Genomic DNA, 57,671 nt, shown 5'->3' with positions numbered 1-57,671 from the left:
TCGATCGCCCCGGTCGTGGCGATCGGCCCGACCGTGCCGTCCGCCTGGCGCGAACTCTCCCGCAAGCAGTCCGACGCGGCGGGCTCGCTCAAGCAGTTCGACGCCGCGAAGGACACGTACGAGGCCAAGGCCGCCGAACTGGCCAAGAAGTACAAGGACGTGCTGCCCGAGCTCAAGCTGGGCCACGTAGGCGCGTACGGTGACGCGGCCAAGGGCACCTTCCAGCGCGAGTTCAACGGCTCGTGGGGCACCAACATCGCCGAGGACCTCGGCGCGAAGTACTACGGCAAGGTCAAGAAGCCCGGCCCCGGTTCGCAGTCGGTCAGCGAGTACCCCTCCATCGAGGAGCTCCCGGCCGCCTTCCGCGAGGCCGACGTCATGACGTACTCGGTCAACGCCGACGGCAGCGTCCCCAAGTCCGTCCAGTACGTACTGGACTCGAAGCTCTGGAAGAACCTGCCCGCCGTCAAGGCCGGGAAGACCTTCCCGTTCCGCTACACCGAGGCCGCGACCTACGGCGAGGCCATGCAGACCCTGGACGCGATCGACAAGTCGCTCGCTCCGCTGCTGAACCGGTGACCGTCGCGGGCCGCGCGTCCCGGACGGCGGGAACCGGGCGATCCGGGCCACAGATCGGCCTGCTCGTCGGCGGACTGCTGCTGCTGGCGGCGATCGCCGTGCTCAGCATGGGCGTCGGGGCCCGCCACGTCCCGCCCGCCGAGGTCCTGCGGGCACTGTTCGACCACCAGGGCACCGACGACCAGGTGATCGTGCGCGACATCCGGGCGCCGCGCGCGGTACTGGCCATAGCGGTGGGCGCCGCGCTCGCGGTGGCCGGCGCGCTCATCCAGACGCTGGCCCGCAACCCGCTGGCGGAGCCCGGCATCCTCGGGGTCACCGCGGGCGCCGGGTTCGCCGTGACCGTCGGCTCGGCGCTCGGGCTGGCCGCCGGTCAGGCGGGCGAACTGGGCTTCGCCATCGTCGGATCCGTGCTCGCGGCGCTGCTGGTCGCCGCGGTCGGCCGGCGCTCACCGCTGCGCCTGGTACTCACCGGCGTGGCCCTGACCGCGGTGCTGGGCGGCGTCGCGCTGGGCATGCGGCTGATGCTCCCGGACGTCTTCGACGCCTACCGGTTCTGGTCGGTCGGGTCGCTTGCGGGCCGGGAACAGGCGCCACTGGCCCTGCCGTTGACCGCCATCGCCGTGGCCCTGCTCGGCGCGCTGCTGCTGAGCAGGGCGCTGAACGCCCTGACACTGGGGGAGAACGTGGCACACACACTGGGCGCGGGCGTGGGCCGGGTACGGGTCGCCGCACTGGTGCTGATCACCGTGCTCAGCGGGGCGGCGACGGCGGTGGCCGGGCCGATCCTCTTCGTCGGACTGATCGTGCCGCACCTGGCACGCAGGCCGGCGGCGGGCTCGGTGCCATGGCTGATCCTCTACACCATGGTGCTGGGGCCGATCCTGCTGCTGGTCGCCGACATCGGCTCACGGGTGCTGCTGCCCACCGGTGAGGTGCCGGTCGCCATCGTGACCGCGTTCCTCGGCGGCCCCATGCTGATCTGGGCCGTCCGCCGCTACGGGGCGGGGTCGCTGTGACCGTACTCGGGCTGAGGGTCGAACGCCGCACCGTGCTGCTCCCCGCCGTGCTCGTGCCCCTCATGCTGGGCCTGGGCCTGCTCGGGCTGTGCTACGGGGCGTCATGGTCCACCCCCGGCGAGGTGTTCGCCGCACTGACCGGGACGGACCACTCCGTGGTGATCCGCGACTGGCGGCTGCCACGCGTGCTGGCCGGGCTGGTCTTCGGCGCCGCACTCGGTGTGGCCGGAGCGATCTTCCAGAACCTCACCCGCAACCCGATGGGCAGCCCGGACGTCATCGGCCTGGACGCGGGCGCCTACACCGGTGCCCTGGTCGCCCTCACCGTGTTCTCCGGCACCTCCGCGCAACTCGCCGTGGGATCGGTGCTCGGCGGCCTGGCCGTCGCGGCCGCCATCTACCTGCTGTCGTTCGAACGCGGCTTCTCCGGGCTCCGGTTGGTGGTCATCGGCATCGCCTTCAACGCGATGGTGACCGCGATCAACTCCTGGATCGTGCTGCGCGCCGAGCTGGAGGTGGCGATCGCCGCCGTCGGCTGGAGCGCGGGATCGCTCAACGGAGTGGGCTGGGCCGACCTCGGGATCCCGTTCACGGTGATCGCCGTGCTCCTGGCCCTGATGGCCTCGCGGGCACACGCCATGCACCAGGCATCGCTCGGCGACGCGGTCGCGGTGACCACCGGCGTCGGGATCGACCGGCTGCGGCTGCTGATGGTCCTGGTCGGCGTCGGCTGCACGGCCACGGTGACCGCGGTGGCCGGCCCGATCGCGTTCATCGCCCTGGCCGCACCCCAGATCGGCCGCAGGCTCGCGGGCGCCGCCGGAGTGCCGCTGCTCCCGGCCGCCCTGACCGGGGCCGTACTGCTCATGGGCGCCGACCTGATCGCCCAGATGCTGCTGGCGCCCGTCGCGCTGCCCGTCGGAGTGGTGAGCACCGCGATCGGCGGCTGCTACCTGATCTGGCTGCTGACCAAGGAGGTGAGGCGCGCATGACCGCACGCCTGACGGCGCGGGAAATAACCCTGCGCTACGGAGACCGGGTCGTGTCCACCCGGTTGAGCATCGACATCCCCGACGGCGCGTTCACCGCCATCGTCGGGCCCAACGCCTGTGGGAAGTCGACCCTGTTGAGCGCACTGGTCCGGCTGCTGCGGCCGGACTCCGGGCAGGTGGAGTTCGACGGCCGGGAGGTCGGCCGCTACGCCACCAAGGCACTGGCCAAACAGCTCGGCTTCCTGCCGCAGGACCCGCTGGCACCCGACGACATCAAGGTCCGGCAACTCGTGGGCCGGGGACGGTTCCCGCACCAGTCGATGCTGGCCCTGTGGTCGCCAACGGACGAGGAGGCCGTCGACGGGGCGATGGCCGCCGCCGGCGTCGGCGACCTGGCCGACCGTCCCGTGCAGGAGCTGTCCGGCGGACAGCGCCAGCGGGTGTGGATGGCCATGGTGCTCGCCCAGCAGACGCCCCACCTGCTGCTCGACGAACCGACTTCCTTCCTCGACATCACCCACCAGTACCAACTGCTCGGCCTGCTGGCCAGGCTGCGCGACCAGGGCCGCACGGTGGTCGCCGTCCTGCACGACATCAACCAGGCCTGCCGGTTCGCCGATCACCTGATCGCGATGAAGGACGGCCGCGTGGTCGCCGAGGGCGACCCCGGGGACGTCGTGGACGCCGCGCTGATCAAGGACGTGTTCGACCTGCCGAGCGTCATCGTCCCCGACCCGGTGACCGGCACACCGATGGTCGTTCCCACACTGCTAGGAGAGTAAGTTGAGCACCGCAAGCGCCTCCTCGGACGGCCTGCTCACCCTGACCGGCGCCCAGTCGGGCATCTGGAACGCGCAGCGCCTCGAACCCGACTCGCCGTACTACCTGGTCGGCGACGTGGTGGAGATATCCGGCAGCGAGCCGGTCGACGCGGACGCGCTGGCGGAGGCGGTCCGGGCGACCACCGAAGAGGCCGAGACCCTGCGGCTGCGGGTGTACGACACCCCGGACGGGCCGCGCCAGGCGGTGAGCGAGGAGCCGGTCCGGCTGCCCGAGGTGGTCGACGTCAGCGGCGCGGCCGATCCCACCGCCGCGGCCCAGGCACTCGTCGAGGCCGAGCGCGAACGGGCCGCCGAGGCCTGCCGGGGGATGGTCGACCGGGCGCTGTACGCACGCACCGTCATCAAACTGTCCGACCACGAGGTCTGGTACACCCAGCTCGGCCACCACCTGGTCTTCGACGGCTACACCGCCTCGATGCTCGCCCGCCGCACCGCCGCCCGCTACACCGCACTGGTGTCCGGCACCGAACCGCCGCGGTCGGCCTTCGGCCGGTTCGCCGACCTCGTCGCAGCCGACCGGGCCTACCGGGACAGCGACCGGTGCGCCGAGGACCGCGCGTACTGGGTCGAGCGGTTCACCCCGCTGCCCGACCTCGCCGACCCCACCGCCGCCGCCTCATCGCCGGACCGCACCCTGACCGCCCGCGCCGTCGTCACCCCCGAGGAGACGGCCCGGCTGCGCGCCTTCGCCGACCGGATCGGTGTCACCTGGGGCGAGGCGCTGATCGCCGGCTACGCCGCCTTCCTGCACCGCATGCTGGGCCGCACCGATGTGGTGTTCGCACTGCCGCTGATGTGCCGGGCCGGCTCGACCGGACTGCGCACCCCCGCCATGGCGGTCAACGTGCTGCCGCTGCGGGTGACCGTGCGCGCCGGGGACGACCTCGTGGAGCTGAGCCGGCGGGTCGCCACCGCCATGCACGAGATGCGCGACCACCAGCGCTACCGGGGCGAGGACCTGCCCAGGGACCTCGCGGCACCCGGCGCGGGCGCGCTGCTGCACGGGCGCGGGATCAACCTCAAGGCGTTCGATCTGGCCCTCGACTTCGCCGGAGCCGGCGGCGTGATGCGCAACGTCGCCGGCGGCCCGCCGGAGGACATGGGCCTCAGCGTCCTGCCGACCCGTGACGGCGGACTGCTGCTCGGCTTCGAGGTCGACGCCCGGTCCAAGGACCAGGCCGCCGTCGACCACCTGCTCTCCGGGCTGCGGGCACTGCTGTCCGGACTGACCGACGGCCTGCCCATCGGGCGGATCGCCCTGACCGACGACGTGGAGCGGCTGCTCGCCGACTGGCGCCCGCCCGCGCTGCCCGGCACCCCGGTCGACGTGCCGGCCGCCTTCGACGCGATGGCCGCCGCCGGCCCCGGGCACACCGCCCTGGTCTGCGGCGAGGACCGGCTGTCCGCCGCCGGACTGGCGGACCGGGTGCACCGGTCTGCCCGCGCCCTGCGGGCGCGCGGGATCGGCGCCGACGACGTCGTGGCGCTGGCGCTGCCGCGCTCCGTCGACTCGGTGATCGCCCTGCTGGCCGTGCTGGACGCGGGCGCCGCGTTCCTGCCACTGGACGCCGCGTACCCGCCCGAGCGGCTGCGCGAGCTGATCGACGACACCCGCCCCGCGCTCGTACTGACCGCCGGCGCGGTCGACGGGCTGCCCTGGACCACCCTGCTCGACGAGGCCGCCGAGCTGTCCGGTGAACCCCTGACCACCGGTGAACTGGCCGCACCCCGCCACCCCGAGCACCTCGCCTACGTCATCCACACCTCCGGATCGACCGGCCGCCCCAAGGGCGTACTCGGCCGGGTCGGCGGCCTGGCCGCGCTGCTGCACCACCAGCGGTCCACCGTCGTCGCGGAGGCCGAGCGGGCAGCGGGCAGGCGGCTGCGCGCCGCACACACCTACTCCTTCGCCTTCGACTCCGCCTTCGACCACCTGTTGTGGCTGCTGTGCGGACACGAACTGCACGTCTACGACACCGAGACCGCCCGCGACGCCGACGCCCTGCTCGCCGCGTACGCCCGCGACGGCATCGACATCGTGGACACCACACCGTCGATGGCCTCGCCACTGATCGACGGCGGCCTGCTGGAGCTGCGGCCCACCCTGCTGGTCCTGGGCGGCGAAGCCACCCCGCCCGCGCTGTGGCGGCGGGTCGCCGGATCGGGGATCACCGCGCGCAACATCTACGGGCCGACCGAGGCGACCGTGGACAGCACCACCGCACGGATCGAGGGCGACGAGCCGACCATCGGCCACCCGCTCGCCGGCACCCGGATCCACCTGCTGGACAACGCGCTGCAACCGGTGCCGCACGGCACGGCCGGCGAACTGTACCTGGCCGGACCGCACTTGGCCCGCGGCTACCTCGGCAGGCCCGGAGCGACCGCGGAGCGCTTCGTCGCCGACCCGTTCGGCGCGCCCGGCGAGCGGATGTACCGCACCGGCGACCTGGCCCGCTGGGTGCCCGGCCGGGGCCTGGAGTACCTGGGCCGGGGCGACGGACAGATCAAGATCCGCGGCCACCGGGTGGAGACCGGCGAGGTGGAGACGGCGCTCGCCGCCGTGCCCGGGGTCACCGCGGCGGCCGCCGCGGTGCGGTCCTCCCGGCTGATCGGTTACGTCGTGTCCGCCTCGGTCACCGGCGACGAGGCACGCGCCCACCTGGCCGGGCGACTGCCCGAACACATGGTGCCCGCGGCGGTCGTGGTGCTGGACCGGCTGCCGGTCACGCCCAACGGCAAGCTCGATCGCGCCGCCCTGCCCGCGCCCGCGCTGCACAGCGGTGGCAGGGAGCCCAGCACCGAGCGGGAGCGGCTGCTGTGCGCGGTCCTCGCGGCGGCGCTCGACGTCGAACGGGTCGGCGCGGACGACGACTTCTACGCGCTCGGCGGGGACAGCATCACCGCCATCACCGTCAGCAGCAGACTGCGGGCGGCGGGCCTCGGACTGCGGCCCCGGGACCTCCTGGCGCGCCGCAGCTTCGCGGCCCTGGCAGCCTCCGCCGAGCTGCTGGCACAGGCACCCGAACCGGTGGACGAACCGGCCGGACCGGTGCCCGCCCCGCCGATCGTGCGCGCACTGCTCGACCCGCACCCCGACGTGGACGTCGTCGCCGGATACGCGCAGTGGACCGCCCTGCACGTCGACGGACTCGGCCACGACGAACTGGTCACCGGCGTACAGGCCGTGCTCGACCACCACGACGCGCTGCGGCTGCGGGCCGGCGACGGCCTGGACGTACTGCCCCGCGGCCTGGTGCGGGCCGTCGTCGAGGAGGTGCGCGGCGAGGACGTGACCGCCCTGGCCCGGCGGCTGGCGGGCGGACTCGACCCGCGCTCCGGCGACCTGCTGCGCACGGCCCTGCTCCGCACCGGCGACGGCACCCCCGACCGGCTGGTCGTCGTCGTGCACCACCTCGCCATGGACGGCGTGTCCTGGCGCGTCCTGCTGCCCGACCTGCACACCGCCTGCACCGGCGGCACGCTCGAACCCGTCGGGGCGTCCTGGCGGCGGCACGCCGTACTCCTCGCCGGCCAGGGGGATTCCGGCGCACGGCGCGGCGAACTCGACCACTGGCAAACCGCGCTCGCCTCCGCGACCCGGTTGGGCGCCCGGCCGCTGGACCCGGCGCGCGACAAGGTGTCGACCGCCCACCGCTCGGTCACCGTGGCATCGGCCGAGGCCACCGAGGCGCTGCTGACCACCCTGCCCACGGCGTACCGCGCCGGGGTCGACGAGGTACTGCTGGCCGCGCTGGTGCTGGCCCTGCGCGGCTGGGGCCTGCGCGACGAAGCGGTGACCGTGTCGATGGAGGGACACGGCCGTGAACACCTCGATCTGGGCCGTACCGTCGGCTGGTTCACCAGCGAGTACCCGGTGCGCGTGCCCGCCTTTGACGACGCCGGGCGGACGCTGCGGGCCGCCAAGGAGGCCCGGCGCGCCGTACCCGACGGCGGTGTCGGCTACGGCGTGCTGCGCCACCTCGATCCGGAGGCCGGCCGCGAACTCGCCGCGACCCCGCCGCCGGACGTGCTGCTCAACTACCTGGGCCGGTTCGCCCCGCTGCCCAGAACGGGATGGCGCCTGCCGGAACAGGACGCCTTCTCGGTGATCGAGCCAGGCGCCAAGGCCCTGGAACAGGTGCTGGCCCTCAACTGCTTCGTCCACGAGGAGGGCGCGCCCCGGCTCGCCGTCGAGTGGACCGCCGCGACCGGCGTGCTCGGCACCGAAGCCGTCTCGGCCCTCCAGCAGTCCTGGGCCGCGGCGCTGGACGCGCTCGCCGCGCACGCGCTCCACACCGAGGGCGGTCTCACCCCCTCGGACCTCCCGCTGGCCGGACTCGACCAGGCCGCCATCGACACCCTCGAACGCACCGGCCGGATCGCCGACGTACTGCCCGCCACACCCCTTCAGGTCGGCCTGTCCTTCCACACCCTGGTCCGCGACGACCACGACACCGACGTCTACGTGGTCCAGGCCGTGACCACCCTGGTCGGCGCACTGGAACCGGACCGGATGGCCGAGGCCGCACGCGAACTGCTGCGCCGCCACCCCGCCCTGCGGGTCTACCTGGGTACCGCCGGGGACACCGTGGTGCAGGTGATCCCCGCCGAAGTCGCCCTGGACTGGCGGGTGGACGACCGGTTCCCCGAAGCGGCCCGTGCCGATCTGGAGCGCCCGTTCGACCCGGCCCGGCCGCCGCTGATCCGCTTCCTGCTCTCCCGGGTCGGTCCCGCCGAGCACAAGCTGGTGATCACCAACCACCACGCCCTGCTCGACGGCTGGTCGATGCCGCTGGTCGGCCGCACCCTGCTCGCCGTCTACGCCGAACTGGGCGGCGGCCCCGTCGCACCCACCGCCCCACCGCTGTCGGAGTACTTCCGGTGGCTGGCGGGCCGGGACCGGGAGGCGTCGCTCACCGCCTGGCGGGACGCGCTGGCCGGCGTCGACGGCGCGACCCGGCTGGCACCCGCGAGCACCGGCACCGCCGTCGAGCGCCCCGCTCGCGAGACCGTCGGTCTGGGCCGCGAGTTCAGCGACCGGCTGCGCACGTTCGCCCGCGAACACGGCGTCACCCTGACCACGGTGCTCCAGACCGCCTGGGGCCTGCTGCTGGGCAGGCTCACCGGCCGCCGCGACGTGGTGTTCGGCTGCCCGGTGTCCGGGCGGCCCGCCGAGGTCGACGGCGTGGAGTCGATGATCGGACAGCTCGGCACCACCATCCCGGTGCGGGTACGGCACACCCAGGACGCGACCGCGCTGGACCTCATGGCACAGGTGCACGCCGAGAGCGTCGTACTGGCCGAGCACCACCACGTCGGCCTGCCCGAGATCCAGCGGGCGGCCGGCATCGGCGAGCTGTTCGACACGATGCTGGTCATGGAGAACTTCCCGCTCTCCAGCCGGAAGCGCACCCCGCTCGCCCCCGGGCTCGACCTGGCCGGAGTGGACATCACCGATGCCACGCACTACGCCCTGACCGTCATCGTGATCCCGGACGAGGAGATCACCATCGGCCTCGGCTACCAGCCGAGCGCCTTCACGGCGCAGACCGTGCGCGACTACGGCCGCTGGCTGCACAACCTGCTGCGGGAGATCGCCGACGACCCGGCACGGCCCGTGCTCCGGCTGTCCGCCCTGGACCCCGACGAGCGGGCCCGGATGCTGCGTACCGGCACCGCCGCCGTCCCCGCCAGGAACCGCGGCCACTGGCTCGACGAGTTCGCCGCCCAGGTGGCCCGCAGGCCCGACGCCGAGGCCCTGGTCTGCCGTGAACGCAGCCTGAGCTACGCGGAGTTGGACCGCGAGGCCAACCGCCTCGCCCATGCGCTGATCGCGCGCGGGGTACGGCCCCAGGACCCGGTCGCGGTCCTGCTCGGCCGCGACATCGAGATGACCGTGGCCCTGTTCGGCGTCGCCAGGGCGGGTGCGGTGTACGTGCCGATGGACGCGAGCTACCCGCAGGAGCGCCTCGCGTACATGTTCGACGACATCGCGCCGGCCGCAGTCGTGTCGACCGGTGCCGAACTGCCCGTCGAGCGCGACCTCCCGGTCCTGCGCCTCGACGACCCGGCCACCCTCGCGTCCGTACCGGACACCGACCCGGCCGGGGCACGCCGGCGACTCACCGAGGACGCCCTCGCCTACGTCATCTACACCTCCGGAACCACCGGGCGCCCCAAGGGAGTCGGCGTCACCCACCGAGGCGTGCCCGACCTGATCGCGCTCCAGGAGGAGGTCGTCGGGGTCACCGAGCACGACCGGTACCTGCACTTCGCGTCGACCGGCTTCGACGTCGCGTTCTGGCAGACCATGGTGCCGCTGCTCTCCGGCGGCACGTCCGTGATCGCGCCCGAGGAGGTGCGCGTGCCCGGCGACGAACTGCTCGACTACATCGTCGAGCACCGGGTGACCGGGGTGAACCTGCTCCCGTCGTTCCTGGCCGCGATGCCCGACGACCGCACCGTCGATCCCGATGTGTTCTTCGTCGTCGGCGCCGAACGGCTCGACCCCGAGCTGGCACGGCGCTGGGGCGCGGGCCGCAGGGCGCTCTTCAACGCCTATGGGCCGACCGAAGTCACCATCAACTCCACGACCTGGCACTACGACCCGGACGACGAGGGACCGCTGCCGATCGGCCGCCCCGACCCCAACGTCCGCGCCTACGTCCTCGACGGCGGGCTCCAGCCGGCCGGCGTCGGCGTCACCGGTGAGCTGTACCTCGCCGGGCCGAGCCTGGCCCGCGGCTACCTCGGCCGCCCCGGCCTGACCGCCGCCGCGTTCGTGGCCGACCCGTTCGGCCCGCCGGGCGAGCGGATGTACCGCACCGGCGACCTGGTGCGGTGGCGTCCGGACGGACAACTGGTCTTCCTCGGCCGCGCCGACCACCAGGTCAAGGTCCGCGGCTTCCGGGTCGAGCTGGGCGAGATCGAGTCCGCTCTGACCGGCCACCCCGAGGTGCGCGCCTGCGCCGTGATCATGCGGGAGGGCAGGCTCGTCGGCTACGTCATCCCCACCGACGGCGCCCGCCCGGACACCGCACGACTGCGCGAGTACCTGGCCGGCGAACTGCCCGACCACATGGTGCCCACGGCGCTCGTGCCGATCGACCGGCTGCCGCTCAGCCCCAGCGGCAAGCTCGACTCCGCCGCACTGCCGGCCCCCGAGACCGTCGCCGCCGCGCGGCGCGAACCCGCCACCGGGGCCGAGGCGCTGCTGCTCGATGTCTTCCGGGACGTCCTGGGCACCGACGCGATCGGCCCCGACGACGACTTCTTCGCCATCGGCGGGGACAGCATCGTGTCGCTGCAGGTGGTGTCCCGGGCCCGGCGCCGAGGGCTCGGCCTGAGCGCGCGGGACGTGTTCGAGGGAGCGACCGTCGCCGGGATCGCGGCACGGGCCCGCACCCTCGACGCCGGCGAGGCACCGGCCGTCGGGGACGCGCCGCTGACCCCGGTCATGCGGGACCTGCTGCGCCGGGCGGGGGCCGCCGCGGACGGCTTCTGCCAGTGGGTGGAGATCTGCGTCCCGCCGGGCGGCGACGAAACCACCTGGCAGGCGACGCTCGACGCGCTGCTCGCCCGGCACGACGTACTGCGGGCCCACCTGGCCGGCGACGTGCTGCGCATCCCGCCGGCCGGTGCGGTGACCGGCGCCGGGGTACTGACGTGCGTACGGGCCTCGGACGACCTGCGGGGCCCGGTGGACGCCGCGATCGCCGACGCCCAGGACGCGATGGACCCGCGCACCGGTCCGCTGCTGCGCGCGGTGTGGGTGGACGCCGGACCGGCCCGGCCGGGCCGGCTCGTCCTGATCGCCCACCACCTGATCGTCGACGGTGTGTCCTGGCGCGTCCTGCTGGACGACCTGGAGCACGCGTACAGCGGTGGCTCACTGACCCGGCACGGGCAGTCCTTCCTCGGCTGGGCGCGTTCGCTGCGCGATGCCGACCGGCGGGCCGAACTGCCGCACTGGCGGCGGATGAACACCGCCCCGGCACCGGCCGCCCGCCCCCTGGACCCGGCCCGGGACACCGTGGCCACCGCCAAGCACCACGAGATCCGGCTCGACGCCGACGCGACCCGCGCCCTGGTCACGACCCTGCCGGCCGCGTACCGCACCACACCCGACGCCGTACTGCTGACGGCACTCGCCGGGGCGGTACGGGACTGGCGCGGGACCTCCGAGGTGCTGGTCGCGCTGGAGAGCCACGGCCGCCCGCGCCAGGTCGACCTGTCCCAGACCGTCGGCTGGTTCACCGCCGTACACCCCGTCCGGCTCGACGCGGACGACGACGTCCGGACGGTCGCGGACCGGCTGCGCGCACAGGGCGACGGCCTCGGCCACGGCATCCTCACCTCGGCGGGGCTCCTGGACCCGGTGGCACCCGAGATCGCCTGGAACTACCTCGGCCGCTACCCCGGCGCCCCGGACCGGGAGACGCCCTGGCAGTCGCCCCCGGACTCCGACCCGCTCGGCTCGGGCGGCTCCGACGCGATGCCCCTGCCGTACGGCCTGATGGTCAACGCCCTGGTACGTGACGAGCTGCTCGGGGTCCGGATCACCTGGCCGTCCGCGCTGTTCACCGCCGCCGAGGCCGAGGACCTGGCCGAGAAGCTGCGGGCCGCGCTGCTGCGGGTCGCCGCCGCACCGGAGATCGGGGCACTCGACCACGACCGCCCGATCGCCGACGTACAGCCGCTCACCCCGTTGCAGGAGGTGATGCTGCGGCACTCGCGCACCGAGCGCCCCGACCCGTACACCGTGCAGTCGGCGTTCACCCTCGCCGGCCCGCTCGACACCGACGCCCTGCGTGCCGCGGGCGCCGACCTGCTGGACCGTCACCCGAACCTGGGTGCCGTCTTCCCGGCGGGCCTGGCCGTGATCCCCGCCTCGCCGCGACCGGAGTTCCGAGTGGTCGACGGGGCGGCCGACGAGGCGCTGGCCGCCGACCTCGCCGAACCCTTCGACCTCGCCGGGGGCCCGCTGCTGCGGCTGACCGTGATCCGGCGCGGACCCGAGCGCGCCGACCTGGTCCTGACCAGCCATCATGTGCTCTCCGACGGCTGGTCGGCCCCGCGCATCCTCACCGAACTGTTCGCGCTCTACACGGCGAGGGTCAGCGGTGAGGCCCATGGCCTGCCCGCCCCCGTGCCGTTCGCCGGCTACCTGGACTGGTGCGCCGACCACGAGCCCGACCTCGGCGCCTGGGCGGCCGAACTGGACGGTCTGCCCGAGGGCGACTACCTGGGCAGCGGCGAACCCGGACCGGCCTGGCAGGAACCCGAGGTCATCGAGTTCGACGCGGCACTGGTGGCCGAGCTCACCGGCCTCGCCGCCCGGCGCGGTCTGACCCGCAACACCCTGGTGCAGGGCGCCTGGGCCGTGCTGCTCGCACGGCGGTCCGGCCACGCGGACGTCTGCTTCGGAGCCATGGTCTCCTGCCGTCCCCCCGAGCTGGAAGGTGTGGAGGAGATCATCGGGCTGCTGGCCAACACCGTGCCGGTACGGGCACGGCTCGACGGCACACTCGCCGAGACGCTCGCCGAGCTGCAGTCCCGGCAGCGGTCACTGGTCGAGCACCACCACGTGGCCCTGTCCGACCTGGAACGGCTGACCGGGCGCCGCCGGCTCTTCGACAGCCTGGTGGTGTTCGAGAACTACCCGGTCGACCCGGACCGCCTCCGTGAACCCGCCCCCGGGCTCACGGTCCTCGCGACCCGTTTCCGCGAGGCCACCCACCACCCGGTGACCCTGACCGTCATGCCGGACGGCGACGGCTGGACCGGTGTGCTCGCCCACCGGGCCCCAGCGGCCGCCGACGGGCTCGCCGAGGAGCTGCTCGGCCTGCTCCGTGCCCTGGACAAGCACCTGGACGAGGACGTGCTCGACCTCCTGGAGAACCGATGAGCGCGAACACCGCGCCGAAGGGCGGGACCGGCGCGCCGCCGGACGGGCAGGTGGACCGGCAGCTGCTGCGGATCGCGTTCATCCTGGTGCTCGGCACCTTCATGGCGACGCTGGACGCCACGATCGTCAGCGTCGGCATCGACAGCCTGAGCGAGGAGTTCGACGCCTCCGTCGCCGGGATCCAGTGGGTGACCACCGCGTACCTGCTGGCCGTCGTCGCCGCCGTGCCCGCGTCCGGCTGGCTGGCCGACCGGTTCGGCGGCCGGCGGACCTGGCTCGCCGCCGTGGGGGTGTTCCTGCTCGGCTCGGTGCTGTGCGCGACGGCCTGGTCGGTGACCAGCCTGGTCGTGTTCCGGGTGATCCAGGGCCTCGGCGGCGGGCTGCTGCCGGCGACCGGGCAGGCACTGCTGGCCCGCGTCGCGGGCCCCACCCGCACCGGGCGGGTGATCAGCGTCGTCGCGGTCGTCCCGCTGCTGTCACCGGTGTTCGGCCCACTCGTCGGCGGCTCGATCCTCGGCGTGGCGTCCTGGCCCTGGCTGTTCCTGGTCAATCTGCCGATCGGGGTGGTCGCGGCCCTGCTCGCCCGCCGCCACGTGCCCGCGGTGGAGCCGTCGACGCGGCGGGCGGCGTTCGATCTGCGCGGCGCCCTGCTGCTCTCGCCCGGCCTGGCCGTGCTGGTGTTCGGGCTGACCGAGGTCGCCCACCACCGCACCGTACCGGCCGTGATCGGTGTGTCGGCGGGGCTGGCGATGCTGGCCGGATTCACCGTGCACGGGCTGCGGACCCGCGGCACACCGCTGGTCGACCCCCGGCTGTTCGCCCGGCCGCCCTTCGGAGCAGCCGCCGTCGCCCTGCTCGTGCTGGGCGCGTCGGTCTTCGGCACCACGTTCCTGCTGCCGCTGTACTTCCAGACCGGCCGCGGAATGTCGGCATGGCAGGCCGGGCTGCTGCTCGCCCCCCAGGGGCTGGGCGCGGCGGCCGGCTCGGTACTGGTCAACCGGACCATCGACAAGGTCGCGCCGAGAAGCCTGGTCGTCACCGGCATCGTGCTGATCCTCGCCGGAACGGTGCCGTTCACCCAGCTCGGCCACGGGCTCCCGGACGCGGTGATCGTCTCGGCGCTGGTGGTGCGTGGCTTCGGGATGGCGATGGTCGGCGCGCCCGTGATGAACATCGTCTACAGCCGCATCGAGCCCGCGCAGCTCCCGCGTGCCTCCGGAGCGCTCAACCTGCTCAACACGGTGGGCGGTTCGGTCGGCACCGCCGCCCTCGCCGTGGTCCTCCAGAACCGGCTGTCCGCCCGCGGCCCGGACATCTCCGCGGCGTTCGGCGACACCTTCTGGTGGGTGCTCGCCTTCTGTCTGGTCGCCGCCGCCGGGGCCACCCGGCTGCCCCGGACCGAGGCCAGGAAGCCATGAGCGGCGCGCGGCCGCCCACTGCCGGGACCCGGGGGCCGCGGGGAGGCGTTCCCCAGCGGCGGCCGCATCGGTGCGGCGGGCGATCTCCGCGAGCGCCCGGACCCTGACGGAGCCCGGCTTCCGGGCGGTGGTCACCAGCCCGTCCGGACCCGTCCGGACCCGTCCGGACCCGCCCGGACCCGCCCGGACCCGCCCGGACCCGCCCGGACCCGCCCGGACCCGCCCGGACCCGCCCGGGCGGGCTCGGCCATCGGCACCGCCCGTCGGAGCGCCGGCCGACGCCACGACGAGGACGGACGGCGGCAGGACGGCCGCCGGTAGCCGTCCCGAGCGCTCGGGTACCGTCTCAACATGCCGTTCTACGTTCACGCGCAAGACAAGCCCGGGGTCGCCGACCAGCTGCTGGAGTTCTCCGAGGAACACTGGTCCTACATGGACCGGTTCGACGGAAGGCTGATACTCCGCGGCCCCACCCTGTCCGACGACGGCGAGGACCACACGGGCAGCGTGCACGTCGTCGACCTCGCCGACCGCGCCGCCGCGGAGCGGTTCGCGACCGAGGAGCCGTTCTGGAGGGCCGGCCTCTACCAGGAGTTCACGGCCGACCGGGTGGTGGTGCTGCGCCACGAGCCGGTGGCGGATGCCCCGTACACGCTCGTCACCGCCCAGTGGCCTGCGCGTCCCCGCACCCCGGGCGACGCCGAGCAGTGGTTGCCGGGCGCGGAGCCGGACGGACGGCTGAGCTTCGTGGCCGTCCTGGTCGACGACGACCAGGAGAGCACGACGGGCGTGGTCGCGGCCGTGCGGGCGCTCCCGGACGAGGCGCGGAGCCTGCTCCAGCCGTTGGCGCACCGGCTCGCCGGCGGCCCCACGCCCCTCACGGCCCGGCGCTGGCAGCGCGGCGGACGCAACTGAGGGTCCCCGGCACAAGCGGAACCCGCTCGCAGCGCTCGACGTTCCGTCCGTGTCACCGGGCCCGGCCGCGCGCGTCGCCTTCTCCGCGCCGGAACTCCGCCTGGACCGGGCGGTGTTCACGCCGGACTTCGAGATCCGGACCTCCGCCCGGCACGGCTTCGTCGGAGCCGAGGACGTGGTCCCCGGCGAGCCGGAGACGGCGACCCGGGCGAGGGTGCGTGAGTCCCTGAGCGCGGTCGTGGAGGCGCTCGGGCTGCCGCGGGAACCGGTACGGGGAGACGTGACCGTGGGGCTCCGCCCGATACCGGCGGGCGACGGCGTGCTCTGCGTACCGCTGGCGGGCGACGGCGTACTCCCGGACCGGGGAGGGGGTGCTGTCGGGCCGGGGGTCGTTGTGCTGCCGGGCGAGGGGTGGTCGTGCTGTCGGGCCAGGGGCCCGAGGGCCACAAGAGTCCACCCGCCCACGCGTTCCGTCCATGGCAAGGCAGGCAGCTCCCACAACACACTCGGTTCCACAACAGCTGTCCAGGGGAGCCGCTTTGACCACGCGCAGCCATCTGCTCGCCGCCGCAGCCACCGGTGCGGCCCTCCCCTGGGCGGTGCCCGCCTCCCGGGCCATGGGCCGGGAGGGCTGGGAGGTGACACAGCATCGTGGAATCCGGCCCGACGACGTGAACGGCCGCGATCCGCTGGTCAACCCCCGCCGCGGGTACCGCTACGAGATGTCGTACAACGCTGTCGACCTGAGCAGCCCCTGGGCGGATGAGCAGGATCAACCCACCGACGCCGCACAGCGGCTGACGGCCCTGGAGGCCGAGTACGGGCCGGGAGCTGACCTCACCCAGCTCTACTTCTATCTCTGGGACTTCGCCACCACCGAACTTCCGCAGCGCGCCCTCGACAACATCGAGAGGGTCTTCGCGGGGCTGCGTGCCAAGGGCTACCAGGCGGTGCTGCGGTTCGCGTACGACGACGGCGTGCGCGCCGAGCGGCGCTACACCGTCCAGCACATCCAGCGCCACATCGCCCAGCTCGCACCGGTCGTGGCGCGCAACAGCGACGTGATCGCCGTATGGCAGGCGGGATTCCTCGGCGCCTGGGGTGAGTGGGCAACCAGCCACTACCGGCACGAGTCGTATCCCGACGCCGTCACGGCGATCATGACATCGCTCGTGCGGGCCCTCCCTCCGGGGATGCATACGCAGATGCGCCACGCGGCCAAGCGGGACATGGTCACGAACCACTCGATCCTCGACCGGATCGGCTTCCACAACGACTACATCACGCTCGGCGGGGGACTGTGGGACTACTACGTCCCGTCCAACGCCGGCTGGCCGGCCTACCTCGACGTGTCACCCACCCGCGCCATGGACGGCGAGATGCCCTGGGACGAGGGGCAGAGCACCGACCCGTACGCGTGGAACAGCGTGATCCCCGGTCTGGACACCGCCCGACGGCTGCAGACACTGCGCTGGGACACCCTGTCGATCGCGCACAACGCCACCGTCACCCTGCCCGCGTGGAAGCGGGATCTCCTCACCGGACAACAGGTCCAGGACGCCCTGCTGCCCGTTTCCGACGGGTACTTCCACGACGCCGCGGGCGCCTCGGTCGAGCGGGCCGCCTTCGAGTACGTCCGCGACCACCTCGGCTACCGCATCGAGACGCGCGCGGTGCGTCACGCCGTCCTCCGCGGGCAGATCCCGGTCGAGGTCGACGTGGTGAACCGCGGCTTCGCGGCGCCCAAGGAGCCCCGCCCGGTGCAACTGCTCCTGCTGGACGGCACGGCGCGGCCGGTCGCGTCGGTCCCGGTCGCCGCGGACTGGCGGAACCGGCTGCCGCAGGGGCGGGCGGAGACGGACGACCACCACGGCGCGCCCGGAACCACGACGTTCAGCGGTGTGCTGCCCGTACCGGCCGGCGCACGCGGCCGCCACCACATCGCCGTCGCGCTGCCCGACCCGGCCCTCCCGGAACGTGGCCGCGCGGTGCGATTCGCCAACGCGACCACGGCGTGGCTGGGCGATGCGAACGTCGTGGCGACGGTGCACCTCGACGGACACTGACCCCGGCGCGCGGCTGATGGTGGCACCGCCCCCGGTGGATCGCTGCGGGTGGGCCGAGGCGCGGCTCGCGACCGTGGACGGTCCGGCGGAGGCCGCCGGACCGTATGCGCGCATACGCGGAGCGGCGCACGAACGGGCGGACGCAGGCGCGTACGCAGGCACGGAAGCGTGGACCAACGTCCGGGCCGGCCGCCGGAGCAGGTGGTACACACCGCATATGCCCCGTTCGTACGGCGCGCCCGGGTGCTCGCCCTGGTCGCGTTCGCCATGACCGCCTGTGTGGGCCGCGGTTCGGCGCTCGCCGCGTGGGCCCGTCCACGGGACGGGGAGCGGGTGCTGCGGTGGTGGCCGTGGCCTGGCCGTGGCCGTGGCCGTGGTGGCCGGAGCCGCGAAGCTCGCCTGTGACGCGGCGCGCCTGAGCGGGCTCGCTGAGCGGTGACGCGGTGCCCGGCACCGCCGCGCACAGGCCCGACCGCCCGCCCGCGCGGGCCGGCACACCCGCTCAGGCCGCGGGATCGATGGTGACCTTGACGTGTTTCATGATCGGCTGGTCGCTCTGGGTGCTGTAGTCGCCGAGCGCGCACAGCACGTTCATCTCCGGCATGTACCCGGCCGCGCAGCCCCGGGGGATGTCGTACGGGATGGCGAGGTAGCCGGTGACGGACCGCCGGCTGCCGTCCCTGGCGGTGCTGGTGATGTCGACGGGACCGAGGTCGGCGATGCCGCGTTCACGCATGTCGGCCCGGTTCATGAAGACGAGTGTGCGCAGGTTCTTGATGCCTCGGTAGCGGTCGTTGTCGGAGTAGATGGTGGTGTTCCACTGGTCGTGGGACCGCATGGTGCCCAGTGCCAGTGTGCCGGGGGCGGGCACGACGTCGGGCAGGGCGGCGGCGGAGAACTCGGCGCGTCCGGACGGGGTCAGGAAGACCAGTTCGCGGGCGGGCTGCCTGATCCGGAAGCCGAGCGGCAGGCGCACCCGGCGGTTGAAGTCCTCGAAGCCGTCGAGGACCCGGGCCATGGTGTCGCGGATCCGGTCGTAGTCCTCGATGTACCAGTGCCAGGGCGTGTTGCTGTCGGGCAGCGCCGCTCGGGCCATGCCGGCGACGATGGCCGGCTCGGACAGCAGGTGCGGGGAGGCGGGGCGCTTCATGCCGATGGACAGGTGGACCATGCTCATCGAGTCCTCGACGGACGTGCTCTGGACGCCCTTGCGCTGATGGTCCTTCTCGGTGCGGCCCAGGCACGGCAGGATCAGGGCCCGGCGGCCGTGGACGAGATGGCTGCGGTTGAGCTTGGTGCTCACCTGGACGGTGAGTTCGCAGGAGCGCAGCGCCGCGCAGGTGGCCGGGGTGTCGGGCGCCGCGAGCGCGAAGTTGCCGCCCATGGCGACGAACACCTTCACGTCGCCGCGCCGCATCGCCTTGATCGTGTCGACGGTGTCCAGGCCGTGCTCGCGGGGCGGCCGGATCTCGCAGACCTCGGCCAGCCGGTCCAGGAACTCGTCGGACGGGCGGTGGTCGATGCCGCAGGTGCGGTTGCCCTGTACGTTGCTGTGCCCGCGCACGGGGGAGGGGCCCGCGCCCTCGCGTCCCAGATTGCCGCGGAGCAGAAGCAGGTTGACGATCTCCCGGACGGTGTCGACGCCGTGTTCGTGCTGGGTGAGCCCCAGGCACCAGCTGACGATGGACCGGTCGGCCTCGCCGTACACCCGGGCCGCCTTGAGGACGTCGGCGCGGCTCAGCCCGGACTGGGCCTCGATCTCCGCCCACGGTGTGGCCTCGCACAGCGCCCGGTACTCCTCGAAGCCCGCGGTGTGCCGTTCGATGAACTCCCGGTCCAGCGCCTTGGGATCGGACTCCGACTGCTCCAGGATCGACTTGGCCATGCCGCGCAGCAGAGCCATGTCGCCGCCGATGCGCGGTTGCAGATTGAGGGTGCTGGTCCGGGTCGCCCTGAAGAGGGCCATGTCCGTGAAGTCGTGGGGGACGATGGTGCGGGTGGCCGCCGCCTCGACGAGCGGATTGATGTGCACGATCCGGGCGCCGCGATGGTACGCCTCGGCGAGGGCGGTGAGCATCCGGGGCGCGTTGGAGGCGGCGTTGACCCCCATGATGAACAGCGCGTCGGCGCTCTCCCAGTCCTTGAGGTCGACGGTGCCCTTCCCGGTGCCCAACGACGCCTGGAGGGCACGGCCGCTGGCCTCGTGACACATGTTGGAGCAGTCCGGCAGGTTGTTGGTGCCCAGCTCCCGGGCCATCAACTGGTAGAGGAACGTGGCCTCGTTGCCGAGCCGGCCGGAGGTGTAGAACGCGGCCCGGTTCGGGTCGTCCAGCCCGCGCAGGGTGCTGCCGACCAGCTCGAACGCGTCCTTCCAGCTGATCGGGACGTAGTGGTCCGACTCGGGGTCGTAGACCATCGGCTCGGTCAGCCGGCCCTGGTTCTCCAGGTCGTAGTCGCTCCACCCGGACAGCTCGGTCACCGAGTGGCCGGCGAAGAACTCGCGCCCGACCCGCTTGCGGGTCATCTCCCAGGTGACGTGCTTGATCCCGTTCTCGCAGATGTCCAGGTGCAGGCCCTTGGTGTCGTCCGGCCACGCGCACCCGGGGCAGTCGAACCCGGTGTTCTCGTGGTTCATCCGCATGATGGCCCGCGGTCCGTCGACGAGGGCACCCTCGCGCACCAGGAAGCCGGTCACGCTCTTCGCCGCACCCCAGCCCGCGGCGGGGTGGTGGTAGGGGCGGAACTCCGGTTCGCCCTCGGGGGCGGGGCCGACCGCGGGTTCCCGTGGTTGCTGCTCGTCCTGGTCGGTGCTCAAGACCTTCAACCCTTCCACCGTTCGGGCACGGGTGAGAAACGATCCCTGTCGGGCAGGCTATGCAGCCCGAGAGGCACCCGCCACTCGGCTCCCGGGACTACGTGGCCGCGTGCACGGAGCGCCGCCGGGCTGCACCGCGGTGCCCGCGCGGATAGCGTGGGGCGCACCCCGCCCGCCCCGTTCACCGAGGGCGGCATTCCGGCCGGGCACCGGTGATCCGCCGGGCCATCGAGGTGGTCATCCTTGACGTCCATGAACCGTCTGCCGACCCTCTCCGCCGTCCCCCGGCTCGTCGCCTCGGTGGTCGCCGGCGCGGTGATCGGCGCGGTCACCGGCGTACTGGCCAACGGGCCGCTGGGCACCCTCGCCGGGATCGCGGCGGCGGAGACGATCTTCGTCGTGGCGGGCTGGATCGTGCTCTGGCCCATGGACGCGGACACCACCCACCGCAACGTCCGGCGCGAGGAGTTCCGCCCCGTCCTCGAAGAGCTGGTCGTCGTGGCGGCCGCCGTGTGCGGACTGTTCGGCATCGTGGTGATGCTGCTGGCCGGCCACTCGGACCTGAGCCACGCCGCGGCCGCGACGGCACTGTGCGGCGTGTTCATGGCCTGGGCGTCGCTCCACCTCATGTACGCCACCCGCTACGCGTACCTCTACTACGTCCCCTCCGAGGGCGGGATCGACTTCAACTCGCAGGACCGGCCGAAGTACGTCGACTTCCTCTACTTCAGCTACAACCTCGGGATGACCTACCAGGTCTCCGACACCGACGTGTCGAGTTCGACGATCCGCGCGATCGCCCTCCGGCACTGCCTGCTGTCCTACGTGTTCGGCGCCTGCATCCTGGCCACCACGATCAACCTCGTCACCGGAATCGTCACCGGCTGACCCCTCACGGCCTCGCGGGGGCGAAGGACGGCACGCGGGCCTCGTGCTCGATGCCGGAGCCGTTCACCGGGCGCTCTCGTCGCCCACCGACAGCACGACAGCGGTCGTACGTCCCCCGGGCGCGTCATACGTGACGGTCTCACCGGCACGACGGCCGAGCAGCGCGCTGCCGAGCGGGCTGTCGGCGGTGACCAGCGTCAGGTCCAGTGCCTCGGGGAACTCGCTGATCCGGACGGTCGTCTCCGTGGCGTCCGCGAACCGCACCGTCACCGTGCTGCCCACGCCGATCCTCTCGGTCGAGGGCGGCCCCGCGACGTCCGCCTCGCGGAGCCGGCCGTCGATCTCGGCGATACGGGTGTCCAGATGGTCGAGATCCGTGCCGCGCTGCAACTCGTCGGCCTCGTCCGCCCGGTCGCCCACCTGCTCCCCGCCGCGCAGCGTGGCGGCGACGGTGGCGCGTTCGGTGCGCAGGTCGGCGAGCTCCTGTTCCAGGGCCCTGCGGGCGGCAGCGCTCATGGGTTCGGGTCCACCGTTCATTCCTGCTCCCGTCGCGTGGGCGGCACGGTCCAGCACCGCAGGCTCACCATCAGAGACATTCGTAAGATATCAGGCATATCGGAGCATCGCGGCAGTGAGTCCGGCGCTGTGGAGGCGGGCGGGAGCCCGCCCGCCGCTCACCCGATACGGCGGTGTCCGCCTCGAAGGGAAGGACGGATACCGGACAGCCCTTAGACTCCGCGAATGGCGAAGTACTTCGACGTGCACCCCGAGAATCCTCAGCGGCGCACCATCAGCAGCGTTGCCGACAGCATCCGGTCCGGGGCGCTCGTCGCGTATCCGACGGACTCCTGCTACGCACTGGGATGCCGGCTGGGCAGCCGTGACGGCATCGGCCGGATCCGGTCGATCCGGAACCTCGACGACCGGCACCACTTCACGCTCGTGTGCCAGAACTTTGCGCAGCTCGGTCAGTTCGTGCACGTCGACAACGATGTGTTCCGGGCGATCAAGGCGGCGACGCCCGGCAGTTACACCTTCATCCTCCCCGCGACGAAAGAGGTGCCGCGCCAGCTGCTGCACCCGAAGAAGAAGACGGTCGGCGTCCGGATCCCCGACCACGTGGTCACCCAGGCGCTGCTCGCGGAACTCGGGGAACCGCTCCTGTCCAGCACCCTGCTGCTGCCCGACGAGGACGAGCCGATGACACAGGGCTGGGAGATCAAGGAACGGCTCGACCATGTGGTGGACGCCGTACTCGACTCGGGTGACTGCGGCACCGAGCCGACCACGGTCATCGACTTCTCCGAGGGCGAACCCGAGATCGTCCGCCGGGGCGCCGGTGACGTCACGCGGTTCGAGTAGCCGCCCCGGCCGTACGCCGCACCGGCTCCGCGAACGCCTCGTCGAAGCGCTTCAGCACCAGGCGCGCCACATCGGGGTGCGCGCCGAGCGGCGCCGAGACGAAGCAGCCCCCGGCCTCCTGTGCCCGGCGGGCGAAATGGCCGGGGGCCATCAGGTGCCGGGCGACCGCCACCCGACGGTGGCCCGCGGCCCGGAGGGATCGCACCGCCTCGGCCGGTGACGGCGCGTTCGCGCAGAGGTAGCCGGCGACCACCGGGCGCCCCAGCCGCCGCCGGAGCAGGCCGGCCATCACCTCGGTGTCCGCTCCGGCCGCCGGATCGGTGGACCCGGCGGCCGCCAGTACGACGGCGTCCGGCCCGCCCGGTCCCCGGCCGTCCGAGGCCGGGCCCGCCTCGGCCAGCCGGTCGGCCAGGGCGGCGGCCAGCAGCGGGTCGGGGCCGAGCGGCGCCGCCTGCCGGATGTCCGGGTGGGGCGCGGCGGCCCGGACGGCGGGCAGGTCCACCGTCACGTGGTGGCCCGTGTTCAGCAGCAGCGGGACCAGCACCACCGGCCCGCGCGAGGCCGCGAGCACCTGGGCCGGAGCCGGCCGAGCGAGATCGAGGAAGGCCAGCTCGGCCTTCAGACCGGGCCGCCGGGCACGTACCAGGTCGAGCAACGCCCGGTAGGTGGCCAGGCCCGCCCGGTCGCGGGTGCCGTGCGCGACGGCCAGCAGGGTCGGCGCGACCCGCCCGCCCCTCATCTCGCCGCCGCCAGGCTGTAGCCGCGCTTGGGAACCGTACGCACCAGTCGTGCATGCCCGTTCAGCGCGCCGCGCAACCGGGCGACCGCCGCATCCACCGCGTGCTCGTCGGCCCGTCCGGTGACCCAGACCCGGCGCAGCAGCTCGGCCCGGCTGAGCACCCGCCCCGGCTGCTCGGCCAGTGCGCGCAGCACCGCCGCCGGCAGCGGCGGAAGCCGCACCGGCGGCCCGTCGTCGATCAGTACGGCATTGCCCTGGAGCACCAATGTGCTCGGCCCGGCGCGGACTTCACGTCCGGCGTGCGCCGGCAGCGCGGCCTCGACGGTCCGCACCATGGCGCCGAGCCGCCCCCGCTCGGGGCAGAGCACCGCGACCCCGGCCTCCTCCAGCCGCCGGGCACAGACCGGCCCCACGCCGACCGGCAGCACGTCCCGGCGCAGGGCCGCCAGCACCTCGTCGCCCAGGCCGAGTCCGGCCGCGGCGGCGAGGAAGGCGTCGATCGCCGGTGCGCTGGTGAAGGTGAGCGCGTGCAGTTCGCGACGGACCGTCTGCTCGACCAGCCGGCGCAGCGGCGCCGGATCGGCCGGCGGGCCCCACCGGTAGACCGGCACGGCGATCACCTCGGCGCCACGCTCGCGCAGCGCGGCGGAGAACGCGTCCAGCGGCACCCCGTGTTCCTGCACGGCGATCCGCCTGCCGGGCAGATCACGAGCGAGCAGCCAGGCCAGCAGCGCGTCGGTGGTCTCGGTGACGGGGGAGTAGGTCTCGCTCAGGCCCCCGGCCCGCACCGCACCGGTCGCCTTCGGGCCGCGGGTGAGCACCACGGCGTCCCGGCACACCTCCGCCAGACGCGCACCGTACCCCCAGCCGTCGGCCGCGCTCAGCCAGCCGCGCCAGCCGACCCCAGTGGTGGCCACCACATAGTCCAGCGGCCCGGTCAGACAGCGCGCGGTGGCCCGGCGCAGCGCCGCGTCGTCCTCCAGCGGCAGGATCCGCAGGGCCGGCGCCTCGACCACCGTGGCGCCGCGCCTGCGCAGCAGCGCGACGAGCTCCTCCCGGCGGCGCGCGGCGGTGACCCCGACGGTGAAGCCGACGAGCGGGCCCGCAGGCCGGTTGCTGTTCATGTCCTGAGGTTCCGGCGGCGCTGTTTCGGTCGGGTTGCGCCGCCGTCACGTCGCCGTAAGCGGCAGGCCCCACGACGTTACGCGATGTTTCCGCGACGTCACCCCGGCTCCGGCGGCCGGTGAAGGAGCCGTACCCCGGACGCAACAGGCCCGACCCGGTCGCGAAACGGCCTCCGCCGACGCTCGGGGCATGACGACGACCGACACCCACTGCCCGTACTGCTCACTGCAGTGCGGCATGCGCCTGCGGACGCCGCAGGACGGCGGCGAGGCGCAGGTACTGGAGCGCCCCGACTTCCCCGTCAACCGCGGCGCGCTCTGCGGAAAGGGCCGGTCGGCCACCGCCGTGCTCCGCTCCGGGATCCGGCTCACCGCGCCGCTGGTACGTGCGGAGCGGGGCGGCGAACTGCGTGAGGCGTCCTGGGAGGAGGCCCTCGACCGGGTGGCGTCCGGGCTGGCGGCCGCAGGCCGGCGCCACGGGCGGGACGCGGTCGCGGTCTTCGGCGGGGGCGGGCTCACCAACGAGAAGGCCTACCTGCTCGGCAAGTTCGCCCGGGTGGTGCTCCGCACCCCGAACATCGACTACAACGGCCGGTTCTGCATGTCCTCGGCGGCCGCCGCGCACCGGATCGCCTTCGGCCTGGACCGCGGGCTGCCCTTCCCGATGGCCGACATCGCCACGACCGGCTGCGTGATCCTGGTCGGCGCGAACCCGGCCGACACCATGCCGCCCGCACTGCGCCACTTCACCGAACTCCGCGCCAACGGCGGCACCCTGATCGTGGTGGATCCGCGACGCACCCGTACCGCCGAGCAGGCCGACCTGCATCTGCAACCCGTCCCCGGCACCGATCTGGCACTCGCGCTCGGCCTGGTGCACCTGGCGGTCGCCGACCGCCGGGTGGACGAGGCCTTCGTCGCCGAACGCACCACCGGCTTCGAGGCGGCCCGCACCGCGGCGACGGCGCACTGGCCGGAGCGGGTGGAAGCGCTGACCGGCGTACCGGTCCACCGACTCCGCGAGGCCCTGCGGCTCTTCGCGGACGCCCCCACCGGCATGGTGCTCACCGCGCGTGGCCCCGAGCAGCAGAGCAAGGGAACGGACACCGTCGGCGCCTGGATCAACCTCTGCCTGGCGCTGGGCAAGGCCGGTCGGCCCGGCTCCGGGTACGGCTGCCTGACCGGACAGGGCAACGGACAGGGCGGGCGGGAGCACGGCCAGAAGGCCGACCAGTTGCCCGGCTACCGCTCGATCGAGGACCCCGCCGCCCGCGCACACATCGCGGACGTCTGGGGCGTGCACCCCGACGAACTGCCGGGCCCGGGCCGGTCGGCCTACGAACTGCTGGACGGCCTGGGAACGGCGGGCGGCGCCCGGGCCCTGCTGGTGATGGGCTCCAACCCGGTGGTCTCCGCGCCGAACGCGGCCCATGTCACCGAGCGGCTGCGGTCCCTGGACCTCCTGGTGGTCAGCGACCTGGTGCTCTCCGAGACCGCGCAGCTCGCCGATGTGGTGCTGCCCGCGGCACAGTGGGCGGAGGAGACCGGCACGACCACCAACCTGGAGGGCCGGGTGATCCTGCGCCGGGCGGCGCTGACCCCGCCACCGGGCGTACGCACCGACCTGCACGTGCTGCGTGAACTGGCCGCCCGGCTCGGCGTGGCCGAGGGCTTCCCCGAGCAGGCCGAGGACGCCTTCGAGGAGCTCCGCCGCGCCTCGGCCGGCGGTGCGGCCGACTACGCCGGGATCAGCTATCCGAGGATCCGGAACGAGAACGGGGTGTTCTGGCCCTGCCCCGACGAGGAGCACCCCGGCACGCCCCGGCTGTTCCTGGACCGCTTCGCCACCCCGGACGGCCGGGCCCGCTTCGCCCCGGTCACCCACCGCCCGGCCGCCGAGGAACCCGACCGGGAGTACCCGCTCCACCTCACCACCGGGCGGGTCCTCTCCCAGTACCAGAGCGGCGCCCAGACCCGCCGGGTGCCCGAGCTGAACCGGGCCGCGCCCGGCCCGTTCGTCGAACTCCACCCGCGGCTGGCGGCGCGGCTGGGCGTCGCCGAGGGAGACCCGCTCAAGGTCACCAGCCGGCGCGGCCGTGCGGTGGCCCCCGCCCGGGTGACCTCGTCGATCCGGCCCGACACCGTCTTCATGCCGTTCCACTGGGCGGGCGCCGGACGGGCCAACACGCTCACCAACCCGGCCCTCGACCCGGTCTCCGGGATGCCCGAGTTCAAGGTCTGCGCCGTGCGTGTGGAGCCGGTGCGATGAGCCGCCGGATCGCGGTGGCCGGCGCCGGAATGGCCGCCGCCAGGTTCGCGCAGCAGTACCGGGCGCACGGCGGCGACGCGGAAGTGGTGCTGTACGGGGCGGAGCCGCGCGGCCCGTACAACCGGGTGCTGCTGGCCGACGTGCTGACCGGACGCCACGACCCGGAGGCGACAGCGCTGCCCCACGGTGCCGGAACCGCCGTGCGCACCGGCTGCGAAGTGGTCGGCCTGGACCTCGTGGAACGCCGGCTTCGGCTGTCGGGAGGTGAATCGGCCCGCTACGACGAGCTGGTCCTGGCCACCGGCGCCAACCCCGTACTGCCGCCCCTGCGCGGACTGCACGCACCGGACGGGCGTGACGGCGGGCGCCGCCGCGGGCTGAAGGAGGGGGTGCACGCCTTCCGTACCCTCGCCGACTGCGCCCGCATCGCGGAGGACGCCGCCGGAGCCGAACGCGCCGTCGTCATCGGCGGCGGGGTGCTCGGAGTGAGCGCCGCCCGCGCGCTGGCAGCGCTCGGCCTTCCGGTGGAGATCGTCCACCAGGCTCCCCATCTGATCGAACGCCACCTGGACGACCGGGCCGGCGACGCGCTGCGCGGACACCTCGCCGCGCTGGGCGTGGCGACGTACCCCGGCAACCGCGCCAGGGCCCTGCGCGGCGGAGCACGCGTCACCGGGGTCGAACTGGCCGGTGGCCATGTGCTGGACGCGGACCTGGTGGTGCTCGCCTGCGGGGTCCGCCCGCGCACCGGCCTGGCCGACGCGGCCGGGATCGCGGTGCGCTCCGGAGTCGTGGTGGACGACCGGCTCGCGGCCTCCGCGCCCGGGGTGTACGCGATCGGCGACTGCGCCGAACACCGGGGGACCGTCCACGGACTGGCGGGCCCCGCCTGGGAACAGGCCGATCTGCTGGCGGCCCGGCTGGCGGGCACGGGCGAGGACCTCCGCTACACCGGCTCGCGCCCGATGGCCCGGCTCTCCGCAGGGCCCCTGGAGTACGCGGCCTTCGGCGAGGTGGGCGAGGACCTCCCCGGCACCGACGTGCTGCGCCTGGTCGACCCGACCCGTGGCTCGTACAAGAAGCTCGTGCTCCGCGGCGACCGCCTCGTCGGCGGCATCCTGCTCGGCGATCTCGCCGCGGCCGGCGACCTGGCCCGCGCCTACGAGCGTGACGACCCGCTGCCCGAGAACCCCCACGACCTGCTCACCACCGACCGATGACCCTCTGTGGCACCACCCGAGGAGACCGCCCGTGATCGAGAAGTCCCTGATCCTGGTCGGCCACGGCATGGTCGGACAGCGCTTCCTGGAAGCCCTGTCCGAGCGGCCGGCCGCCGAGCAGAAAAACCGCTGGCGAGTCACCGTACTCGCCGAGGAGCCGCGCCCCGCCTACGACCGGGTGCATCTGACCAGCTGGTTCTCCGGCACGTCCGCGGAGGAACTGAGCCTGTGCCCGCCCGGGTTCGTCGAGCGGCACGGCATCGATCTGCGGTTGGGCGACCCGGCCACCGGGATCGACCGCGAGGCCCGTACCGTCACCACCCGCAGCGGTGGCGTCCTGCGCTACGACGCCCTGGTGCTGGCCACCGGTTCCTACCCGTTCGTGCCGCCGGTGCCCGGCCACGACGCCGCGGGCTGCCATGTCTACCGGACCATCGAGGACCTGGAGGCGATCACCGCGAGCGCCGGACGGGCCTCGGTCGGCGCGGTGGTCGGCGGCGGACTCCTCGGCCTGGAGGCGGCCGGAGCGCTGCGGGCCATGGGACTGGAGACCCATGTGGTGGAGTTCGCACCCCGGCTGATGGCCCTTCAGGTGGACGAGGGCGGCGGCGCGGTGCTCCGGCGCAAGATCGAGGAGCTCGGCGTCCATGTCCACACCGGGGCCGGCACCCAGCGGATCGACACCGACGAACACGGCAGGGCCCGCACCATGGCACTCTCCGACGGCACCGGCCTCGACGTCGACCTGGTGGTCTTCTCGGCCGGGGTGCGCCCGCGCGACCAGCTGGCCCGCGACTGCGGTCTGCCGGTGGGCGGACGCGGCGGCATCGTGGTGGACGAACACTGCCGTACCGCGGACCCGCACGTCTGGGCGATCGGAGAGTGCGCCCTCGCGGTCGACGGCCGGGTCTACGGACTGGTCGCCCCCGGCTATGCGATGGCCGACACGGTGGCCTGTCAACTCACGGGCACACCATCCGAGTTCACCGGATCCGACACCTCCACCAAACTCAAACTGCTGGGCGTGGACGTGGCCAGCTTCGGTGACGCGCTGGGGACCACCGAAGGCGCACTGGAAGTGCTCTACGCCGACAGCAGGGCCGGAATCTACAGAAAACTGGTGGTCGGCCCGGACGGACGGCTGCTCGGCGGAGTGCTGGTCGGCGACGCCGAGTCCTACTCCACGCTCCGCCCGCTCGCCACAAGCCGTGCCCAACTGCCCGCACCGGCAGAGGAGTTGATCCTCCCGGCCGCCTCGGCGGGCCGGCAGGGCCCCCTGGTGCTGCCGGACGAAGCGGTGGTCTGCTCCTGTCACAACGTCAGCAAGGGCGCCATCCGGGCAGCCGTGACGGAACAGGGAATACACACCGTCCCCGAGGTCAAGAAGTGCACCAGGGCCGGTACCGGATGCGGAAGTTGCGTCGAACTGCTGGGCTCCATCGTGGGCGAGGAGCTGGCGGCGGGCGGGCACGAGGTGGCCCGCGGCCTGTGCGAACACTTCACCCACACCCGCGCCGAGCTCTACGAGATCGTCCGCGTCAAGGGCATCACCGGCTTCTCCCGGCTGATCGACGAACACGGCAACGGCGAGGGCTGCGACATCTGCAAACCCACCGTCGCCTCGATCCTGGCCGCCCTCGGCAACGGCCACGTCCTGGACGGCGAACAGGCCGCCCTCCAGGACACCAACGACCACTTCCTGGCCAATCTCCAGCGCAACGGCTCCTACTCCGTGGTGCCCCGGATCCCCGGCGGCGAGATCACCGCCGAAGGACTCATCACCATCGGTGAGATCGCCCGCGACCACGGTCTCTACACCAAGATCACCGGCGGCCAGCGGATCGACCTGTTCGGCGCCACCGTCGACCAGCTTCCGGGCATCTGGCGCCGCCTGGTGGACGCCGGATTCGAGTCCGGCCACGCCTACGGAAAGGCCCTGCGCACGGTCAAGTCCTGTGTCGGGCAGGCCTGGTGCCGCTACGGCGTACAGGACTCCGTGGCCCTGGCGATCGAACTGGAACTGCGCTACCGGGGCCTGCGCGCACCGCACAAGCTCAAGTCCGCGGTGTCCGGCTGCGCCCGGGAGTGCGCGGAGGCACGGAGCAAGGACTTCGGGGTGATCGCCACCTCGGACGGCTGGAACCTCTACGTCGGAGGCAACGGAGGCACCACGCCACGCCACGCCGATCTGCTGGCCGCCGACCTGGACCACGACACCCTGATCCGCACCGTCGACCGGTTCCTGATGTTCTACATCCGCACCGCCGACCGCCTGGAGCGCACCGCCCCCTGGCTGGAACGCCTGGAGGGCGGCCTCGACCATCTGCGCGCCGTCGTCCTGGACGACTCGCTCGGCATCTGCGCGGACCTCGACGAACTGATGGCACGACACGTCGAGACGTACGAGGACGAGTGGGCGGCGACCCTGGCCGACCCCGAACGGGTACGCCGCTTCGTCTCCTTCGCCAACGCCCCGGGGACGCCCGACCCCACCGTGCGCTTCGTCCACGAACGCGACCGGATCCGCCCGGCCCGCCCCGACGAGGACGGGTTCCCCCTCGCTCCGGCCCTGATCGCCGGACCGGCCCTGGAGGTACGCACACGATGAGCGGGACCGAGACCGAACCCACCGAAGCCGTGGTGGAGATCGACGACGGGGGGAGCTGGACGCCGGTCTGCCGGTACCGCGACCTCGGTCCGGGGCGCGGTGTCGCCGTACTGGTCGGCGCGCGCGGCGACCAGGTCGCGCTCTTCCGCGAGCGCGGCGGCACGGTGCACGCACTGGCCAACCGCGATCCGTTCAGCGGCGCCCATGTCATCTCCCGCGGTCTGCTCGGCAGTCGGCTCGGCGTACCTGTGGTGATCTCACCGATGCTCAAGCACGCCTTCGAACTGCGCACCGGACGCAGCCTGGATGAGCCGCACGCCCCCGACGGCACCCCCGCCGACCTGCGTGTCTGGCCCGTGCGCGTGGTCGCGGCGGCCACTGCGGAGGTCTGCTGATGAGCACCGCCACCGCAGCCGTCACCACCGGCCGGACCGGATCCCGGCGGATCGAGGACTGGGACCCCGAGGACAACGAGTTCTGGACCCTGGCAGGCGCCCGGATCGCCCGGCGCAACCTGGTCCACTCGGTCCTCAGCGAACACATCGGCTTCTCCGTCTGGAGCCTGTGGTCGGTGCTGGTGCTCTTCCTCGGCCCGGAATACCACATCGACGCGGCCGGGAAGTTCACCCTCACCGCCCTGCCCACCGCACTCGGATCGGTACTGCGGATCCCGTACACAACGGCCGTGGCACGGTTCGGCGGCCGCAACTGGACCGTGTTCAGCGCCCTGTTGCTGCTCGTGCCGACCATCCTGGCCGGGATCGTGCTCAAGCCCGGGGTCTCGTACGGCACCCTGCTCGCGGTGGCCGCCGTGGCCGGTGTCGGCGGCGGCAACTTCGCCTCCTCGATGGCCAACATCAACGCCTTCTACCCACAACGGCTCAAGGGCTGGGCACTGGGCGTGAACGCCGGCGGCGGCAACCTCGGCGTTCCGGCCGTGCAACTGCTCGGCCTCCTGGTGCTGGCCACCGCGGGCGCCGCCCACCCACGGCTGCTGATCCTCGTCTACCTCCCGCTGATCGTGCTGGTCGCGCTCGGCGCGGCGCTGCGGATGGACAACCTCGCCACCGCACGCGCCGAACGCGGTGCCCTGCGCGAGGTGCTGGCGAGCAGGCACGGCCGGGTGATGTCGCTGCTCTACATCGGTACCTTCGGCTCGTTCATCGGCTTCGGCTTCGCCTTCGGGCAGGTCCTCCAGGTCCAGTTCCACCAGCAGTTCGACACCCCGGTGAAGGCGGCGGCCCTCACTTTTCTCGGGCCGCTGCTCGGCTCGCTCTCCCGACCGCTGGGCGGTCTCCTGGCGGACCGTCACGGCGGCGCCCGGGTGACCTTCTGGACGTTCGCCGCGATGGCGGTGGGCGCGGGGGTGGTACTGGAGGCGTCACGGCAGCACTCACTGGCGTTGTTCCTGGGGGGATTCGTCGCGCTCTTCGTCCTCAGCGGGGCGGGGAACGGCTCGACGTACAGGATGATCCCGGCGATCTTCCGGGCCACCGCACGGGCGGAGACCGCCGAAGGGGCGGTGCCGGCCGAGGCCGAGCGGCGCTCACGGCGCCGGACCACCGCCCTGATCGGAGTGGCGGGCGCGATCGGCGCCTTCGGCGGAGTGCTGGTCAACCTCGCCTTCCGCCAGTCCTTCCTGGAGACGGGGAACGGACAGGCCGCGTACGTGGCGTTCCTCGGCTACTACGCCCTGTGTCTGGTACTGACCTGGGCCTGCTACCTGCGCCGGTCCCCGCACCGCCTGCCGGACGTGTGATCACCCGGTGGAACGGCCACGGGGCGAGCCCGGGTGGATACTGGGAGGAATCGCATGATTGGAGGACATCATGATCGTTCTCGGCGTCATCCTGCTGGTCATCGGCTTGGTGGCCGGAATCTCGATCCTGTGGACCATCGGTGTGGTGCTCGTCGTGATCGGGGCCGTCCTGTGGATCCTCGGTGCCGCCGGGCACGCGGTCGGCGGCCGACGCCACTACTGGTAGCGCCACCGCACCGGCAGGTCACAGCCCCGGGAACCGACGCATCCGGAACTCGCAGTAGTCGCGCAGGCCGTCGACCAGGGTGTGGATGGCGGGGCGGGCGTAATGGGAGGCGTCCCATCCCGCGTACAGCGGGACCGTCAGCGGGCCGTCCGGAGTGTGCACGATCAGTTCGGACAGGCCGAAGCGGGCGTCGTCGGTGACCAGACAGACTCCGCGCCCCGCCGCGGCGAGTGCCTGCGCGAAGGGCGACGACCCGGTCTCCGACACGGCGGCGAAGCCGAGCCCCGCCCGGCTCACGGCCTCGTCCACGACCAGCCGCGCCACGTTGGCGCGGGTCATCAGGATCAGCGGTTCGGAGACCAGCTCGGCGAGATCGATCGTGCGGCGCCCGGCCCAGGAGTGCCCGGCGGGCACCTGCGCGATGACGGGCGTACGGCCCAGGAACGCGGATTCCAGCGGGGCAGGGGCGGGACCGGTGGAGATGCCGAGGTCGGCGTCGCTGCGCGCCAGCGTGTCGAAGACCCGGCTGGGGTCCTCCTGGATGGCGTCGCGCAGCGTGGGCCCCGCGCTGCCGCCGCCCGCCATGAACGGGGCCAGCAGGTAGGCGACGGTGGAGGGGGCGGTGACCACCGTGAGCGCCGCCTGCTCTCCCCGCCCCACGGCGGACATCGTCTCGGCGGCCTGTTCCGCCCGGCGCACCAGGTCCTGGGCGATCGGACGGAATCGGCGGCCGGCCGCGTTCAGCGTCAGTGAGCCCGGCCGGCGGGTGAACAAGGAGACTCCCAAGTCCTTCTCCAGGGAGCTCAGTTGGCGCGACAGCGAGGGCTGGGCGATGTGCACCTGACGGGCCGCGGCGGTGACCGAATCGGCCTCCGCGACAGCGAGGAAGTAACGCAGCACCCGCAGTTCCATGGCCGCCTCCAAGAAGCCTCGGTACCTTCCCATGCCTTGAAGGCATGGGAATCGTAGCAATCAAGTATTAGACGCTATGAGTGGTCGAATCCCAGACTGTGGCTGTCCAGCTCACCGTCCCGGCTCCTTCGCCCAAGGGCTCCCCACCGTCCGGTCCTCCCGCACCGTCCGGCCCCTCGCCGAAGGCTCCGCGCCCGCCGGAGGCCCACCCATGAACGTCAGACTTCCCGACGCCGCCGAAGCGCGGGGCACCCGCGCTTCGGGCCGGGCCCGCCGTGCGGGTCTCGCCTCGTTCGTCGGCACCACCATCGAGTGGTACGACTTCTACATCTACGGAACGGCGTCCGCGCTCGTCTTCGGAAAGCTGTTCTTCCCCGACGTGTCGCCGGCCGCCGGCGTGCTCGCCTCCTTCGCGACGTTCTGGGTCGGCTTCCTCGCCCGGCCCATCGGCGGGATCGTCTTCGGCCACCTGGGCGACCGCATGGGCCGCAAGGGCACCCTGGTCACCACGCTGCTCATGATGGGCGCCGCCACCTTCCTGGTCGGAGTGCTCCCCACCCACGCGCAGATCGGTGTGGCCGCCCCCTTCCTGCTGGCGCTGCTGCGCGCCGTCCAGGGCATCGCGGTGGGCGGTGAGTGGGGCGGCGCGGTGCTGATGGCGTCCGAGAGCGCCCCCAAGGGCCGGGGCTCCCTCTTCGCGATGCTGGTGCAGCAGGGCTCCCCGGCCGGGGCGATCCTGGCCACCCTGGTCTTCCTCGCGGCCGGCACCCTGGACGACGCCGCCTTCGCCTCATGGGGCTGGCGCGTGCCGTTCCTGCTGTCCGGGCTGCTCGTCGTGGTCGGACTGGTGATCCGCCTGAAGGTCGAGGAGTCGGACGACTTCGAGCGGGTCAAGGAGAGCGGCGACGTGGTGAAACTCCCGATCGCCGAGGTGCTGCGCACCGACTGGCGCACCGTCCTGCTGGGCATCGGCGCCTCGATCATGGGCATCTCCGCCGCGTACTTCACCAACACCTTCGTGCTCTCGTGGACCACGAACGAGCTGCACATGAACCGGCAGACGATGCTGTACGTCCTGCTCGCGCTCTCCGTGGTGCAGTTCCTGTGGCAGCCGCTGGCCGCGCTGATCTCCGAACGGGTCGGCGAGGCCCGGTTCATGGTGTGCTCGCTGCTCGCCAACGTCGTCGTCGCCGTCCCGATGTTCCTGCTGATCAACACGGCGCGCCCGGTCCTGGTGTTCTGCGGCATCGCACTCGCCATGATCAGCGGCTCGGGGTACTACGCCGTCCTGGCCGGCTTCCTCGCCCGGGCCTTCCCCTCCCGGGTCCGGTACACCGGCATCTCGCTCTCGTACCAGCTGTGCTCGACCCTCATCGGCGGCACGACCCCGCTGGTGGCCCAGGCGCTGCTGACGTCCGGCGGCGGCTCGATCTGGCCCGTGGTCGCGTTCTACGCGGCCCTGCTGCTGGTCACCACGGCGTGCGTCGCCGTGCTCGCCCGTTTCATGGAGCGGCGCGCACCGAGCGTGCCGCCCGTCGCGGCCGCCGTCTGACGACACCCTCCCGCCAGCGCCCCATCCCCCCGTAGCACCCAAGGAGTTGACCCCGTGCGCCTCGACGCAGTGTTCCACAACGGACGGTTCGCCACCCTCGACCCGGACCGCCCCGAGGCCCGCGCCATCGGCGTACTGGGCGGCCGGATCGCGGCTCTCGACGAGGAACTGGCGGGGTGCACCGCCGACACCGTCGTCGACCTCGGCGGAGCGCACGCGGTACCCGGCTTCAACGACGCCCACCACCACCTCAGTCTGGTCGGCAAGGGGCGGCGCGAGCTCGATGTCTCGTACACCGCGGCGCCCACCCTCGACGCGCTGTACCGGGCCGTGGCCGAGCGGGCCGCGACGCTGCCCGCCGACGCCTGGGTGCTGGGTGCGGGCTACGACCAGAACAAGACCGGCGCCCATCCGACCGCCGCAGCGCTCGACCGGGCCGCCGGGGGCCGTCCGGTCTGGCTGGTGCACACCTCGCACCACATGGCCGTCGCCGGCACGGCGGCGTTCGCCCGGGCCGGTTTCACCGACCTCACCGCGGTGCCCGACGTCCCCGGCGGTCATGTCGTGCGGGACGCGTCAGGGCGGGCGGAGGGACTGCTCCAGGAGACCGCGATGCAACTGGTCGAGCGGGTGCTGCGGCCGGAGCCCGCCGAGGAGTGGACCGCCAACATCGCCGAGGGGGCACGGGCCGCCCTCGCGGTCGGACTCACCAGCGTGACCGAGCCGGGCATCGGCGTCGTCGACGGCATCGGCAACGGTCCCGCCGATCTGGACGCCTACCTGCGCGTCCGGGAGAGCGGCCGGCTCGGCGTCCGGATGACGCTCATGCCGTACATCACGGCACTGCACGACTGCGGCGTCTTCGCGCCGGACACCACCTGGTACGGCCTCGACCTCGGCCTGCGTACCGGATTCGGTGACGAGTGGCTGCGCATCGGCCCGACGAAGATGATGTCGGACGGCTCGCTGATCGGCCGCTCCGCGGCGATGTGCTGCGACTACCAAGACACCCCCGGCAACAGCGGTCTGCTCCAGCACGAGCCCGAGCAGATCCGCCGCTACATCGTCGAGGCACACCGCTGCGGCTGGCAGATCGCCACGCACGCCATCGGGGACGCCGCACTGGACGTCGTTCTCGACGCGTACGAGGAGGCGCAGCGGAGGCATCCGCGCGCCGATGTGCGTCACCGGGTCGAGCACGCCGCGGTGACCAGTGACGCCCAGGTCGCCCGGATCGCGGCGCTCGGCCTGATTCCGGTGCCGCAGGGCCGGTTCCTCTCGGAGATCGGAGACGGCCTCCTGGCGGCGCTGGGCCCCGAACGGTCCGGGCTGGCCTACCGGATGCGGTCGTTCCTCGACGCGGGGCTGGTGCTGCCCGGCTCGTCGGACGCCCCCGTGGTCGCCCCCGACCCGCTGCTGAGCATCCACGACATGGTGAACCGGACGACCGCCTCGGGTGCGCCGATCGGCCCGCACGAGGCGGTGACGGCACGGGAGGCGCTGACCGCTTACACGATCGGCTCGGCCCACGCCGTCCACGAGGAGCACATCAAGGGAACCCTCGCCCGGGGCATGCTCGCCGACTTCGCGGTGCTCAGCGACGATCTGCTGGGCGTCGCCCCGGACCGCATCGCACGGCTGACGGTGGGGGCGACCGTGGTCGGCGGCCGGGTCGCCCACGACGCCGGAGCGCTCAAGGCCGCCTGAGCGCAGGCCCGCGGCGGGCGCGGAGTCCGGCGGCGCCGGTTTCCCGCGGTGCGATCCGGTGCGTCGGCCGGCGGGACGTTGTGCACCACCCGGATCCCGTGACGTGCCCGGTCCGCCGCGGACGGCCCGAACACCGCGGCGGCACGCCGGCCACACCGCCGTCGCGACACGGTGCCGCACCGGATCGCCCGCAGCACGGTGCCGGCCGGCCACGCTCCGACCCGTCCGGTCGAGGCCGCCGTCACCGCTCCCGCCGCTGCGCCGCGCGCCGCAACAGCTTGAGGAACTGTTCCCGTTCCTCCGGGGAGAACGGCGACAGCATCTCCTCGTTCACCGCCACGACCGCGGGCGCGAGCCGGACGGCCAGTTCCCGGCCGCTCCCGGTGATGCGCACCAGCTTGCGGCGCCGGTCCTTCTCGTCCTGAGCCAGCTCCACCAGCCCGCGCCGACGCAGCCGGTCCAGGAGCGGGGCGGTGGTCGACTTGTCGAGATGGGCCAGCGAGCCGAGCGTGCCCTGATCCATGTCGCCATGGGCGTGCAGCAGGGTCAGGACAGTGAATTGAGGACCCGTCAGGTCCTGGTCCACCCGCTCGTACCAGAGCCGGGTGTGCGCCTGGTTCAGCTGCCGGGCCAACGGCCCGACTCCGCCGATGGCATCGAGCCGAACGTCCGGTTCCCCGTTCTCCTGCGACATCGCCCGCTGCCTCCGCCGAATTGATTATGACGTACACGTACTTTACCGTGAAGACCAGTAGGACGTGTACGGAATAACTGTGCGTGACGTCCGTGAACGGAAGGACGGTGCGATGAAGCTCGTGGTCGCCATGACAGGTGCCACCGGCGCGCCCATCGGGGTGCGCCTGCTGGAAGCGCTGAAGGAACTGGGCGTCGAGACGCATCTGGTCGTCAGCCGCTGGGCCCGGACCACGCTGGCGCAGGAGACGGCGTACTCGCTGCGCGAGGTGGCGGCGCTCGCTTCGGTGTGTCACAGCCCGGACGACCAGGGCGCCGCCATCTCCAGCGGATCGTTCCGGACCGACGGCATGGTGGTCGTGCCGTGCAGCATGAAGACGCTGGCCTCCATCCGTACCGGCCAGGGGGAGGGGCTGATCGGCCGGGCCGCGGACGTGGTGCTCAAGGAGCGGCGCCGGCTCGTCCTGGTGGCCCGGGAGACCCCGCTGTCGGCCGTGCATCTGGAGAACATGCTGGACCTGACGCGGATGGGCGCGGTGATCATGCCGCCGGTCCCGGCGTTCTACAACCGCCCCCGTGGCATCGACGACATCGTCGAGCACATCGTGGCCCGCGTCCTCGACCAGTTCGACCTCGAACTCCACACCGCCCGGCGATGGCAGGGGCTCGGGGCCGCTGCCGCGGATCGCCCGGCACGCCGCGCCCGGCAGGCACCGAACGACGAACCCCGCCACCCCGCCCGGCCCGTGGAGCGGCCGGAACACTCCACCACACTCTGAGAAAGGCCCTGTCATGACCCAACGAGGCAGCGCGCTCAACTTCCGTGACTTCGTCGAGAATCTGCTCGCCACGGGCGACGCCGTCGACATCCGCGAACCGGTCAGCCCCCTGCTGGAGGCCGCGGCCATCACCCGGCGCGTCTACGAGACGAGCAGCCCCGCCCCGCTGTTCAGCAATCTGACCGGCACCGAGGCGGGCTTCCGCATGCTCGGCGCACCGGCGGGCCTGAGCGGCACCGGCGGCAACACCTACGGCAGGCTCGCGGCCCACTTCGGCCTCCCGGCCGGCACCGCCCCGCGCGAGCTGCTGGAGCACCTCGTCGCCGCCATGCACGCCGAACCCGTCGCGCCGCGCGTGGTGGGGACCGGCCCCTGCAAGGACAACGTCCTCACCGGCGACGACGTCGACCTGGAGCGCTTCCCCGTGCCGCTGCTGCACGAGAACGACGGCGGCCGCTACCTGGGGACCTACGGCTACCACGTGGTGCGCACTCCCGACGGACGGTGGACCAGCTGGTCGATCAGCCGCACCATGCTGCACGGGCGCACCACCCTGGTCGGCCCGGCGATGGCCCAGCAGCACCTCGGCATGATCCACGCCATGTGGCGGGACCGGGGCCTGCCCACACCGTGGGCCATGGTGCTCGGCGCCCCGCCCGCCGCCCTGGCCGCCGCGGGCATGCCACTGCCCGCCGAGGTGAACGAGGACGGCTACGTCGGTGCCCTCGCGGGCGGTCCGGTCGAGGTGGTCCGCACCGAGCTGCACGACCTGCACGTCCCGGCCAACTCCGAAATAGTCCTGGAGGGCTGGATCAGCCCGGACGAGACCGCCCCCGAGGGGCCGATGGGGGAGTACCACGGGTACGCCTTCGCCGAGAGCAGGCCACAGCCCGTCTTCCACGTCGAAGCGATGACCTTCCGCGACGACCCCATCCTGCCGATCTGTGTGGCGGGCCTGCCCCCGGAGGAGAACCACACCATCTGGGGCACCATGATCTCCGCCGTCAGCCTGGACCTGCTGCGCGCCGCAGGCCTGCCCGTCGATCTGGCCTGGTGCTCCTACGAAGCGGCCACCTGCTGGATCGTCGTGTCCATCGACATCCGGCGGCTGGCGCGGAGCGGGACGAACGAGAAGGAACTGGCCGACGCGGTCGCCGAGGTCCTCTTCGGCTCCCACACCGGATGGCTGGTGCCCAAGGTCCTGCTGGTGGCCGACGACATCGACATCACCGACATCGACCAGGTGGTGTGGGCCATGGCGACCCGCCACCACCCCGGCACCGGCACGTACCAGTACCCGCAGGCCCCGGGCATCCCGATGGTCCCCTACCTCACCCACGAGGAGGTACGGACCGGCCGCGGCGGCAAGTCCGTCACCAGCTGCCTGCTGCCCGAGCAGTTCGAGGGCGTCACCAAGGGCGCCACGGCGTCGTTCCGGCACTCGTTCCCCGACCGCGTCCGCAGCCGGGTGGAGGAGAACTGGACCGCCTACGGCTTCGCCGAGAGCGTGCTCCCGACCCGCTGAGCACCGCACCCGCGTATCCGCCGCCGATCCGGCCCCGACCGGACCGGTCCCGCGCATTCGGGATACCATTTTCGGCAAGTGGTCACCCCGTCCTTCGTCGGCCACGCCCCGGGAGGGGCGACGGCCGCAGGCGGGGTGCCGGACGAGGAGGGGTGCGTTGTCACGGAAAGAGCCGGTGGAGGCGCCGGTGCAGTCCGAACCGAGAGAGCCGCGGGTGGCCGGGGGCGCCCGGCATGCACTGGTCTCGCTGCGCACCAGTCCGGGATTCCGCCTCCTGTGGGTCTCCAACCTGTTCTTCTACGGCGGCGCGTGGACCCAGACGCTCGTGATGGGCTGGCTCGTCTTCGACACCACCGGCTCCGAGTTCCTGCTCGCCGTGTTCACCGCCGTACGGCTCGCCCCCATGCTCCTCGGCCCCTTGGCCGGAGTGCTCTGCGACCGCTACGACCGGGTCCGGCTGCTCATGATCGCCTGCCTGTGGGCGCTGGGTGCGGTCGTCGTGGTGGCGGCCATGGCGGCGTTCGGCCAGGTGTCGTACGGGGCGCTGGTCGCCGGGGGCCTGGCCATCGGGCTGGCACAGTCCCCGTCGCAGCCGCCGCGCGCCTCGCTCGTCCTCGACCTCGTCGGACGGGAGAACCTGAGCAACGCCAACGCGCTGAACGCGCTGGCGATGAACATGACCCAGGTCATCGGACCCGCGGTCGGCGGAGCGATGATCAGCGCGTTCGGCGCGCCCGCCGCCCTGTGGATCTCCACCACCTGGTACGTGGTGTCACTCGCGGCGCTGTGGCCGCTGCGCGGGGTGGGGCACCGGACACCGGCCCGCCCGGAGCCCGTGCTGAAAATGCTCACCAGCGGATTCCGTACGGTCCTGACCAGCCGGCTCACCTCTGCCGTACTGCTCGTCACACTCGCCGCCAACGTCCTGCTGTGGCCCGTCCACCAGGCGTTCATGCCGGTGTTCGCCAAGGAGGTTCTCGGGCTCGACGCCGCGGGCCTGGGATGGTTGCTGACCTGCGGGGGCCTGGGCGGTCTCGCCGGATCGCTGGTCATAGCCATGCTCGGCGACTTCAAGTTCAAGGGCGGACTGTTCGTGTTCGGCACCGCCGTGTGGGGCGCCCTGTGGTCACTGTTCGCACTGTCCCGGACGGTCCCGCTCTCGTTCGTGCTGATGGCGTGCATCGGACTGATGAGTGCCTCGTTCGGGGTGCTCCAGACCACCCTGCTGCTGATGACCACCGAGCCGGAGGTGCGGGGGCGCGCCCTCGGGCTGCAGGAACTCGCCATCGGCGTCATGCCGTTCGCCTCGCTGGGGCTCGGCGTGGCGGCCGAGTCGGTGGGGGTCGGAGCCACCGCGTTCCTCAGCGGAATCCTGCTGGTCGCGGTGTTGCTGACGCTCGCGGTCCGGGTGCCCCGACTGCTCAGGTACAGCGGAGTGCGGCTGCCGTAGCGCGGCTCGGGCCTGTGGGGGCCGCACCGGCCGCCGGCGTACGGGTCCGGCCGCGGCGCGGTGTGCCCGCCGCGGCCGAACCCGCCCTCGACGACCGGGATCAGACCCGGAGTTCGCCGTCCTGGACCACCACTTGCCCACCGGCCACCACCAGTTGCCGGCGCGGCGAGCGGACCAGGGCGTCCTGGACGTTCTCGGCGTCCAGCAGCACGATGTCCGCCCGCGCCCCCGCGACGATGTCGTGGGTGTCGCGGTGCACGAAGCCCGCCGCGCGCGTGGAGGCCAGCTCCACCGCGTAGGCCAGCTCCTCGTCGGTGCGCAGGCCGTGCAGCCGGGCGAAGTTGAGCGCGACGCGGAGGATGTCGCCGTCACCGTACGGCGACCACAGGTCCCGGATCCCGTCGGTGCCGAGGCCGATCCCGACACCGCGGTCCCGCATCCCGCGCCAGGGCAGCGGCGCGGTGCGGGCCGGGGCCACGGTCGCCCAGGAGACACCTGCCTCCTCGCAGGCTTCGAGCACTCGCTGCCGGCGGTCCGCCACGAGCTCGCCCAGGGCGAAGCCGTGCGAGATCGTCACCCTGCCCCGCAGCCCCAGGCTCAGGGTGCGCTGGGCGATGAGCTCGATCTGGAAGGCGCCGAGCTCGCCCCCGTCGTGCAGATGGATGTCGAGCCCGACACCGCGTCGCTCCGCGATGCCGAAGAGGCCGTCGAGCTGTGCGACCGGGTCGCGGTCGATCGAGGCCGGGTCGAGGCCGCCGATGGCGGTCGCCCCTGCCTCGGCCGCCTTGTCGAGAAGGTCCAGCACACCGGGACGGCGCACCACACCGTCCTGCGGGAACGCGACGATCTCCACCTCGATCGCGCCGCCGAACCCGGCGACCGCCTCACGGACCACCTCGATCCCGCGCAGCCCGACGCCGAGGTCGACGTCCACATGGCTGCGTACCGCCGTCGTGCCGTGCCGGAGGAACTCGCGCAGCACCGCGGTGGTCGAGGACGTGCTCGGGATGCCGAGTCCGTCACGCTCCGCGCGTTCGTGGGAGATGCGCCCCCGGGTCGTGGCCTCGCCGCCGTAGGAGACCCACGGCTGCCCCCACCAGCTCTTGTCGAGATGGGCGTGCGCGTTGATGAAGCCGGGCAGGGCGAGGAGACCACCGCCGTCGAGGCGATCACCCTCGACGGCCGCCGTTCCGGCGGGCGCCACGGAGAGGATCTCGGCGCCGGACAGCGTGATGTCCACGGGCGCCGCACCCCAGGGGCGGACGTTCGTCAGTGTCACATGAGCCATGGAGCGATGGTATACCGAATGGGTGACGTGTCAGCCGGTCGGTCGACGGGGGCCGGTGCCGCGGCGGCCCGCGAACGCGAGCGGCAGTGTGGCCAGGGAGAGCGCGGCCATGGCCATGAGCGCCACGGAGAAGGAGGTCCCCGTCGCCAGATACCCGACGAGGAGGGCGCCCACTCCCGTACCGGCGTCGAACCCGACGTTCCACACGGCGCTCGCGATCCCGCTGGACCGGTTGTCGACGGCGGCGAAGGCGTCGACCAGGGTCAGGTTCTGCAGCCCGCCGTAGCTCACCCCGACCAGGGCCGTCCCGGCCAGCAACGGGACCAGGTCCGTCGTCCCCTCAGTGGCCACCGCCCAGGCCGTCAGGGTGAGTCCCACCGCCGTGACGATCACCAGCGGCCAGCGGAACGGCCGCGTCCCGTACCGGTCGGCCAGCGCCCCGAACCGCCAGCGGGCGAGGGCGGCCGTCCCTGTCAGGAGCAGCAGTCCGGCCAGGGTCGCGGTGGGGTCGTCGCTCATCTGCGGGGCGAAGGTGATCAGCGCGCCACCCGCCGTGGTGACCCCGAGCAGGAGCAGCATCGGCCGTAGCAGCGGAAGGTACGTGGCCCGTCTGTCCCGCCCGGTGTCCTGGTGGGGTACGTCCTCGGGGCCGGCCGGGCGGGCGTCCAGCCGACGGGCCAGCCGGAGCGCGGGAACCACGCCCAGCAGTGGCAGCGCGCCGACGGCGAACACGATCCCGAAGCCGAGGCTCTGCGCGGCCCACGGCGCCGTCGACACCAGGATGAACTGCGGCCCGGCGATCGCCAGACCGTACGCACCGATCGCCTGCCCGCGTCGCGCGGGCTCGACGAGTTCGGCGACGGCACCGGCGCCGCAGACCGTGAGTACCCCGAAGCCGAGCCCGCGTACCGCGGCGAGGGCGAGCACCACGCCGAGCTGCGCGGACAGCAGGTGCAGCAGGGAGGGAACGCCGAGCAGGACCATCCCGCAGACCAGCGTGGTACGCCAGCCGAGACGTCGTATCGCCGTCGGAACCAGGGACTGGGCGAACACGGTGCAGAGCATCAGGACGGCGTTGACCGAACCGGCGCCGGCGGCATCGGCCCCGCCGCGCACGGCCCAGAGCGGCGCGGTCGGCAGCAGCACCGCGAACCCCGAGAAGCCCGTCGCCGTCAGGAGCAGCAGCGCGGGCATGCCCGGTGCGTTCCGGACCGTTTCCCGCGCGGCGCTCTTCGCCGGAGCGTTCCTCACTGGCTCGTTCCTCCGTGGCGCCGTCGGCGGACCGGCTGTCGCGGCCGGCCGGCATGCGAAGGAGGGTGGCGACGGGCCGCCCACCGTGACGTAAATGGTATACCGAATGCGGCTCGGCTGTTAGCCTGGTGCCATGAGCACAGTGAACGAGCCGCAGTCTGTCACAGAGGGGGACCGCGAGTTCCTCCGCCGTTGCGTCGACCTCGCACGTGAGGCGCTCACGGCCGGCGACGAGCCGTTCGGCTCACTCCTCGTGGACGAGCACGGCACGGTCCGCTTCGAGGACCGCAACCGGGTCCGGGGCGGCGACGCGACCCGCCACCCGGAGTTCGAGATCGCGCGCTGGGCGGCCGAGAACCTGTCTCCGCAGGAACGGCGCACCAGCGTCGTCTACACCTCCGGCGAGCACTGCCCGATGTGCAGCGCGGCCCACGCCTGGGTGGGCCTGGGCCGCATCGTGTACGCGTCGGGCTGCGGCCAACTCGTCGAGTGGCGCCGCAGCTGGGGTTTCGACGCGGGGCCGGTCGCGGCCCTGCCCATCAACGTCGTCGCTCCCGGCATCGCGGTGGCGGGACCCGATCCGGCGCTCGCCGAAGAGGTCCGAGCGCTGCACGCCCGGATGCTGGGCGTGGCCACCGACGGCTGAGGGCTTCCCCGCCTGCCCCGCGTCGGGGGCGGGCGGCATCGCCCGGGACGGGCTCCCTCAGGAGCGTGCGTCGTCGGCCCGGTCCTCGCGGGCCGCGTTCTTCTCCTTGATCCGCACCGCTTCCTTGCGGACCTCGGCCTGGGTGGTCCGCTCCTGCTGGAGCCAGTCGGGGGCTTCGTTCTTCAGCGCCTCGATCTGCTCCGTCGTGAGGGCCTCGGTGACTCCGCCACGGGCGAGCCCCGAGATCGAGACACCGAGCTTCGCGGCGACCACCGGCCGGGGGTGCGGGCCGTTGCGTCGCAGTTCCTGGAGCCACTCGGGCGGATCGGTCTGCAGTGCGTTCAGCTCGGTGCGCGAGACGACACCCTCCTGGAACTCGGCGGGGGTGGCCTCTAGGTACACACCCAGCTTCTTTGCCGCGGTTGCGGGCTTCATCGTCTGGGCGGTCTTGTGCGACGTCATACGGACAAGGGTATCGAGCATGTGCGCCACCTCTGACCAGGGCCGGTAACCTGGCGGGGTGACAAGCTCGGAAGAAACCCCTTCGTTCCGGCTCGCGTACGTCCCGGGGGTGACACCCGGAAAGTGGGTGCGGATCTGGAACGAGCGGCTGCCCGGCGTCCCGCTGACCCTCGTGGGGGTGTCGGCCGCCGAGGCGTCCGACGCGCTGCGCGGGCGCGCGGCCGACGCCGGCCTCGTACGGCTGCCGATCGACCGGACGGCCCTCAGCGCCATCCCGCTCTACGCCGAGACGACCGTGGTCGTGATCCCGAAGGACCACGTCATGGCGGCCGTCGACGAGGTCCCGGCCGCGGATCTGGCCGACGACATCGTGCTGCACCCCCTCGACGACGTCCTCGACTGGGAGGACCGCCCGGGGCGGCCGGCCAACGAGCGTCCCGCCACCACGGCGGACGCCGTCGAGCTGGTGGCGGCGGGAATCGGGCTGCTCGTCGTACCGCAGTCGCTCGCCCGCCTCCACCATCGCAAGGACCTCACGTACCGGCCGGTGCCGGACGCCCCCGAGTCGCGCGTCGCGCTGTCGTGGCTGGAGGACGAGACCACCGACCTGGTCGAGGAGTTCATCGGCATCGTCCGCGGCCGCACCGTCAACAGCACGCGGGGCCGCCCCAAGTCACCGGCCGAGCCGAAGGCCGGGCGCGCCGAAAAGGGCGGTGCCCGGCGGAAGCCCGCAGCGGGCGGGGCGACCGGCAGATCGGGCGGGAAGCCGGGCGGGAAGACCGGTGGGAAGAACCCGCGGAGCGGTTCGGCCGGAGCCAAGGCCGCCAAGCGCGGCAAACCCCGCCGCCGCTCCTGAGGCATGCCCCCGGCCTTCTCGTACCACCCTCCTGCCCCGCGCGGGGCAGGAGCGTTCGCCGCGCGGACCGGGCCGGGCTCAGCGCCTGCGCCGCACCTTCGGTTCCGGTACGAGACGCACGACGCCGTTGAGCAGGTGGTCGACCACGTCGTGCGAGGGCTTGTCGGTGAGATTGGTGAGCAGCCGGGCCAGGGTGTTGAGCAGGAACGGCGACCCCATGACATAACGGTTGAGGACCGGCTGGAAACCGGAGCGGCTGAAGATCAGATCGGCCGCCGTGTTGCCGAGGCGGTAGTAGCGCCCCCAGCGCCGGTTCATCTCGACCGGGTAGCCGTGCAGCACCTGCTCGCGCCTCGGCCCCCTGGGCAGGGCGAGAGCCAGGGTCGCCGTCTCGGCGGCTACCTCACCGGCCTCCATGGCCTGGCCGATTCCCTCGCCGTTCCAGGGGCTGATCATGCCTCCGGAGTCGCCGACGAGCAGGAGCCCGCGGGTGTAGAGGGGATGGCGGTTGAAGCCCAGCGGAAGGGCGGCGCTGCGGACCGGGCCCTCCGCGTTCTCCTCGCGCAGCCCCCAGGCCTCGGGGGTACGGGCCAGCCACTCGTCCAGTGTGGCGCGCAGGTCCGCCTTCCCGTGCCTGCGGTGCGGCAGCGCGCCGAGGCCGACGTTGACCCGGCCGTCGCCCATGGGGAAGATCCAGCCGTACCCGGGCAGATAGTGATCGCTCCCCGGGAACCGGAGATCGGCCCACAGCTCCAGATACTCCTCCGCGGAGCGCTCGGGGCTGCGGTAGTAGCGGCGGGCGGCCGTCGCGATCTGCCGGTTCCTGTCCCGCTGGAGCCCCATGGCGAGGGCGAGACGGGCGGAGGCGCCGTCGGCGGCGATCACGATCGGCGCGTGGAAGGCCAGTGACTCCTTCGCCGCGGTCGTCGCGGTGACACCGGTGATGCGGCCGGCCCGGTCGGTCAGCGGCTCGGTCACCTTCACACCGCTGTGCAGCCGCGCTCCGGCGGCGACGGCGTGCCGGGCGAGGATGTCGTCGAAGTCGTGCCGGCTGCGCGAGAGACCGAAGTCCGGGTAACGGCCCAGCGCGGGCCAGTCGATGTGCACCTGATGCTCCCCGGCCACCCAGCGCATGCCGCGCGAACGGGTCCAGCCCGGAGCCTTGATGTCGACGCCCATCCTGATGAGCTGGTGCACCGCACGGGGCGTCAGACCGTCCCCGCACACCTTCTCGCGGGGGAAGTGCGACTTCTCCAGCAGCAGGACATCGACGCCCGCCCTGGCGAGGTGGAAGGCCGCCGCGGATCCCGCGGGCCCCGCCCCCACCACGATCACCTGGGCCTCCTCGTCCGGGCCGTGGCCGGACCGGGCGTTGGACCCGGACCGCTCTGGCGTCGTTTCCCGCATCGGGAACCCCTTCCTGGAGCCGGTGCCGTACCAGGGACGGCAGTCATCCGCTTCATCATCGATCAAGCACGGCCGGTGTGTGACCCGGTCCGGAAATCAGGCACCCTCATGAGGGAATCCCAGGACGCGGACCACCCGGAACCATGGCAACTCACCCTTGCCGGCAGGCCGCTCGGTCAGCCGGCTGCTCGGCTGCTCGGCGAAGGGAACACCTCTGGCGGGGCGTCGCCCGGCGACCGGGCCCGGGGCGCACACGTGGAACCACGGGGCCCGGAAACGCGTTTCCCACGAGACGAGTGGCGCCAACCGCCCGACTCCCGGCGGGGGGGGGGCGTACCGGGGCGGGAGGGGGCGGCATCGCGGTGCCGTCGAGGCGTATGCCGGCCTGCGGCGCATGCTTCGATCGGTGGGACCGGACCACCCCCACGTACAGGTCGTCCGTTCCTGACCACTGGCGGTGCCGGGCGGGTGACGGCGGCCCGGCGGCCGGGTGACGACGCACCAGCAGGTGGAAGACCCTTCCGCTACGACTCCAGGTAGCGCAGCACAGCGAGCACCCGTCTGCTGTAGCCGGTGGCGCGCGGCAGATCCAGCTTCTCGAAGACCGAGTTGAGGTTCTTCTCGACCGAACTGAGCGAGAGGTGCAGCTGCTGCGCGATGGCCGCGTTGCTGCGGCCCTGCGCCAGCTCCTGCAGCACGGTGGTTCGGCGATGCGCAGCTCCAGCAACTCCCGCTCGGAGGGCCCGAAATGCTCGCGCGCCAGCCGGGCGTCGAGCGCGTTCAGCGAGAAGACCCCTTGAAGGTCGAGGAAGAGCAGGACCCCGCCGAGCAGCGCCTGGGGCAGCAGCCCCTGCCAGTCGGTGGGGTCCCGGACCACCCCCGCCGCCAGCAGTCCGGCGAGCGCGGCCCCGTATCCGAGCAGCGCCAGCACCCCGGCGAACAGAGTTCCGGCGCAGGTGCGGGCGGCCAGACAGCGAAGGACATCCCGGTCCGGCGCGTGGTGGTCGGGAAACACATCGCCGAAGAAGACACCGCGGCGGACCCGTTCCAGCCGGGTGAGCCCGCGAGCCCCGGCACTCAGCACGGCCAGCGCACGCGGCCGGGTACGGGGCCACAGCGCGAACGGCAGCGACAACCCGCCCGGCACGGCGAAATACAGCAGCCCGAACACGGCGGTGCAGCAGCCGAGCAGCGCGCCCGCGGCCCTGCGGGGCCATGGACACGGGTGTGTCACCGGCGCGCCCGCCGCGTCGCGCCGCCTGCCGGGCGCCTCCGGCAGCCGGCCGGTCGTACCGTCCGCGAAGTCCCCCTGCACGGTAGCCGCGCGGCAGGTACTCGGCAAGATCCTTCCGGCCGGGCGACGGGTGCGGCCGGCGACGTACGGGGCCCCGCCGCCCGGCTCACGGAACCCGGCGGTGCTGCGCCCGGCCACTGGAGCGCAGCCGTACGGTCACGTATCCGGCGAGGGCCACCACGACCAGCACGAGCACGGCCCTGGACAGGAACCCGACATAGGTCTCCACCAGGTCCCAGCGGTCGCCGAGCCAGTAACCGGCCATCACCAGCAGCGAGTTCCACAACAGGCTGCCCACGGCGGTCAGCGCCACGAACAGCGGCGGTGACATGCGTTCCACACCGGCCGGCACGGAGATCAGACTGCGGAAGATCGGCACCATGCGGCCCAGCAGGACGGCCTTGGTGCCGTGCCTGGCGAACCACTGCTCCGTACGCTCCAGATCGGAACCCCGCACCAGCGGAAGCCTCGCCCAGATCGCGTGCATCCGCTCGCGGCCGAAGGGCATCCCGATCCAGTACAGCGCCACCGCCCCCACCACCGAACCCAGCGTGGTCCAGAACAGCGCGGAGGCCAGGCCGATGACACCCTGCCCCGCCGCGACCCGGTCAGCGGGAGAATGACCTCGCTGGGCAGCGGCGGAAAGAGGTTCTCCAGGGCGATGGCGAGGCCCGCACCCGGGCCTGCCATGGTGTCGACGAGGCCGGCCGCCCAGCCGGCGACACTGCCCGCGGGTTCCTGGGGGAGACCGAGAATGACGAGATCCATGAACTGACTCCTGGCCGTTGTGGTGAGGCACGAGAAGTCCGCCGCGCCTCACCGGCAACGCTAGGAACCGGCGACCGGCGCCGGTACGGGGATTGCCGCCGCACCGGATACGGTTCTCCGCACCCGCCACCCTCCGGTTCTCCGTAACCGTGGTTTCCCGGCGACGAGCCGGCCGGATCCGCCGGTCGTGTCACTTCGATGCGAAGACGATCCAGACCTGGCCCGGGGCGAAGGTCATCCGCTCGCCGTCCCGCGTGGTGAAGGAGGTCACCGCATCGGCCGCCGGGCGCGACCACTGGACGTCGTACTCCTTGCCGTCGCGCAGCACCACGGCGGAGCCCGAACCCACCGTCTCGGTGTACGGGGACTTGCTGCCCCACCGGTCCTGATACAGCGACGGGCGCACCGTCACGTACTGCACCACCACATCGGCCGCGCCGAGCCGGGCCCCGTCCGCCGTACGGGCCGGGGTGCCGTCCATGGAGACGAGCCACCGGCTCCGCTCCGCCGACCAGGTGAACGAGAACCGCGCGGCCGGGTAGCGCACCGTGCGACCGGCGGCGGGCCTGCCGCCCGGCACGGCTGCCGCGAATCGCAGTCCGATGTCCTCGGCGGCGTTCACACCGGTGGTGGTGTGCGAGGCGCGCGCGGGGCGCAGATAGAGGTTGTGGGGCGCGGCGCGGTCACTGCCCCGGAAGTAGGCGTCCGGGTCCGTCCCGGGGGTCAGCGGGTTCAACGGGGCCGCCGCGATGGCCGGAAGGAGCTTGGACTGGGCCCCGGAGAAGGCGAGCGTCGGCCGGTCGAACTGGCGGAGCAGCTCCAGGTCCGTCTCCCGGGCGCTGCGCACCGGGCCGACCACGCCCGGCAGCCGGGACGAATAGGCGGCGAGCATCCGGCTGAGGCCGGCCTCGACCTGCTCCACATAGACGATGTCCGCCTTGTCGAGCCCGGTCTGCGGGCGGGCGGGACCGACGTTGTCGATCTTCACGGCGAGAACACGGGCGCGCGGTCCGGCAGGCCCGGAGCTGCTCGGCGCGGAAGCCGTTTTGCCGCCCTGGCAGCCCGCCAGCGAGGCGACCAGCAGTGCCAGCGCGACCGCTGACACGGTGCCCGGCCTCCGCGTACCGAATGAGTGCATGACGGCCGCCCCTTCCGAGTCGGCCGACGCGGCGTCCGAGGCTGTGGCCGCTCGCCGCGACGGTCCCTGCCCATCATCACGCAGAAGAGCGCTCCAGGGGTTCCCACCGGGCCGGGCGGACGGTGCTCGGCGACCTGCGCCGAGGTGCCGGGCTCCGGGCTCAGTACGGCAGCGGGCGGCCCGACGGGGTCCTCAGATCGAGGGGCGGCGGGCGGGACGGAATCTGCGGTCGTCGGACGATCCTGATGCGGCCCATTGCCACCACCCCCCAGTCGGTTCCCGTCATATGCCCGGCACGAGACCCGTTCATGCGGCCCCCGCGTGAATCTTCCGGCCGCGCCCCGCGAACGGGCCGCGACCGTGGTGCCGCGACCGCCTCCCTGCGCGGGATCGACCACGCGTGCGGGCGGCCCTTCGCCGCCGCTTCCCACCGGCCGGGACTGCCCACGTTCGCATCCGGCCGGGACTGCCCGTGTTCGCATCCGGCCGGGGCTGCCCGGGCCGCCCGGTGGACCGGGCCGGGTGGTCGAGCGGCCCCTTCCGACCGGCCGTCCGGGCAAGGGAGTTGCGCTACGGAGCCGTCTTCCCGCCGCGCAGGGGACAGTGCGCCCACGCGCTCGCTATCCTTCCCGGCTATGAGCCATGAGCATGGCACGGGTGGGGAATCCGGTGGGGCTCCGAGGGGGAGTTCCGGGTGACCGAGGGCATGGGCCCGGCGCCCGATGCCCGTACCGCGGAGGCATGGCGGGACTTCGGCACCCGGCTGCGCCAGTGGCGCAGGCGCGCCGGGCTCACCCAGGCCCAGGTGGGGGCCCGCGTCGGCTACGACCACACCGCGATCAGCAAGCTGGAGCACGGCACCCGCAGGACCCCGCCGCCACTGGCCCGCAGGCTGGACGAACTGATGACGGCCGGCGGCGCCCTGCTCGCCGCCTGCGAGGCGGCCGAGGCCGAGGGAGCGGGCCGCGCGGGCGAGGACGGCATGGGAACGCCTCCCGCGCCGGCCCCCGCACGGCAGGGCCCGCTGCCCGGGGAACCCGCGGGCGGCACCCTGCTCGCGATGCTGCCGCCGGACACCGTACTGCCCAGCAGGCTGCCCAGCTACGGGCTGATGTGCCCGGTGCACGGCCGGGACGGCTGCACCGTCCCGGTGCTCGCCGACGTCATCGCCCTGCACTCCGCCTTCTGCTCGCTCGGCCCGGCCGAGGCGTCGCGCCCCGCACTGGACATCGACACGGTGCACGCCCTGACGGCGCTTCTCGCCGTCTGTCTGCGGGCCGACGAGGAGCGTGCCTGGCCCGGAGCGACCGCGGTGGTCGAGCGGACTCTGCACGCGATGCTCCGCTGGATGGCCCTGCCCGCGGCGCCCCACCGACGTCAACTCGCGCCCCTGGCAGCGGAGTACGCGCAGTCCGCCGGCTGTCTGCGACTGCTGTGGGGCCGCAACGCGACGGCGATGGCCTGGCTCGACCGCTCGCTGGTCTGGGCCCAGCTGGCCGGTCATGTCGGAACGGAGGTGGCCGCGCTCAGCGACATGAGCACCCTGGCCCGGCTGGAGGGCGACGGCCCGTCGGCACTCGCCTACGGGGGCGCGATCCGGCAGGCCGCCGCAGGCCGGTACTGGGCCGGCGCGATGAGCGATCTGTACCTGGCGCGCGGCCACGCGGTACGGGGCGACGCCCGGCAGACCCTGGCCCACATCGACCGTGCCTGGTCGCAGCTGGACCGGGTCGGCGAACAGGACGAGACGGAGGCGCCCTGGCTGTCCGTCGCCTCCGTGCGCCTGCGGGTGGAGTCCGGCGCCGCCGGGGCGCTGCGGGACCTGGCGGCGGCGACCGGGGACCGCCGGCTGGCGCTGCGCGCGGTGGCCGCGGCCCGCTCCGCGCTCGGTCTGCTCCCGCCCGGCATGCATTCGGCGCGGATGCTGTTCCAGGTACGGATGGCGGACGCCCACGCCTGCGCCCAGGACCCGCAGGCCGCGATCGCCATCGCCGGACCGGTCCTGGACACCACCGAGGTCACCGCGTCGACGCTGCTCGGGCAGGAACTCCGGGGCCTGCACACCCGGTTGGCGGCCCGGCACGACAACCGGCCGGAGACGGACGACTTCACCCGCAGGCTGGCGGCCGTCGTCAGGTGACGCGCCGGAGGCGGGGCGTGTGTGCGCACGCCCCGCCCCGGTCGGTGAACCTCCGTGGAATCAGCTTGCGTTCAGCGTCACGTCGTCCACGACGAAGCTGGTCTGCAGATAGGCGTCCTCACTGCTGGTGAATCCGAGGGTGACCGTCTGGCCGGCGAACGCACCGACGTCGAAGGTCTTCTGGGCGTAGGAACCGGCGGCGTCCGTGTTGGAGTACGTCGCGAGCGTCTTGGTCCCCAGCTTCACGGTGAACGTGTCGTACGCGGTCGGATCGCCCGCCGACTCGTCCGTGTCGGTCCGCAGATAGAACGACAGCTTGTACGCCGAGCAGCCCGACGGAACGGTCAGCGACTGCGAGGCGGTGTCCGAGTGCGTGGATCCCCAGCCCCCGAACCAGGCCGTGTACGCGCCCGTGTGGGCCGGCCGCTCCGAGGTCCGGTTGTTGATCACGCCGTCCGACTGGGTCCACGGGGCGACGCCGTCCTCGAATCCGCCGTTGGCGACGACCTGCTTGGCCTGGCAGGTGCTGCCGCCGCCACCGACGACGAGCGAGTACGTGGTCGTGTGGGTGGCCTTGCCGGTGCCGGTGACCGTGATGGTGTACGTGCCCGCCGCGGCCTGGGCCCCGGCGGAGACGGTCATCGTCGAGGAGGAGCCCGACTGGACGGACGCCGGGTCGAACGAGACGGTGACGCCGCTCGGCGCGCCGGAGGCCGTCAGCTTCACGGACTGCGCGGAGCCACCGGTGGTCGCCGTGGACACCGTGGCGGTGACCGAGGCGCCCGGCTGGACATTGCCGGAGACCGGCTTCACCGAGACGGAGAAGTCGTCGTTGGGTGTGGTGGTGCCGACCGCGGTCTTCCACACGGTGTACGCGACGCCGTCGGCGCTGCGGTCGAGCGCGGTGGCGTTGATGTTGGCCGTGGTGTCACAGGCCGAGTGGTAGCAGGAGTCGTAGGAACGGCCCGCTGTGCCACCCCACTTGGCGGCCTGCGCCGAGGTCTTGGTGTCGCTGGCGCCGGTCGCGTAGCCGGAGGTGGGGATGCCGCCCTGCTGGAAGGAGTAGTCGTCGGACCGTCCCTGGCCCTCGATGTTCTCCTCCGGCGAGAGGTTCAGCGAGTCCCAGTACTCCTTCATCGGCGCCGAGGCGGCCGAGTTGAGGTTGTTGATGAAGTAGCCGCTGTTGGTCGAGGCCACCATGTCGAAGTTGTAGTACGCCTTGATGGCGCTGCGCTCGGCCGAGCCGAGCTGGCCGACGTAGTACTCGGAGCCCTGCATCCCCTGCTCCTCGCCGTTCCACCAGGCGAAGCGGACGTGTTTCGTCATGGCCGGGTTGCGCTGGGCCAGCGTGAGGGCGTTCTCCAGCAGGGTGGCCGAGCCCGAACCGTTGTCGTTGATGCCGGGACCGGCCGAGACGCCGTCCAGGTGGGCACCGAACATGATCGTCTGGTCGGACGGGCCGCCCGGCCAGTCGGCGATCAGGTTGTTGCCGCGGTAGCTGCAGCTGGTGCAGGTCTGCTCGCTGACGGTGTAGCCGGCAGCCTGCAGCTTGCCCTTCACATAGGCGAGGGAGGCCGTGTAACCGGCGCTGCCGGCCCGGCGGTTGCCGCCGTTCTGGGTGGCGATGGTGTTCAGCTGCGTGAGGTGCGCCTGCACGTTGGCGACGCTGATGTCCGGTGCGCTGCCGCCCGGATTGCCGCCCCCGTCGCCGACGGTCAGGGTGTACTGCGCGGTGTGGCTCTGGGTTCCGTCACCCTTCACCGTGAAGGTGTACGCGCCGGGCGCAGCGTTCGAGGACGCCGACACGGTCATCGTCGAGGAGGCCCCGGCCTGCACCGACGACGGGCTGAAGGCGGCGGTGACACCGCTCGGCAGGCCGCTCGCCGTCAGGGCGACCGACTGCGCGCTCCCGGAGCTGACCGCGGTCCGCACCGCGGCCGTCACCGAACTGCCCGGCTTCACCGAGCCCGACGCCGGGTCCAGGGACATCGTGAAGTCGTTGTTGCCGCCGGAGGTGCAGGTCGGGTCGCCGCTCTGCGCGGGGACACTGACGGCGTCCCAGGCGGCCTTGGTCCGGTCGAAGAGCACGCAGCCGGGGTCGAGGTTCTTCGCAGCGGTCAGCGTCGCCGTACGGTAGCGCTTGTACGTCATCCCGCTCGTCTTCAGCAGCATGCCGCCGTAGAAGACCTTGCCGGCGCTCTGGATGCCGACGCCGGTGACCGAGGAACTGTTGCAGGTGGGGCTGGACGGTTTGCCGCCACCCGGGTTCGAGCCCTCGGCCAGCAGGTAGAACCAGTGGTTGAGCGGACCGGCCGCCGCGTGCTCCTCGGTGTTGGGTATCGAGGAGCTGTAGCAGTTCGGGTCACCGATCTGGCCCGGGTTGTACATGATCCGGATCGGCCCGTTGCCGACCAGGTTGATCTTCTCGCCGACGGTGTAGTCGGGGTCGTCGTACGGTGCCGGCTCATTGGTGTACGCCTCGGTCAGGGCGCCCATGATGTCGCCGGTGGCCTCGCCGAGACCGGACTCGTTGTTGGCGCCGCCGGGCGTGTACTGGTCGATGCCGTGGCCGAACTCATGGCCCACCACGTCGATCGCGCCGATCCACTGGTTGGCGTTGTTGTGGCCGATGGAGACCGACGAGCCGTCCCAGTAGGCGTTGACGTCGTTCAGCCCGACCTCGACCGGCCAGCTGCCGCCGTTGCCGTTGTGCCCGTTGCGGCCCAGCCAGTCCTTGAGCATGTTCCACTCGTGCTGCGCCGCCCACATGACGTCGACGCAGCCGGTCTCCTTGCTGGAGGCGTTGCCGGTGCCCCAGGAGTCGCTCGACTTGGTGAAGACACTGCCCGTGCTGTAGTCGGCGCAGCTCAGACCGGGCCGGTTGGGGTCGCGCAACGAGTAGCTGCCGCCCGAGGCGGTGGTGTCGATGGCCAGCGGTGACGGGCCGTTCCACTGGCTGTTGCCGGTGCCCGCCTTGACGTCGTCGTAGCTGTCGATCACCTTGCCGGTGCCCGCGTCGACGAAGACGTGCAGCCGGCTCGGGGCCTTGGCGGTGCGCCCGGTGAGTACCGTCTCCCACGCGAGCCGGGAGGACTTGTCCGTGGCACGGACCACGAGCCGGCGCGATTCCACCCGCTTCACCACGCGGAGCTTCTTGCGGGCGGTGGTCTCGGCCGCCTTCGCGGAAACGGTGGGCGAGGTCGGCACGTTGATCCGCCGGGACACCGCGGACTGGGTGCCGCGGACCCGGCCCTCGGAGTCGGCCACCACGACGGCGTCCCCGCCGACGACCGGCAGGCCGCGGTAGGTGCGCTGGTACGCGACGGAGTACATGCCCTTGACCCACGGGGTCACCATCTGGCGCTCGTACCGCTCCTCGGGCCCCTTCGCCAGGGTGTCGAGACCACTGGCGACCGCCCGGTCGGCCGCCGACACGGCGGCCGACAGCGCGGAGGGGGCGGGCGGGGACGGTTCGGCGGACGCCGGCTGCCCGCCGGTGACGACCAGCATTGCGGCGAGGACGGCCAGGGTCGTCCCGGCCGTCAACGGTCTGAGTTTCATCGAGGCTCCTTGACTCGGGGGGCCTCGATCACGGGCAGCCGCGTACGATGACGCACGTGCCCCGGCCGTCGCCGGCCGCCCGTGCCCCCGGTGTCCGTGATCGAGCGACCGAACACTCACACGTCGTCATGGACTCGTCAACGAACTGCGAAGGTCGCGGGGAGACTTGGCAAGTTTGGTCAAGCCGCGCTGGTGGGATCGCACAACACCGGTGACGGGCGGGGCGGTCACTCCAGCCCGGAGGCCGTGAACACCGCCCGCGCGTGTCCGCGGTCGATACGGTCGGCCAGCTGCCGCAGTGCCGTCACCCCGCACCGCAGCGTCCCGCGCTCCACGCAGCCGCGCACGTCCTCGTCCAGCCGGTGCCACAGCGCCGGGTTCGCGAGGAGCACCTCGGGGTCGACCTCGACCCGGTGGCCGTCGGCATCCCGGAGCACCAGCCGCTGGGCGATGCCGTCCGACCAACGCGCCGACACCAGCCGGTCGGTGCACACGGTCCGCTCGTGCAGCAGTCCCCGTGACGAGAGCCATCCGACACCCGCGCGGACGCGTGGCGGCACCAGGACCACGCACAACAGGGCGGAGAGCCCCGTCCACAACAGGGCGCGCGGCCAGGTGAGATGACGGGCCGCCGCGTCGACGGCCAGCAGCAGCCCGAGCAGTGCGACGGCGCAGTGGACCGCGAAGCGCAGATCCCCGGCCCAGCCGTGGTCGTGGGCGGTCGTGCCGGGAGGAGTCGGCCACCGCAGGCCGATGTGGCGTTGCATGACAGCGACGCTAGACAGCCGTCCGGTCCGTACGCGCTGCGTTGACGAACCGCTGATGCCGGGCCGCGGGGTCCTGACGGGTGTTTGACGCGAGAGGCGAGGGGCGGGGGACGATCCGGGGGCGGGCTGTTCCGGGCCGGGGATCGCCCGGCCGCGAGGCCGGGCCGAGGAGAACCCGCGCCGGGCCCGGCCCGGCGGAGTCAGTCCTCCTCGTCCTCGTCCTCCTCGGCCCCGGCCGGTGGCAGTGGTGCGGACGAGCCGGAGTGTTCGGGCCCGGTGGTCGCGGTGGAGCCGGTGTCCGGGGTGTCGGCCGGGCCGGAGTCGGGGGAGAACAGGGCCATCCCCAGATACACGGCCGCGATGAAGGCGATCGTACCGGCGATGGCGCTCGCCACCCTGGGCCTGCGCCGGATCGCCTCCCGGGCGCCGGTGCGCGGCCGGACGGGCGCGGTCCGCTCCGCCGGGCGCCGTCTGCGGCCGCCGGACTGCGGCAGCCGGTACGTCGCCGGTCCCTGTCCCTGCCCCTGGCCCTGCTCGGCGGAGCCGTACGCGGGGGAGGGCGCCGCGGTGCGGGGAAGGCCCGGGCCGGCCGGGGCGGGCGCGGGGATGTGCGGAACGCCGGGCGCCGCAGGGGGAGGGGCCGGAGCGTACATCGGCAGCGGCTCCGACTGCCCCCGCCAGGCATCGCTCTGGAACCACTCGGCGACCTGCTGCGCGCTCGGCC

38 protein-coding genes and 2 pseudogenes (2 of these 40 cut by a window edge) are annotated in these 57,671 nt (G+C 72.9%); 24 read left to right on the top strand and 16 right to left on the bottom strand.

What is annotated here, in order from left to right:
• From ACGF8B_RS34300 to ACGF8B_RS34265, 8 genes are all read left to right on the top strand, one after another.
• Positions 1-579, top strand: partial view of an ABC transporter substrate-binding protein gene (locus ACGF8B_RS34300; protein WP_392746074.1) — the 3' portion only. Its footprint begins 420 nt before the window's first position; the window shows 579 of its 999 coding nt (coding positions 421-999); its start codon lies off the left edge, out of view; it ends in the stop codon at positions 577-579.
• On the top strand, positions 576-1,598 hold the full coding sequence (locus ACGF8B_RS34295; RefSeq protein ID WP_392746072.1) for a FecCD family ABC transporter permease: 1,023 nt from the start codon (positions 576-578) through the stop codon (positions 1,596-1,598). The genes ACGF8B_RS34300 and ACGF8B_RS34295 overlap by 4 nt, the downstream gene beginning before the upstream one ends.
• Positions 1,599-1,660: 62 nt before the next feature.
• On the top strand, positions 1,661-2,590 hold the full coding sequence (locus ACGF8B_RS34290) for an iron chelate uptake ABC transporter family permease subunit (protein ID WP_342280372.1): 930 nt from the start codon (positions 1,661-1,663) through the stop codon (positions 2,588-2,590).
• Complete coding sequence (locus ACGF8B_RS34285) at positions 2,587-3,372, top strand: ABC transporter ATP-binding protein (protein ID WP_392746071.1); 786 nt, start codon at positions 2,587-2,589, stop codon at positions 3,370-3,372. The genes ACGF8B_RS34290 and ACGF8B_RS34285 overlap by 4 nt, the downstream gene beginning before the upstream one ends.
• Before the next feature lies 1 nt (position 3,373).
• Positions 3,374-13,342: an amino acid adenylation domain-containing protein gene (locus tag ACGF8B_RS34280; protein ID WP_392746069.1), complete on the top strand. Its 9,969-nt coding sequence runs from the start codon at positions 3,374-3,376 to the stop codon at positions 13,340-13,342.
• Complete coding sequence (locus ACGF8B_RS34275) at positions 13,339-14,760, top strand: MDR family MFS transporter (protein WP_392746067.1); 1,422 nt, start codon at positions 13,339-13,341, stop codon at positions 14,758-14,760. Before ACGF8B_RS34280 ends, ACGF8B_RS34275 begins: the two co-directional genes overlap by 4 nt.
• A 351-nt stretch (positions 14,761-15,111) precedes the next feature.
• A complete protein-coding gene (locus tag ACGF8B_RS34270) occupies positions 15,112-15,675 on the top strand; it encodes a YciI family protein (RefSeq protein ID WP_392746066.1) in 564 nt (187 codons plus the stop codon).
• A 539-nt stretch (positions 15,676-16,214) separates the two neighbouring features.
• Positions 16,215-17,741, top strand: a complete 1,527-nt coding sequence (locus ACGF8B_RS34265; RefSeq protein WP_392746064.1) for a DUF4874 domain-containing protein — start codon at positions 16,215-16,217, stop codon at positions 17,739-17,741.
• Positions 17,742-18,243: 502 nt separating this feature from the next.
• On the opposite strand, the gene ACGF8B_RS34260 is transcribed toward ACGF8B_RS34265, so the two are convergent.
• Complete coding sequence (locus ACGF8B_RS34260; RefSeq protein WP_392746062.1) at positions 18,244-20,556, bottom strand: FdhF/YdeP family oxidoreductase; 2,313 nt, start codon at positions 20,554-20,556, stop codon at positions 18,244-18,246.
• Positions 20,557-20,808: 252 nt separating this feature from the next.
• On the opposite strand from ACGF8B_RS34260, the gene ACGF8B_RS34255 reads away from it, so the two are divergent.
• On the top strand, positions 20,809-21,444 hold the full coding sequence (locus ACGF8B_RS34255; protein WP_392746061.1) for a DUF1345 domain-containing protein: 636 nt from the start codon (positions 20,809-20,811) through the stop codon (positions 21,442-21,444).
• Between the two features lie 63 nt (positions 21,445-21,507).
• Here the strand turns inward: ACGF8B_RS34255 and ACGF8B_RS34250 are convergent, their stop codons facing one another.
• On the bottom strand, positions 21,508-21,981 hold the full coding sequence (locus ACGF8B_RS34250) for a GreA/GreB family elongation factor (RefSeq protein ID WP_392746059.1): 474 nt from the start codon (positions 21,979-21,981) through the stop codon (positions 21,508-21,510).
• A 204-nt stretch (positions 21,982-22,185) separates the two neighbouring features.
• On the opposite strand from ACGF8B_RS34250, the gene ACGF8B_RS34245 reads away from it, so the two are divergent.
• Entirely contained in the window at positions 22,186-22,806 is a 621-nt protein-coding gene (locus ACGF8B_RS34245) for an L-threonylcarbamoyladenylate synthase (protein WP_342280357.1), read from the top strand.
• Here ACGF8B_RS34245 and ACGF8B_RS34240 read toward each other — a convergent pair.
• Together ACGF8B_RS34240 and ACGF8B_RS34235 are read right to left on the bottom strand one after the other, a co-directional pair.
• Positions 22,790-23,545 (bottom strand): sirohydrochlorin chelatase, encoded by a 756-nt coding sequence (locus tag ACGF8B_RS34240; protein ID WP_392746058.1) that lies wholly within the window; start codon positions 23,543-23,545, stop codon positions 22,790-22,792. The genes ACGF8B_RS34245 and ACGF8B_RS34240 overlap by 17 nt on opposite strands.
• Positions 23,542-24,669, bottom strand: coding sequence for a uroporphyrinogen-III synthase (locus tag ACGF8B_RS34235; protein WP_392746056.1), 1,128 nt, complete (start codon positions 24,667-24,669; stop codon positions 23,542-23,544). Before ACGF8B_RS34235 ends, ACGF8B_RS34240 begins: the two co-directional genes overlap by 4 nt.
• Positions 24,670-24,859: 190 nt before the next feature.
• Between ACGF8B_RS34235 and ACGF8B_RS34230 the strand changes: the two genes are divergently transcribed.
• The 6 genes from ACGF8B_RS34230 (at position 24,860) to ACGF8B_RS34205 (ending at position 32,751) form a co-directional block, all read left to right on the top strand.
• Entirely contained in the window at positions 24,860-26,938 is a 2,079-nt protein-coding gene (locus ACGF8B_RS34230; protein ID WP_392746054.1) for a molybdopterin oxidoreductase family protein, read from the top strand.
• Entirely contained in the window at positions 26,935-28,158 is a 1,224-nt protein-coding gene (locus tag ACGF8B_RS34225; RefSeq protein WP_392746053.1) for an NAD(P)/FAD-dependent oxidoreductase, read from the top strand. Before ACGF8B_RS34230 ends, ACGF8B_RS34225 begins: the two co-directional genes overlap by 4 nt.
• A gap of 4 nt (positions 28,159-28,162) precedes the next feature.
• Positions 28,163-30,766 (top strand): nitrite reductase large subunit NirB, encoded by a 2,604-nt coding sequence (nirB, locus tag ACGF8B_RS34220; RefSeq protein ID WP_392746235.1) that lies wholly within the window; start codon positions 28,163-28,165, stop codon positions 30,764-30,766.
• A complete protein-coding gene (locus ACGF8B_RS34215; RefSeq protein ID WP_392746052.1) occupies positions 30,763-31,161 on the top strand; it encodes a nitrite reductase (NAD(P)H) small subunit in 399 nt (132 codons plus the stop codon). The genes nirB and ACGF8B_RS34215 overlap by 4 nt, the downstream gene beginning before the upstream one ends.
• Positions 31,161-32,525, top strand: coding sequence for a nitrate/nitrite transporter (locus ACGF8B_RS34210; protein WP_392746050.1), 1,365 nt, complete (start codon positions 31,161-31,163; stop codon positions 32,523-32,525). The genes ACGF8B_RS34215 and ACGF8B_RS34210 overlap by 1 nt, the downstream gene beginning before the upstream one ends.
• A gap of 70 nt (positions 32,526-32,595) precedes the next feature.
• On the top strand, positions 32,596-32,751 hold the full coding sequence (locus tag ACGF8B_RS34205) for a DUF6131 family protein (protein WP_392746233.1): 156 nt from the start codon (positions 32,596-32,598) through the stop codon (positions 32,749-32,751).
• An 18-nt stretch (positions 32,752-32,769) separates the two neighbouring features.
• Here ACGF8B_RS34205 and ACGF8B_RS34200 read toward each other — a convergent pair whose 3' ends face one another.
• Positions 32,770-33,696: a LysR family transcriptional regulator gene (locus ACGF8B_RS34200; RefSeq protein WP_392746049.1), complete on the bottom strand. Its 927-nt coding sequence runs from the start codon at positions 33,694-33,696 to the stop codon at positions 32,770-32,772.
• Between the two features lie 178 nt (positions 33,697-33,874).
• On the opposite strand from ACGF8B_RS34200, the gene ACGF8B_RS34195 reads away from it, so the two are divergent.
• Positions 33,875-35,215 carry an MFS transporter gene (locus ACGF8B_RS34195; RefSeq protein WP_392746047.1) on the top strand — a complete coding sequence of 447 codons (1,341 nt, stop codon included), beginning with the start codon at positions 33,875-33,877 and terminating at the stop codon, positions 35,213-35,215.
• A gap of 54 nt (positions 35,216-35,269) precedes the next feature.
• Positions 35,270-36,922: an amidohydrolase gene (locus tag ACGF8B_RS34190; RefSeq protein ID WP_392746046.1), complete on the top strand. Its 1,653-nt coding sequence runs from the start codon at positions 35,270-35,272 to the stop codon at positions 36,920-36,922.
• Between the two features lie 241 nt (positions 36,923-37,163).
• Here ACGF8B_RS34190 and ACGF8B_RS34185 read toward each other — a convergent pair whose 3' ends face one another.
• Positions 37,164-37,616 carry a MarR family winged helix-turn-helix transcriptional regulator gene (locus tag ACGF8B_RS34185; protein WP_392746045.1) on the bottom strand — a complete coding sequence of 151 codons (453 nt, stop codon included), beginning with the start codon at positions 37,614-37,616 and terminating at the stop codon, positions 37,164-37,166.
• A 112-nt stretch (positions 37,617-37,728) separates the two neighbouring features.
• Here ACGF8B_RS34185 and ACGF8B_RS34180 point away from each other — a divergent pair, with 112 nt between their 5' ends.
• The 3 genes from ACGF8B_RS34180 to ACGF8B_RS34170 all read left to right on the top strand — a co-directional run bounded on the left by ACGF8B_RS34180 (position 37,729) and on the right by ACGF8B_RS34170 (position 41,369).
• Positions 37,729-38,394: a non-oxidative hydroxyarylic acid decarboxylases subunit B gene (locus ACGF8B_RS34180; protein ID WP_392746044.1), complete on the top strand. Its 666-nt coding sequence runs from the start codon at positions 37,729-37,731 to the stop codon at positions 38,392-38,394.
• Between the two features lie 13 nt (positions 38,395-38,407).
• A complete protein-coding gene (locus tag ACGF8B_RS34175) occupies positions 38,408-39,919 on the top strand; it encodes a UbiD family decarboxylase (protein ID WP_392746043.1) in 1,512 nt (503 codons plus the stop codon).
• Positions 39,920-40,076: 157 nt separating this feature from the next.
• A complete protein-coding gene (locus ACGF8B_RS34170) occupies positions 40,077-41,369 on the top strand; it encodes an MFS transporter (protein WP_392746042.1) in 1,293 nt (430 codons plus the stop codon).
• Positions 41,370-41,469: 100 nt separating this feature from the next.
• Here ACGF8B_RS34170 and ACGF8B_RS34165 read toward each other — a convergent pair whose 3' ends face one another.
• On the bottom strand, positions 41,470-42,657 hold the full coding sequence (locus ACGF8B_RS34165) for an amidohydrolase (protein ID WP_392746040.1): 1,188 nt from the start codon (positions 42,655-42,657) through the stop codon (positions 41,470-41,472).
• 30 nt (positions 42,658-42,687) lie between these two features.
• Entirely contained in the window at positions 42,688-43,908 is a 1,221-nt protein-coding gene (locus ACGF8B_RS34160; RefSeq protein ID WP_392746039.1) for an MFS transporter, read from the bottom strand.
• Positions 43,909-44,041: 133 nt separating this feature from the next.
• Here ACGF8B_RS34160 and ACGF8B_RS34155 point away from each other — a divergent pair, with 133 nt between their 5' ends.
• The gene (locus tag ACGF8B_RS34155; RefSeq protein ID WP_392746037.1) at positions 44,042-44,554 is read left to right on the top strand and encodes a nucleoside deaminase; all 513 of its coding nucleotides are present in this window, start codon (positions 44,042-44,044) and stop codon (positions 44,552-44,554) included.
• Positions 44,555-44,611: 57 nt separating this feature from the next.
• On the opposite strand, the gene ACGF8B_RS34150 is transcribed toward ACGF8B_RS34155, so the two are convergent.
• Positions 44,612-45,016 carry a DUF5997 family protein gene (locus ACGF8B_RS34150; protein ID WP_392746035.1) on the bottom strand — a complete coding sequence of 135 codons (405 nt, stop codon included), beginning with the start codon at positions 45,014-45,016 and terminating at the stop codon, positions 44,612-44,614.
• A gap of 58 nt (positions 45,017-45,074) precedes the next feature.
• Here ACGF8B_RS34150 and ACGF8B_RS34145 point away from each other — a divergent pair, with 58 nt between their 5' ends.
• Positions 45,075-45,872: a LysR family substrate-binding domain-containing protein gene (locus ACGF8B_RS34145; RefSeq protein ID WP_392746033.1), complete on the top strand. Its 798-nt coding sequence runs from the start codon at positions 45,075-45,077 to the stop codon at positions 45,870-45,872.
• Positions 45,873-45,950: 78 nt separating this feature from the next.
• Here the strand turns inward: ACGF8B_RS34145 and ACGF8B_RS34140 are convergent, their stop codons facing one another.
• The 4 genes and pseudogenes from ACGF8B_RS34140 to ACGF8B_RS34125 all read right to left on the bottom strand — a co-directional run bounded on the left by ACGF8B_RS34140 (position 45,951) and on the right by ACGF8B_RS34125 (position 50,479).
• A complete protein-coding gene (locus tag ACGF8B_RS34140; RefSeq protein ID WP_392746032.1) occupies positions 45,951-47,279 on the bottom strand; it encodes a geranylgeranyl reductase family protein in 1,329 nt (442 codons plus the stop codon).
• A 524-nt stretch (positions 47,280-47,803) separates the two neighbouring features.
• A pseudogene (locus ACGF8B_RS34135) lies at positions 47,804-47,989 on the bottom strand (LuxR C-terminal-related transcriptional regulator); the annotation flags it as partial.
• 690 nt (positions 47,990-48,679) lie between these two features.
• Positions 48,680-49,341, bottom strand: a pseudogene (locus tag ACGF8B_RS34130) (DedA family protein).
• Positions 49,342-49,531: 190 nt separating this feature from the next.
• Positions 49,532-50,479, bottom strand: coding sequence for a DUF3048 domain-containing protein (locus ACGF8B_RS34125; RefSeq protein ID WP_392746031.1), 948 nt, complete (start codon positions 50,477-50,479; stop codon positions 49,532-49,534).
• 694 nt (positions 50,480-51,173) lie between these two features.
• Here ACGF8B_RS34125 and ACGF8B_RS34120 point away from each other — a divergent pair.
• Positions 51,174-52,619, top strand: a complete 1,446-nt coding sequence (locus tag ACGF8B_RS34120; RefSeq protein ID WP_392746029.1) for a helix-turn-helix domain-containing protein — start codon at positions 51,174-51,176, stop codon at positions 52,617-52,619.
• A gap of 60 nt (positions 52,620-52,679) precedes the next feature.
• Here the strand turns inward: ACGF8B_RS34120 and ACGF8B_RS34115 are convergent, their stop codons facing one another.
• The 3 genes from ACGF8B_RS34115 to ACGF8B_RS34105 form a co-directional block, all read right to left on the bottom strand.
• The gene (locus tag ACGF8B_RS34115) at positions 52,680-56,180 is read right to left on the bottom strand and encodes a M28 family peptidase (RefSeq protein ID WP_392746027.1); all 3,501 of its coding nucleotides are present in this window, start codon (positions 56,178-56,180) and stop codon (positions 52,680-52,682) included.
• 227 nt (positions 56,181-56,407) lie between these two features.
• Positions 56,408-56,947: a hypothetical protein gene (locus tag ACGF8B_RS34110; RefSeq protein ID WP_392746025.1), complete on the bottom strand. Its 540-nt coding sequence runs from the start codon at positions 56,945-56,947 to the stop codon at positions 56,408-56,410.
• A gap of 200 nt (positions 56,948-57,147) precedes the next feature.
• Positions 57,148-57,671: the 3' end of a protein kinase gene (locus ACGF8B_RS34105; RefSeq protein WP_392746024.1), read on the bottom strand. Its footprint extends 706 nt past the window's final position; 524 of the gene's 1,230 nt are visible here — the last part of the coding sequence; its start codon lies beyond the right edge, outside the window — the gene reads right to left on this strand; it ends in the stop codon at positions 57,148-57,150.

This window comes from Streptomyces sp. NPDC047917, assembly GCF_043204345.1.
Classification (GTDB): domain Bacteria; phylum Actinomycetota; class Actinomycetes; order Streptomycetales; family Streptomycetaceae; genus Streptomyces; species Streptomyces sanglieri.
The sequence above is the reverse complement of the archived record's forward strand: the minus strand, read 5'-3'. Positions and strand labels throughout refer to the sequence as shown.

Excerpts from the sequence above, each read along its gene's own strand:
- ACGF8B_RS34175 (WP_392746043.1), top strand. The coding sequence starts at position 38,408 with ATGACCCAACGAGGCAGCGCGCTCAACTTCCGTGACTTCGTCGAGAAT.
- ACGF8B_RS34110 (WP_392746025.1), bottom strand. The coding sequence starts at position 56,947 with ATGCAACGCCACATCGGCCTGCGGTGGCCGACTCCTCCCGGCACGACC.
- ACGF8B_RS34185 (WP_392746045.1), bottom strand. The coding sequence starts at position 37,616 with ATGTCGCAGGAGAACGGGGAACCGGACGTTCGGCTCGATGCCATCGGC.
- ACGF8B_RS34165 (WP_392746040.1), bottom strand. The coding sequence starts at position 42,657 with ATGGCTCATGTGACACTGACGAACGTCCGCCCCTGGGGTGCGGCGCCC.
- ACGF8B_RS34225 (WP_392746053.1), top strand. The coding sequence starts at position 26,935 with ATGAGCCGCCGGATCGCGGTGGCCGGCGCCGGAATGGCCGCCGCCAGG.
- ACGF8B_RS34115 (WP_392746027.1), bottom strand. The coding sequence starts at position 56,180 with ATGAAACTCAGACCGTTGACGGCCGGGACGACCCTGGCCGTCCTCGCC.
- ACGF8B_RS34285 (WP_392746071.1), top strand. The coding sequence starts at position 2,587 with ATGACCGCACGCCTGACGGCGCGGGAAATAACCCTGCGCTACGGAGAC.
- ACGF8B_RS34255 (WP_392746061.1), top strand. The coding sequence starts at position 20,809 with ATGAACCGTCTGCCGACCCTCTCCGCCGTCCCCCGGCTCGTCGCCTCG.
- ACGF8B_RS34195 (WP_392746047.1), top strand. The coding sequence starts at position 33,875 with ATGAACGTCAGACTTCCCGACGCCGCCGAAGCGCGGGGCACCCGCGCT.
- ACGF8B_RS34250 (WP_392746059.1), bottom strand. The coding sequence starts at position 21,981 with ATGAACGGTGGACCCGAACCCATGAGCGCTGCCGCCCGCAGGGCCCTG.
- ACGF8B_RS34125 (WP_392746031.1), bottom strand. The coding sequence starts at position 50,479 with ATGCACTCATTCGGTACGCGGAGGCCGGGCACCGTGTCAGCGGTCGCG.
- ACGF8B_RS34150 (WP_392746035.1), bottom strand. The coding sequence starts at position 45,016 with ATGACGTCGCACAAGACCGCCCAGACGATGAAGCCCGCAACCGCGGCA.
- ACGF8B_RS34240 (WP_392746058.1), bottom strand. The coding sequence starts at position 23,545 with ATGAGGGGCGGGCGGGTCGCGCCGACCCTGCTGGCCGTCGCGCACGGC.
- ACGF8B_RS34155 (WP_392746037.1), top strand. The coding sequence starts at position 44,042 with ATGAGCACAGTGAACGAGCCGCAGTCTGTCACAGAGGGGGACCGCGAG.
- ACGF8B_RS34245 (WP_342280357.1), top strand. The coding sequence starts at position 22,186 with ATGGCGAAGTACTTCGACGTGCACCCCGAGAATCCTCAGCGGCGCACC.
- ACGF8B_RS34235 (WP_392746056.1), bottom strand. The coding sequence starts at position 24,669 with ATGAACAGCAACCGGCCTGCGGGCCCGCTCGTCGGCTTCACCGTCGGG.
- ACGF8B_RS34180 (WP_392746044.1), top strand. The coding sequence starts at position 37,729 with ATGAAGCTCGTGGTCGCCATGACAGGTGCCACCGGCGCGCCCATCGGG.
- ACGF8B_RS34215 (WP_392746052.1), top strand. The coding sequence starts at position 30,763 with ATGAGCGGGACCGAGACCGAACCCACCGAAGCCGTGGTGGAGATCGAC.
- ACGF8B_RS34275 (WP_392746067.1), top strand. The coding sequence starts at position 13,339 with ATGAGCGCGAACACCGCGCCGAAGGGCGGGACCGGCGCGCCGCCGGAC.
- ACGF8B_RS34205 (WP_392746233.1), top strand. The coding sequence starts at position 32,596 with ATGATCGTTCTCGGCGTCATCCTGCTGGTCATCGGCTTGGTGGCCGGA.
- ACGF8B_RS34200 (WP_392746049.1), bottom strand. The coding sequence starts at position 33,696 with ATGGGAAGGTACCGAGGCTTCTTGGAGGCGGCCATGGAACTGCGGGTG.
- ACGF8B_RS34140 (WP_392746032.1), bottom strand. The coding sequence starts at position 47,279 with ATGCGGGAAACGACGCCAGAGCGGTCCGGGTCCAACGCCCGGTCCGGC.
- ACGF8B_RS34210 (WP_392746050.1), top strand. The coding sequence starts at position 31,161 with ATGAGCACCGCCACCGCAGCCGTCACCACCGGCCGGACCGGATCCCGG.
- ACGF8B_RS34270 (WP_392746066.1), top strand. The coding sequence starts at position 15,112 with ATGCCGTTCTACGTTCACGCGCAAGACAAGCCCGGGGTCGCCGACCAG.
- ACGF8B_RS34290 (WP_342280372.1), top strand. The coding sequence starts at position 1,661 with ATGCTGGGCCTGGGCCTGCTCGGGCTGTGCTACGGGGCGTCATGGTCC.
- ACGF8B_RS34230 (WP_392746054.1), top strand. The coding sequence starts at position 24,860 with ATGACGACGACCGACACCCACTGCCCGTACTGCTCACTGCAGTGCGGC.